Origin of the sequence: uncultured Microbacterium sp., from assembly GCF_963521645.1 — a bacterium.
GTDB lineage: Bacteria > Actinomycetota > Actinomycetes > Actinomycetales > Microbacteriaceae > Microbacterium.
This window is the reverse complement of sequence record NZ_CAUQVQ010000002.1, coordinates 1-56,427: the sequence shown is the minus strand read 5'-3', so window position 1 is coordinate 56,427 and position 56,427 is coordinate 1. Positions and strand designations below refer to the sequence as shown.

At 69.5% G+C, this 56,427-nt stretch carries 50 protein-coding genes, 1 pseudogene and 1 riboswitch; of the genes and pseudogenes, 17 read left to right on the top strand and 34 right to left on the bottom strand.

Annotated features, from left to right (window positions below; translation table 11 throughout):
* Positions 1-61: 61 nt before the first annotated feature.
* On the bottom strand, positions 62-469 hold the full coding sequence (locus tag RWO82_RS01335) for a RidA family protein (protein WP_314422308.1): 408 nt from the start codon (positions 467-469) through the stop codon (positions 62-64).
* Positions 470-494: 25 nt separating this feature from the next.
* Between RWO82_RS01335 and RWO82_RS01330 the strand changes: the two genes are divergently transcribed.
* The 5 genes from RWO82_RS01330 to nagB all read left to right on the top strand — a co-directional run bounded on the left by RWO82_RS01330 (position 495) and on the right by nagB (position 8,005).
* Positions 495-1,715 (top strand): alanine racemase, encoded by a 1,221-nt coding sequence (locus RWO82_RS01330; RefSeq protein ID WP_314422307.1) that lies wholly within the window; start codon positions 495-497, stop codon positions 1,713-1,715.
* Positions 1,706-4,960, top strand: coding sequence for a family 20 glycosylhydrolase (locus RWO82_RS01325; protein ID WP_314422306.1), 3,255 nt, complete (start codon positions 1,706-1,708; stop codon positions 4,958-4,960). The genes RWO82_RS01330 and RWO82_RS01325 overlap by 10 nt, the downstream gene beginning before the upstream one ends.
* 79 nt (positions 4,961-5,039) lie before the next feature.
* Positions 5,040-6,227 carry an ROK family transcriptional regulator gene (locus RWO82_RS01320; protein WP_314422304.1) on the top strand — a complete coding sequence of 396 codons (1,188 nt, stop codon included), beginning with the start codon at positions 5,040-5,042 and terminating at the stop codon, positions 6,225-6,227.
* A 40-nt stretch (positions 6,228-6,267) separates the two neighbouring features.
* Entirely contained in the window at positions 6,268-7,233 is a 966-nt protein-coding gene (locus tag RWO82_RS01315) for an ROK family protein (protein ID WP_314422302.1), read from the top strand.
* A complete protein-coding gene (gene nagB, locus RWO82_RS01310) occupies positions 7,226-8,005 on the top strand; it encodes a glucosamine-6-phosphate deaminase (RefSeq protein WP_314422301.1) in 780 nt (259 codons plus the stop codon). Before RWO82_RS01315 ends, nagB begins: the two co-directional genes overlap by 8 nt.
* Before the next feature lie 12 nt (positions 8,006-8,017).
* On the opposite strand, the gene RWO82_RS01305 is transcribed toward nagB, so the two are convergent.
* The 6 genes from RWO82_RS01305 to RWO82_RS01280 form a co-directional block, all read right to left on the bottom strand.
* Positions 8,018-8,425 (bottom strand): NUDIX domain-containing protein, encoded by a 408-nt coding sequence (locus tag RWO82_RS01305; protein ID WP_314422300.1) that lies wholly within the window; start codon positions 8,423-8,425, stop codon positions 8,018-8,020.
* Positions 8,418-9,782 (bottom strand): FAD-linked oxidase C-terminal domain-containing protein, encoded by a 1,365-nt coding sequence (locus RWO82_RS01300; RefSeq protein WP_314422298.1) that lies wholly within the window; start codon positions 9,780-9,782, stop codon positions 8,418-8,420. Before RWO82_RS01300 ends, RWO82_RS01305 begins: the two co-directional genes overlap by 8 nt.
* Entirely contained in the window at positions 9,779-10,150 is a 372-nt protein-coding gene (locus tag RWO82_RS01295) for a YrdB family protein (RefSeq protein WP_314422297.1), read from the bottom strand. Before RWO82_RS01295 ends, RWO82_RS01300 begins: the two co-directional genes overlap by 4 nt.
* 30 nt (positions 10,151-10,180) lie before the next feature.
* Entirely contained in the window at positions 10,181-12,358 is a 2,178-nt protein-coding gene (locus RWO82_RS01290) for a sigma-70 family RNA polymerase sigma factor (protein WP_314422296.1), read from the bottom strand.
* A gap of 469 nt (positions 12,359-12,827) precedes the next feature.
* Positions 12,828-14,006 (bottom strand): N-acetylglucosamine-6-phosphate deacetylase, encoded by a 1,179-nt coding sequence (gene nagA / locus RWO82_RS01285; protein ID WP_314422295.1) that lies wholly within the window; start codon positions 14,004-14,006, stop codon positions 12,828-12,830.
* Positions 13,991-15,514, bottom strand: a complete 1,524-nt coding sequence (locus RWO82_RS01280; RefSeq protein WP_314422294.1) for a family 20 glycosylhydrolase — start codon at positions 15,512-15,514, stop codon at positions 13,991-13,993. The genes nagA and RWO82_RS01280 overlap by 16 nt, the downstream gene beginning before the upstream one ends.
* Before the next feature lie 54 nt (positions 15,515-15,568).
* A riboswitch (ZMP/ZTP riboswitch) is annotated at positions 15,569-15,653 on the top strand.
* Positions 15,654-15,689: 36 nt separating this feature from the next.
* Here RWO82_RS01280 and glyA point away from each other — a divergent pair.
* Complete coding sequence (gene glyA / locus RWO82_RS01275; protein WP_314422293.1) at positions 15,690-16,964, top strand: serine hydroxymethyltransferase; 1,275 nt, start codon at positions 15,690-15,692, stop codon at positions 16,962-16,964.
* Entirely contained in the window at positions 16,961-17,839 is an 879-nt protein-coding gene (locus tag RWO82_RS01270; protein WP_314422291.1) for a bifunctional methylenetetrahydrofolate dehydrogenase/methenyltetrahydrofolate cyclohydrolase, read from the top strand. Before glyA ends, RWO82_RS01270 begins: the two co-directional genes overlap by 4 nt.
* A gap of 10 nt (positions 17,840-17,849) precedes the next feature.
* Here RWO82_RS01270 and RWO82_RS01265 read toward each other — a convergent pair whose 3' ends face one another.
* From RWO82_RS01265 to RWO82_RS01255, 3 genes are all read right to left on the bottom strand, one after another.
* The gene (locus RWO82_RS01265) at positions 17,850-18,410 is read right to left on the bottom strand and encodes a hypothetical protein (RefSeq protein WP_314422289.1); all 561 of its coding nucleotides are present in this window, start codon (positions 18,408-18,410) and stop codon (positions 17,850-17,852) included.
* Positions 18,411-18,463: 53 nt separating this feature from the next.
* Positions 18,464-19,186 (bottom strand): DUF6882 domain-containing protein, encoded by a 723-nt coding sequence (locus tag RWO82_RS01260; protein WP_314422288.1) that lies wholly within the window; start codon positions 19,184-19,186, stop codon positions 18,464-18,466.
* Between the two features lie 79 nt (positions 19,187-19,265).
* Entirely contained in the window at positions 19,266-19,940 is a 675-nt protein-coding gene (locus RWO82_RS01255) for an FAD-binding protein (protein ID WP_314422287.1), read from the bottom strand.
* A 68-nt stretch (positions 19,941-20,008) separates the two neighbouring features.
* On the opposite strand from RWO82_RS01255, the pseudogene RWO82_RS01250 reads away from it, so the two are divergent.
* Positions 20,009-20,662, top strand: a pseudogene (locus RWO82_RS01250) (tripartite tricarboxylate transporter permease); the annotation flags it as partial.
* A 57-nt stretch (positions 20,663-20,719) separates the two neighbouring features.
* Here the strand turns inward: RWO82_RS01250 and RWO82_RS01245 are convergent.
* The 6 genes from RWO82_RS01245 to RWO82_RS01220 all read right to left on the bottom strand — a co-directional run bounded on the left by RWO82_RS01245 (position 20,720) and on the right by RWO82_RS01220 (position 27,172).
* Positions 20,720-21,529 carry an HpcH/HpaI aldolase/citrate lyase family protein gene (locus RWO82_RS01245; protein ID WP_314422286.1) on the bottom strand — a complete coding sequence of 270 codons (810 nt, stop codon included), beginning with the start codon at positions 21,527-21,529 and terminating at the stop codon, positions 20,720-20,722.
* Entirely contained in the window at positions 21,514-22,299 is a 786-nt protein-coding gene (locus tag RWO82_RS01240; RefSeq protein WP_314422284.1) for a fumarylacetoacetate hydrolase family protein, read from the bottom strand. The genes RWO82_RS01245 and RWO82_RS01240 overlap by 16 nt, the downstream gene beginning before the upstream one ends.
* A gap of 10 nt (positions 22,300-22,309) precedes the next feature.
* On the bottom strand, positions 22,310-23,473 hold the full coding sequence (gene hpaD, locus RWO82_RS01235) for a 3,4-dihydroxyphenylacetate 2,3-dioxygenase (RefSeq protein WP_314422283.1): 1,164 nt from the start codon (positions 23,471-23,473) through the stop codon (positions 22,310-22,312).
* Between the two features lie 65 nt (positions 23,474-23,538).
* Positions 23,539-25,035 (bottom strand): 5-carboxymethyl-2-hydroxymuconate semialdehyde dehydrogenase, encoded by a 1,497-nt coding sequence (gene hpaE, locus RWO82_RS01230; protein WP_314422282.1) that lies wholly within the window; start codon positions 25,033-25,035, stop codon positions 23,539-23,541.
* Positions 25,032-25,718, bottom strand: coding sequence for a GntR family transcriptional regulator (locus tag RWO82_RS01225; protein ID WP_314422281.1), 687 nt, complete (start codon positions 25,716-25,718; stop codon positions 25,032-25,034). Before RWO82_RS01225 ends, hpaE begins: the two co-directional genes overlap by 4 nt.
* Positions 25,715-27,172 (bottom strand): fumarylacetoacetate hydrolase family protein, encoded by a 1,458-nt coding sequence (locus RWO82_RS01220; RefSeq protein WP_399540694.1) that lies wholly within the window; start codon positions 27,170-27,172, stop codon positions 25,715-25,717. The genes RWO82_RS01225 and RWO82_RS01220 overlap by 4 nt, the downstream gene beginning before the upstream one ends.
* 152 nt (positions 27,173-27,324) lie before the next feature.
* Between RWO82_RS01220 and RWO82_RS01215 the strand changes: the two genes are divergently transcribed.
* The gene (locus RWO82_RS01215; RefSeq protein WP_314422278.1) at positions 27,325-28,704 is read left to right on the top strand and encodes an MFS transporter; all 1,380 of its coding nucleotides are present in this window, start codon (positions 27,325-27,327) and stop codon (positions 28,702-28,704) included.
* Between the two features lie 61 nt (positions 28,705-28,765).
* Here the strand turns inward: RWO82_RS01215 and RWO82_RS01210 are convergent, their stop codons facing one another.
* A complete protein-coding gene (locus RWO82_RS01210; RefSeq protein ID WP_314422277.1) occupies positions 28,766-29,467 on the bottom strand; it encodes a helix-turn-helix domain-containing protein in 702 nt (233 codons plus the stop codon).
* Positions 29,468-29,599: 132 nt separating this feature from the next.
* On the opposite strand from RWO82_RS01210, the gene RWO82_RS01205 reads away from it, so the two are divergent.
* Positions 29,600-31,471, top strand: coding sequence for an FAD-dependent monooxygenase (locus RWO82_RS01205; RefSeq protein ID WP_314422276.1), 1,872 nt, complete (start codon positions 29,600-29,602; stop codon positions 31,469-31,471).
* A 61-nt stretch (positions 31,472-31,532) separates the two neighbouring features.
* Here the strand turns inward: RWO82_RS01205 and RWO82_RS01200 are convergent, their stop codons facing one another.
* Positions 31,533-32,747 (bottom strand): hypothetical protein, encoded by a 1,215-nt coding sequence (locus RWO82_RS01200; protein WP_314422275.1) that lies wholly within the window; start codon positions 32,745-32,747, stop codon positions 31,533-31,535.
* A 121-nt stretch (positions 32,748-32,868) separates the two neighbouring features.
* On the opposite strand from RWO82_RS01200, the gene RWO82_RS01195 reads away from it, so the two are divergent.
* Positions 32,869-33,249: a VOC family protein gene (locus tag RWO82_RS01195; RefSeq protein ID WP_314422274.1), complete on the top strand. Its 381-nt coding sequence runs from the start codon at positions 32,869-32,871 to the stop codon at positions 33,247-33,249.
* A 37-nt stretch (positions 33,250-33,286) separates the two neighbouring features.
* On the opposite strand, the gene RWO82_RS01190 is transcribed toward RWO82_RS01195, so the two are convergent.
* Complete coding sequence (locus RWO82_RS01190) at positions 33,287-34,141, bottom strand: PhzF family phenazine biosynthesis protein (protein WP_314422272.1); 855 nt, start codon at positions 34,139-34,141, stop codon at positions 33,287-33,289.
* A 39-nt stretch (positions 34,142-34,180) separates the two neighbouring features.
* Positions 34,181-35,827 carry a thiamine pyrophosphate-binding protein gene (locus RWO82_RS01185; protein ID WP_314422271.1) on the bottom strand — a complete coding sequence of 549 codons (1,647 nt, stop codon included), beginning with the start codon at positions 35,825-35,827 and terminating at the stop codon, positions 34,181-34,183.
* Positions 35,828-36,032: 205 nt separating this feature from the next.
* Between RWO82_RS01185 and RWO82_RS01180 the strand changes: the two genes are divergently transcribed.
* From RWO82_RS01180 to RWO82_RS01165, 4 genes are read left to right on the top strand one after another with little or no spacing between them, the layout of a single operon-like run.
* Positions 36,033-37,703 carry a circularly permuted type 2 ATP-grasp protein gene (locus tag RWO82_RS01180; RefSeq protein ID WP_314422270.1) on the top strand — a complete coding sequence of 557 codons (1,671 nt, stop codon included), beginning with the start codon at positions 36,033-36,035 and terminating at the stop codon, positions 37,701-37,703.
* Complete coding sequence (locus tag RWO82_RS01175) at positions 37,697-38,623, top strand: alpha-E domain-containing protein (RefSeq protein WP_314422269.1); 927 nt, start codon at positions 37,697-37,699, stop codon at positions 38,621-38,623. Before RWO82_RS01180 ends, RWO82_RS01175 begins: the two co-directional genes overlap by 7 nt.
* Positions 38,620-39,465 (top strand): transglutaminase family protein, encoded by an 846-nt coding sequence (locus RWO82_RS01170; RefSeq protein WP_314422268.1) that lies wholly within the window; start codon positions 38,620-38,622, stop codon positions 39,463-39,465. The genes RWO82_RS01175 and RWO82_RS01170 overlap by 4 nt, the downstream gene beginning before the upstream one ends.
* Before the next feature lie 47 nt (positions 39,466-39,512).
* Positions 39,513-40,022, top strand: coding sequence for a phosphoribosyltransferase (locus RWO82_RS01165; RefSeq protein WP_314422266.1), 510 nt, complete (start codon positions 39,513-39,515; stop codon positions 40,020-40,022).
* Between the two features lie 7 nt (positions 40,023-40,029).
* Here RWO82_RS01165 and RWO82_RS01160 read toward each other — a convergent pair whose 3' ends face one another.
* The 8 genes from RWO82_RS01160 to RWO82_RS01125 all read right to left on the bottom strand — a co-directional run bounded on the left by RWO82_RS01160 (position 40,030) and on the right by RWO82_RS01125 (position 46,707).
* Positions 40,030-41,553 (bottom strand): ATP-dependent DNA ligase, encoded by a 1,524-nt coding sequence (locus RWO82_RS01160; RefSeq protein ID WP_314422265.1) that lies wholly within the window; start codon positions 41,551-41,553, stop codon positions 40,030-40,032.
* A gap of 78 nt (positions 41,554-41,631) precedes the next feature.
* A complete protein-coding gene (locus RWO82_RS01155; protein ID WP_314422263.1) occupies positions 41,632-42,402 on the bottom strand; it encodes an enoyl-CoA hydratase/isomerase family protein in 771 nt (256 codons plus the stop codon).
* 10 nt (positions 42,403-42,412) lie between these two features.
* A complete protein-coding gene (gene paaE / locus RWO82_RS01150; protein WP_314422262.1) occupies positions 42,413-43,591 on the bottom strand; it encodes a 1,2-phenylacetyl-CoA epoxidase subunit PaaE in 1,179 nt (392 codons plus the stop codon).
* Positions 43,591-44,085: a 1,2-phenylacetyl-CoA epoxidase subunit PaaD gene (paaD, locus tag RWO82_RS01145; RefSeq protein ID WP_314422260.1), complete on the bottom strand. Its 495-nt coding sequence runs from the start codon at positions 44,083-44,085 to the stop codon at positions 43,591-43,593. The genes paaE and paaD overlap by 1 nt, the downstream gene beginning before the upstream one ends.
* Positions 44,079-44,888 (bottom strand): 1,2-phenylacetyl-CoA epoxidase subunit PaaC, encoded by an 810-nt coding sequence (gene paaC, locus RWO82_RS01140; RefSeq protein ID WP_314422387.1) that lies wholly within the window; start codon positions 44,886-44,888, stop codon positions 44,079-44,081. The genes paaD and paaC overlap by 7 nt, the downstream gene beginning before the upstream one ends.
* Before the next feature lie 5 nt (positions 44,889-44,893).
* Positions 44,894-45,199, bottom strand: coding sequence for a 1,2-phenylacetyl-CoA epoxidase subunit PaaB (paaB, locus tag RWO82_RS01135; protein WP_314422259.1), 306 nt, complete (start codon positions 45,197-45,199; stop codon positions 44,894-44,896).
* Positions 45,199-46,200: a 1,2-phenylacetyl-CoA epoxidase subunit PaaA gene (gene paaA / locus RWO82_RS01130; RefSeq protein WP_314422258.1), complete on the bottom strand. Its 1,002-nt coding sequence runs from the start codon at positions 46,198-46,200 to the stop codon at positions 45,199-45,201. The genes paaB and paaA overlap by 1 nt, the downstream gene beginning before the upstream one ends.
* 87 nt (positions 46,201-46,287) lie before the next feature.
* On the bottom strand, positions 46,288-46,707 hold the full coding sequence (locus RWO82_RS01125) for a pilus assembly protein CpaE (protein WP_314422257.1): 420 nt from the start codon (positions 46,705-46,707) through the stop codon (positions 46,288-46,290).
* A gap of 93 nt (positions 46,708-46,800) precedes the next feature.
* Between RWO82_RS01125 and RWO82_RS01120 the strand changes: the two genes are divergently transcribed.
* Positions 46,801-48,915, top strand: a complete 2,115-nt coding sequence (locus tag RWO82_RS01120; RefSeq protein WP_314422256.1) for a RecQ family ATP-dependent DNA helicase — start codon at positions 46,801-46,803, stop codon at positions 48,913-48,915.
* A gap of 29 nt (positions 48,916-48,944) precedes the next feature.
* Here the strand turns inward: RWO82_RS01120 and paaK are convergent, their stop codons facing one another.
* The 6 genes from paaK to RWO82_RS01090 are packed head-to-tail and all read right to left on the bottom strand — an operon-like array spanning position 48,945 to position 55,524.
* Entirely contained in the window at positions 48,945-50,240 is a 1,296-nt protein-coding gene (gene paaK / locus RWO82_RS01115) for a phenylacetate--CoA ligase PaaK (RefSeq protein WP_314422255.1), read from the bottom strand.
* A 32-nt stretch (positions 50,241-50,272) separates the two neighbouring features.
* Positions 50,273-50,662: a hydroxyphenylacetyl-CoA thioesterase PaaI gene (gene paaI / locus RWO82_RS01110; RefSeq protein ID WP_314422254.1), complete on the bottom strand. Its 390-nt coding sequence runs from the start codon at positions 50,660-50,662 to the stop codon at positions 50,273-50,275.
* 5 nt (positions 50,663-50,667) lie between these two features.
* Positions 50,668-52,749 (bottom strand): phenylacetic acid degradation bifunctional protein PaaZ, encoded by a 2,082-nt coding sequence (gene paaZ, locus RWO82_RS01105; protein WP_314422384.1) that lies wholly within the window; start codon positions 52,747-52,749, stop codon positions 50,668-50,670.
* Entirely contained in the window at positions 52,746-53,612 is an 867-nt protein-coding gene (locus RWO82_RS01100; protein WP_314422252.1) for a 3-hydroxyacyl-CoA dehydrogenase family protein, read from the bottom strand. Before RWO82_RS01100 ends, paaZ begins: the two co-directional genes overlap by 4 nt.
* A complete protein-coding gene (locus tag RWO82_RS01095; protein ID WP_314422250.1) occupies positions 53,609-54,340 on the bottom strand; it encodes an enoyl-CoA hydratase/isomerase family protein in 732 nt (243 codons plus the stop codon). The genes RWO82_RS01100 and RWO82_RS01095 overlap by 4 nt, the downstream gene beginning before the upstream one ends.
* On the bottom strand, positions 54,337-55,524 hold the full coding sequence (locus RWO82_RS01090; RefSeq protein ID WP_314422249.1) for an acetyl-CoA C-acyltransferase: 1,188 nt from the start codon (positions 55,522-55,524) through the stop codon (positions 54,337-54,339). The genes RWO82_RS01095 and RWO82_RS01090 overlap by 4 nt, the downstream gene beginning before the upstream one ends.
* Positions 55,525-55,635: 111 nt before the next feature.
* Between RWO82_RS01090 and RWO82_RS01085 the strand changes: the two genes are divergently transcribed.
* A complete protein-coding gene (locus tag RWO82_RS01085) occupies positions 55,636-56,253 on the top strand; it encodes a TetR/AcrR family transcriptional regulator (RefSeq protein WP_314422248.1) in 618 nt (205 codons plus the stop codon).
* The last annotated feature ends 174 nt before the right edge of the window (positions 56,254-56,427 follow it).

The following is a 56,427-nucleotide window of genomic DNA, read 5'->3' as shown; positions in this document are numbered from 1 at the left end:
ACGGGATCGGAGGTAACGGGGAGGCAACGGTCGTGATATAGAGCGTGCGCGGCCGCGACGGTCAGTCCGAGACGACCGCGAGCCCATCGATCTCGACCAGCATCTCCTCCCGGGGGAGTCCGGTGAAGACGGTCGTGCGCGAGGGGAGCACGTCGCCGGTCGTGTGCGCGCTCACGAACGCGCCGTAGGCCTCGTTCATGATGGGGAAGTCCTCGCGCTTGGTGAGGTAGACGCGGAGCATCACCACGTCGTCGAACGTCGCACCCGATGCCTCGACGATCGCCTTGACGTTCTCGAGCGTGCGGGTGGTCTGCGCCGCGACATCACCGGGGTGCAGGTACTCGTTCGTCTGAGGGTCGACGGGGCCCTGGCCGGAGACCTGGACGATCGGTCCCTTGCGCACTCCCTGCGAGAACGTGTGGGCGGGAGCGGGGGCGGCGGTCGTCGAAACGCGGATCTTCGCAGTCATACCGACAGCCTAGTAGCCTTGTTAGATGCCTCTACAAATTCCGGACCCCGTCCTCGGCACCTGGGCCAAAGGCTTCTCGGCGAGAGCGGCCGGCCTGCGACTCTCCGAGGTCGCGAGCGCGGGACTCCACCTGTCGGACATGGCGACGCCGGTGCTCACGGTCCACGAGGCGTCCCTCGCGCACAACGAGGCCACGGTCTTCTCGTGGGCGGCTGCGCAGGGAGTGCTCCTCGCTCCGCACGGCAAGACGACCATGGCTCCCGCTCTGTGGCAGCGGCTTCTCGATGCGGGTGCGTGGGGCATCTCCGTCGCCACGCCCTGGCAGGCCGAGGTCGCGGTCTCGGCGGGCGTCGACACGGTGCTGATCGCGAACGGGGTGACCGATGTCGACGCCGCGCGAAGGTTCGGCGCGCTGCTCGCCGCCGATGCGGACCTGCGCATCCTGTGCTGGGCGGATTCCGTCGCCACGGTCGATCTCCTGGCGTCTGCCCGCATCGACGAGGCGCACCCCCTCGATGTGCTCGTCGAGCTCGGCGGAGCCGGCGGACGCACCGGCGCGCGCACGGTCGAGGAGGGCGAGGAGATCGCGCGGGCGATCCTCTCGACACCCGGCCTCCGTCTCGCGGGCGTCACGGGGTACGAGGGTCCGTTCGGTCCTGACCGGAGCGAGGCCTCGGTCGCCGCGGTCGACGCATACCTGGAGACGCTCGTCGACCTGCACTCCCGGCTCGACTACCCCGAGGGCATCCGCCCGGTCGTGAGCGCAGGCGGAAGCTCGTTCCCGGATCGCGCCGCCGCGGTGCTCTCCCGACTCGGCGCGAGCGATGTCGACGTGGTGCTGCGTTCGGGGGCGTTCCAGATCCACGACGACGGCTTCTACTCGCGCATGTCGCCGTTCGGACCGCTCACGGGCACGGCACCCCTGCGCTCCGCCATGCACGCGTGGGCGCGGGTCGTCTCGCAGCCGGAGCCCGGGCTGGCGCTGCTCGACGCGGGTCGCCGCGATGTGCCCTTCGACCTCGACCTGCCGGTACCGCAGTCCGTCGACGGCGCGATCACGGCGCTCAACGACCAGCACGCCTTCCTGCAGCTCGCGGACGGTGCGGAGGCGCACCCCGGAGACGTGATCCGGCTCGGGCTGTCGCACCCGTGCACCGCGTTCGACAAATGGCGGGTCGTCGCCGTGATCGACGACCCGGATGCGCCGGACCCCCGCGTGATCGGAGCCGTGGCCACATGCTTCTGAGCACCGAGAAACAGGTTCGGGTCTATCGCAGGGCGACGGTCGTCGACGGCACGGGGGCCGAGCGCTTCGTGGCGGATGTGGCGGTCGAGGGCGATCGCATCGTCGCCGTGATCGCGAAGGGCGACGCGACCGAGCTGGTCCTCTCCGCGGACGCCGTCGAGGTCGATGCGGCCGGGCTGGTGCTCTCGCCGGGCTTCATCGACATGCACGCCCACAGCGATCTCGCCGTGTTGCGGGGGGCGGCACACGACGCGAAGATCCTGCAGGGCGTGACGACGGAGGTCCTCGGGCAGGACGGGCTCGGGTACGCACCGCTCGACGACGCCGCGGCCGCGACCATCCCGTCGCAGATCGCGGGCTGGAACGGGACGCCCGACCGTGTCCCCTGGCGCACGATGGACGATCTGCTGGCGGCGATCGACCCCGCGACCGTGGCGAATGCGGCGGTGCTCGTGCCGCAGGGCAACCTGCGGATGATCGTCATCGGGCACGAGAACCGCGCGGCGACGAGCGACGAACTCGCCGCGATGTCGACGCTGCTCGCCGACGCGATGGACGCGGGCGCCTTCGGCATGTCGAGCGGCCTCACCTACACGCCGGGGATGTACGCCGACACCGCCGAGCTCGAAGCGCTGTGTCGGGTCGTGGCCGAGCGCGGAGGCTACTGGGCGCCCCACACCCGCAGCTACGGCGGGGCGGCTCTCGACGCATATCGCGAGGCGCTCGACATCGGGCGCCGTACAGGGTGCCCCGTGCACCTCACGCACGCGACCATGAACTTCGCCCCGAATCGCGGCAGAGCGGCGGAGCTCCTCGCTCTGGTGGACGAGGCGCTCGCGGACGGCGTCGACGTGACTCTCGACACCTACCCCTATCTGCCCGGGGCGACGACGCTCGCGGCGCTGCTGCCGAGCAGGCTCTCGCAGAGCGGCGACCTGCTCGCCACGATCGCCGGACTCGATCCGGCTCAGCGCGAGGAGGTGCGCGTCGAGCTCGAAGAGGTCGGATGCGACGGCTTCCACGGCGAGCCGGCCGACTGGACGACCATACAGATCGCGGGAACCGGTGATCCCGCACTCGCCGATCTCGTGGGGCGGACGGTGGCCGAGGTCGCGGAATCGACGGGTCGTCGTGCGGTCGACGTCGTGCTCGACACGATCGTCGCCGACTCGGGGGCCACGAGCATCCTGATGCACATCGGCGATGAGCAGAACGTGCGGGCCATCATGCGCCACCCACAGCACTGCGGCGGCAGCGACGGGATACTGGTCGGCGGGAGGCCGCATCCACGCGGGCGCGGCACCTTCGCGCGGTATCTCGGCACGTACGTACGGGACCTCGGCGTCTTCACGCTCGAGGAGGCGGTGCGGCACCTTTCCGGCACTCCCGCGGCTCGACTCGGGCTCGACCGCGGAGACGCCCCGCACGGAGTCATCCGTGTCGGTGCGGCGGCGGACCTCGTGCTCTTCGACCCGGCGACCGTCGAGGCGGGCGCCACGTTCGACGATCCGCATGGAGCGCCGACAGGAATCGCGGAGGTGCTCGTGGCAGGCGTCCCCGTCGTCGTCGACGGAGCGGTCACGGGATCCACCCCCGGGCGTGCACTGCGCATGCCCCCTGCGCCGCATCGGGCCACGGTGCCCTTGATCGAATCGAGGATCGACTCGTCGGCCGAGCCGTTCGCCTGGGTCGACGGCACGCCGATCCTCGCGCCCCCGGAACTCTCCGCATCGGCTGAGCGTCTGCGGAGCGGGGCGCGCGAATCCGACGGCGCCGCTCCGATCCGACTCTCGATCGACCCGTCGATCGGTCAGGAGCCCTTCGCCGCCGACCGCGTCGCCGACGAGGCGTTCCGCGTGACCGTGACGCACGAGGGCATCGACCTCGTGGGGGCGACGCCCGCCGGTGTGTTCCGCGCGGCGTCGGTGCTGCGGCAGCTGCGGATGCCCGAGCGCACGAAGCACCGCATCCCCGCCGGCGTATGGCAGGGCGCCCCCGCCTTCGCGTGGCGAGGAGTGATGCTCGACGTCGCGCGGCACTTCCGTCCCGCACACGACGTGCGGCGGCTCATCGATCTGATGGCCGATCACCACCTGAGCGTGCTGCACCTGCACCTGACCGATGATCAGGGCTGGCGCTTCGCCGTGCCGGGGTATCCGCGGCTGACCGAGGTCGGGGCCCGTCGTGAGGCGACCCAGCAGGGTCACGGACCGCGCGCGACCGTCGAGGAGGGGGTGCACGAGGGGCACTACACGGATGCCGAGATCCGCGACCTCGTCGCATACGCCGCCGAGCGGTTCGTGACACTCGTGCCCGAGGTCGAACTGCCCGGCCACGTGCAGGCGGCACTGGCCGCCTATCCGGAACTCGGCAATGTCGACGCGGGGGAGCCGATCACGGCGCCGTGGGAGCGATTCGGCGTGAACCCCCGCACGCTGGCTCCGACGGAAGCCGCCCTCGAATTCGGTGAGGCGGCGATCGACGCGCTCTGCGACCTCTTCGACTCGCCGTGGATCGGCATCGGGGGCGACGAGGTGCCCGTGACCGAGTGGGAGCGCAGCCACGCCGCGCAGGCGCGGATGGTCGAGCTCGGCCTGCAGACGCCGCGCGACGTGCAGCCGTGGTTCACCGAGCACTTCGTGCAGCACGTGCGCTCCAGGGGGCGCACCGCGCTCGCCTGGGACGAGGTGCTCGAAGGCGACGTGCCCGAAGGCGTGCACATCCTCGCGTGGCGAGGTCCTGTCGCGATGGAGGAGGCGCTGAACCGAGGCATCCCCGTCGTCGCGTGTCCCGATCTGCAGGTCTACCTCGACTACCCGCAGTCGGAGTCCGAGGAGGAGCCGGTCAGAGTCGGGCCTCCGCTGTCGCTCGAGACGACGTACGGGCTGCAGGTCGATCAGCGCGCCATGGGGGCGCAGGCCAATGTGTGGACCGAGCACCTGGCCACCAGGGACCGTGTGGACTTCGCGCTGTTCCCCCGGCTGTCGGCCATCGCCGAGCGACTGTGGGACGGGGGAGTGCCGCGTGAGTACGAGAGCTTCGCGCGCCGCATCCCGATGCACCTCAGACGGCTCGCGGAGGTCGGGGTGCGGTATCGTCCCCTGAGCGGGCCATTGCCTGAGCAGCGTCGGCTCGGTGTGCCGGGGAAACCCCTCACACGGGCCGCTCGGGAGGAGATCGTCGACGGGCTCGTGGCGGGTCTCCGCGACAGGTCCGCGTCGACGCCGACACCGCCGTCACATTGATGTAACGTTTCGATAACCCTCCCGGCGCGACGCCGGGCTGGGCTTGCACAATTTTTGTTCGTAAGGTCTACTAACAAACATGTCCGTATCGGATGAACAGCGCCCCACGGCGACACCGGAGTACGCCGCGGCGAGTGCCCATGCATTCGGGCCGGGGCGGCATCTGCGCTCACGCTCCAAGGTGCTTCCGGAGCATGCGCGAGGGCACAACAGGGCGCTCGTCCTGCAGACCCTGTATCACTCCGGAGCGATGAGCCGCGCGGACCTCTCGCGGGAGACCGGGCTGACCCGCGTGACGATCTCCGATCTCGTCGCGGAGTTCATCGCAGACGGCATCGTCGTCGAGATGGGCATCCGCGAGACCGTGGGACCGGGCAAGCCGCCCATCCTCATCGACATCGACCGCGTCGGGCACCAGATCATCGGCATCGATCTGTCGGGTCCGCATGCCTTCGTCGGCGCCGTGCTCAGCCTCGACGGCGATGTGATCGAGCGTCGCGAGGTGCCGCGTCCCGAGAGCGCCGACGGCGATGCGGCATTCGCGGCGACGCTCGAACTGGCGCGAACACTCGTGGCCATCGCGACCCAGCCGATCCTCGGCGTCGGCATCGGCACACCCGGTGTGGTGCGTCCCGACGGGGTCGTGCTGAGCTCGCCCAACCTCGGCTGGGACAACCTTCCGCTGGAGGCGAAGCTCGGCGTCGAGCTCGACCTTCCGGTCCTCGTGCGCAACGACGCCAACGCCGCCGTGCTCGCCGAGTACACCTTCGGTGAAGCGAAGGCCGACTTCATGCTCATCCGCATCGGTCGCGGCGTGGGAGCAGGACTCATCACCGGGAGCCAGCCGTTGGTGGGGAGCCGCTTCGCCGCGGGGGAGATCGGGCACGTCGTGGTCGGCACCGACGGTGGGCCGCGGTGCGCGTGCGGCAAGGACGGCTGTCTCGAGGCGTGGCTCAGCGAGACCCGACTGCGCCCCGCGATCGAGGCCGCGCCGGACTCGCGCGATGAGATCCTCCGCGACGCCGGTACTCGTATGGCTGTCGCCATCGCGCCGATCGTGGCGGCGCTCGATCTGTCCGAGGTCGTGCTGTCGGGACCGGCGGATCTGCTCGACGGCGTGCTGATCGATGCAGCGGTCGACACGCTGCACGCGCGCACGCTCGAGGGCGTCTTCGAGGATGCGCTCATCCGCCGTACCTCCCAGGCCGACATCGTGCTGCGCGGCACCGCGGTGATGGTGCTCTCCGGTCAGCTGGGCGTCTCGTGACGCGCATGCCGGGTCAGAACGTTCTCCGGAGCGCCGTCCGATGACGCGCGCCGCCGTGGCCGACCTCGACGGTCGGCTGGTTTCCGTGGGCTTGGACGTCGGGGGCACGAAGATCGATGCCGTCGCGGTCGCCTCCGACGGTGCGGTCATCTCCCGTCTGCGTCGTCCCACCGGGTGGGGAGACGATGCAGTCGTGTCGAGCATCATCGATGTCGTGGGGGAGCTCGCGGTCGACGGCGGATTCGCCCCGTCGAACGTGGGCACGGTCGGCGTCGGGATCCCCGGGGTCGTCGACTCCGACACGGGGCGCGTGCTGCACGCCGTGAACCTGGGCGTCGAATCGCTCGACCTCGCCGACCTCGTCTCCGCGCGCCTCGCGGTGCCGGTGCGGATCGAGAACGACGTGAAGGCGGCGGCGCTCGGCGCGGCGGTGCTGCGAGGCATCAGCGGGTCGATGGCGTACCTGAACCTCGGAACCGGGGTCGCGGCGGGCATCGTGATCGACGGCGAGATCTGGCGCGGGGCCCGCGGCACAGCCGGCGAGGTGGGACACCTCTCGGTCGACCCGAACGGACGACTCTGCGGCTGCGGTCAGCGCGGCTGCATCGAGACGTTCTGCGGAGGCGGTGCTCTGGCCCGCGCGTGGAACCGCCCCGGCGTCCTTCCGGTGCGGGACATCCTCGACGCCGCCGAGACCGGCGACGAGCTCGCCGTCGCGCTGCGCGCGGATCTCTTCCACGGGGGAGCGGCGGCAGTGCGGGCACTGGTGCTCTCCGCCGACGTCGAACGGGTCATCATCGGCGGGGGACTGACCGCGCTGGGTGATCGGCTCCGCGACGGCATCCGCGACTCCCTTCGCGAGGGTGCCGCCACGTCGGCCTTCATGCGTTCGCTGCAGCTCGATGAGCGCATCGAGCTTCTTCCCGCCGGTTCGCCCGCGGCCGCCCTCGGGGCCGCCGTCGTGGGCACCACCACCCGTTCTAAGGAGACCGTGTCCCATGGCTGAAGTCGTCATCGTCGAGAACGCGCAGAAGGCGGGCGAGCTGGTAGCCGCCGAGATCGTCGAGCTCATCGACCGCCGCGCCGATGCCGTGCTCGGGCTTGCGACGGGGTCGACGCCGCTCCCGGTGTACCAGGCGCTGCGCACCCGTCTCGCCGGTCGGGACGTGTCGCAGGTGCGGGGATTCGCTCTCGACGAGTACGTGGGGCTCGACCCCGCGCACGCCGAGAGCTATCGCTCGGTCATCACGCGCGAGGTCGTGGAGCCGCTCGGCCTCGACCCGCGACGCATCCACGTGCCCAACGGATCGATCGATACGATCCAGCACGCCGGGGACGACTATGAGTCCGCCATCGAGGCCGCAGGAGGAGTCGACCTGCAGATCCTCGGGATCGGCACCGACGGCCACATCGGCTTCAACGAGCCCGGCTCGTCGTTCGCCTCCCGCACTCGGGTGAAGACGCTCACCGAACAGACTCGTGAGGACAACGCACGATTCTTCGACTCGATCGACGACGTGCCGCGGCACTGCATCACGCAAGGGCTCGGAACGATCCTGCGGGCACGCCATCTGGTGCTGCTGGCCTTCGGGGAGGGCAAGGCCCGCGCCGTGGCGGAGGCCGTGGAAGGTCCTCTGTCGGCGATCCTCCCGGGCTCCGCGATCCAGCTGCATCCGCACGCGACCGTCGTGCTCGACGAGGCCGCTGCCTCGCAGCTCAGGCTCGCCGACTACTACCGCTACACGTTCGCGAACAAGCCCGCGTGGCAGGGTCTCTGAGCGGCCGACGGCTCAGGGCAGACTGGCGGGCCACGCCAGCGGCAGGAGGTGCTCGACGCTGAGTGGCGCGAGCGGCAGCGTCTCGGCATCGGCGGGGGTGATCCACCGGAATTCGGCGAGCTCGGCCTGCGCGACCGGTTCCGCGGAGCCGATCGTCACGACGAATGCGTCGGCGACCACCCGATGCCCGGGTTCGTTCGCGGCGTCGGACACGAACGTGCCGAGGGGAGCGAGATCGGCAGGACCGAGCTCGAGGCCCAGCTCCTCGCGCAGCTCGCGCGTGAGGGTCTCGGCCGGAGACTCGCCCGGCTCCGGTTTGCCACCGGGCTGCATGAAGCGACTCGTGCCCTCTTTGCGCACCACGAGCACCCGTTGATCCGCGTCGAGGATGATCGCCGCGCTCACCCGGATGTCAGGCATCGCTGGCGAAGACCTTTCCGGGATTCAGGATGCCGAGCGGGTCGAACACGCGAGTGATCTGTCGCTGCAGCTGCCACTGATCCTGGCCGATCTCGTCGGCCAGCCAGCGGCTCTTGAGCGTGCCGATCCCGTGCTCGCCGGTCAGCGTGCCGCCGAGGGCGATCGCGGCCCGGAACAGCTCGTCGGCCGCCGCCCAGATGACCGCGGGAGGCTCCTCGCCCTCGAAGATGAAGTTCGGATGCAGATTCCCGTCGCCGGCATGGGCGACGGTCGGGATCGTGATCGAGAACTCCTTCTCGATGCGGGCGATCTCGTCGAACATCGCCGGCATGGCGCTGCGAGGCACCGACACGTCTTCGATCAGCGTCGTTCCCAGCTTCTGCATCGCGGGATGCATGGACCGGCGTATCGCGAGCATGCGCTCGCCCTCGACGCGATCGTGCGAGACCTGTGTGACACCGTGGTGGGCCGTCAGGATCTCGGCGATCTGCGCCGCCTCCGCGATGGCGGCAGGGCCGTCGGTCTGGATCGTCAGCTGTGCGCTGCTCGACGCAGGAGCGGGAAGGTCGAGGAGCGCCGCGACGGCCGCCAGGCTCGCCGCATCCATGAGCTCCATGATCGCCGGCTGGGCGCCCGACGCGGTGACCGCGGACGACGCAGCGGCTGCCGAGCGCACGTCGGGGAACATCGCCGTCACCGTGCAGGTGGTTCCCTCCACGAGACGACGGAGTTTGAGCGTCGCCGAGACGACGACGCCCAGGGTGCCCTCCGAGCCGATCACCAGGGAGGTCAGATCGAGCCCCGTGACGCCCTTGACGCTGCGGTGCCCGAGATGGAGAAGCCGTCCGTCCGAGATCACGAGGTCGAGTCCGAGCACGGCATCGCGGACCACGCCGTACTTCGCGCAGAGGAGTCCTCCTGCGCCGGTCGCGATGTTGCCGCCCACGGTCGAGATGTCTCGGCTGGCGGGATCAGGTGCCCACCACAGGCCGTGCTCGGCGAGCACGGCGTTGAGGTCGGCGTTGATGATCCCGGGTTCGACGACGGCCAGCAGGTCGTCCGCGCGGATCTCATGGATCGCCGTCATCCGGAGCATCGAGAGCACGATCTCGCCGTCGCCGCCGTTCGCCGCGCCCGCGAGACCGGTGCCGGCTCCTCGGACCACGACCGGAGTCCGCGTCTGCGTCGCGATGCGCATCACGGCCTGGACGTCTTCCACGGACTCGGCGTGCACGATCGCGAGAGGGCGGCCCGGAGCGGCGTGCCCTGAACGGTCGGCGCGGGCGGTCTCGAGCGAGGCGGCGTCGGTCTCGACGAGTTCGCCGAGTGCTGCGCGGAGAAGGTCGAGCGTGCTCATGCGATGCGGCTGCGTCCGCTGACGACGCCCGCTCCGACCGCCACCACGGCGAACGCGATGCCGATGAGCGGCTGGTCCATGAGCCACCAGGCGATGGTCACGCCGACGTAGATGAGCAGTTCGACCACGGCTCGCAGAAACGGATGCAGGCGCAGCATCGGTCGCGGCGAGAGGAACAGCGCCCACACGAGGATCGTGACGAGGGGTGCTCCGATACCGAGGATCACATTCCACGGCAGCGGCCAGGTCGCGAAACCCCACAGTGCGAGCGAGCCGACAGCGGTCACCAGGACGATCGAACGGACGATGTCGAGGGCGGTGAAGGACGGCCGGTCGACACCGGGAACGGAAGCAGGATCCTGGCTCATGGAACCAGTCTATTCGCCGCGCAGAGGGCGTCAGCGCGAGCTGTCGGCGGGCTCGGCGACGTCGACCATGGCCGCGTCGTGTGCGGCGGGAGGCACCGCGTCATCGGTGGGAGCTGCGGGCTCTGCGGTGGGAGGCGCGGTCTCTTCGGAGGGAGCTGCGGGCTCTTCCGTGGGAGGCGCGGTTTCTTCGACCGGAGGAGCGGGCTCTGCGGCGGGAGGAGCGGGCTCTTCGACCGGGTCGTTCGACACGGGAGGTGTTCCCTCCGGGGCTGTGCCCGCATCCGGGGCGGCCGGCGTCGGGGAGTCGCCCTGGTCGGCGTCCGGTGCCTCGCTCGGCTGATCCGCGAACCAGCAGGCGACCTCGAACAGCTTCCCGAGCAGCGGATCGGAGCTGATGTCGTACAGAGCCGACAGGGTCGTGGTCGTGGAGGGTCCGGTCGCCTCGTCGGTCGAGTAGAAGACCTCGACGGAGGAGTCTGCGCAGAGCTGGGCCAGAGTCGGACGCAGATCGATCTCGCCGAAACCGGACGGATCGAGGACGTCGCTGCTGGTTCCCCCTGTTCCGCCGCCGATGCGGGAGCCCACCTGCGAGCCTGGCTCCCCGGTGACCGCGATCACATAGTGGGTGGCCAGCGTGTTCAGATTGATGTAGGCCGAGGAGAGCGCGAACTCCGGCGCTCCATCCGGAAGCGTCGGCTGCTCGGGCTCCGGTTCGGGCTCGGGCTCCGGGTCGGGGTCCGTGGGCTGCTCGGGCTCGGTCGGCTGTTCGGGTTCGGTGGGCTGCTCCGGCTCCGTGGGCTGTTCCGGCTCCGTGGGCGGCGTCGGCTCGACCGGCGGCTCCACCTCAGGTGCCGGCTCGGCGGGCGGGACGGGCGCCGCAGGAGCGGCGGGAACCGGTGGAGGTGTGGTCGCGGGAGCTGTGTCCTCGGCGGGGTCGCTGATCAGCGGTTCGTCGGCGGGGGGCACGACGGGCTGCTCGGGCGCGGGGTCCGATTCGTCCTGGTCGTCGATGAGATCGGGCTTCTTCTCGTCGGCCTTCAGAGCCTCGTCAGGACCGACGTTCGCACTGATCGAGGAAGAATCGCTGTCGCCTGCGCTCGGCAGCGAGGCAGCGGGCGATGCGCCCGCGAGTCCCGGAAGGATGGTCGCCGCTGCGACGACTCCCGCCACGACGAGTGCTGCCGATCCGGCTCCGACGAGGGCGCCGACTCCGCTGAAGATGCCGCCCGTCGCGCCGCTGGATCCCCCTGCACCGGCGCCGGCTCCGCCGGTGCCTGCCGAGCCTCCGCCACCGGATCCCGTCGATCCGCCGCCTGCGATGCCGCCGCTCGCGGAGCCGCCCACAGCGACGGCCCCTTCGGTGATGCCCGACGGCATCGCGGCGAGTGCGACGATGGGGGTGCCGCCGCCCTGCAGCGTGGCGAGGTAGCCCGCGGCTCCGGTCACACCGAGAACGAGGGGGAGCAGCACGAGGGCGAGTCGCTTCGAGATGTCCTTCGCCTCGGCGGCGACGATCATGCAGCGCGCGCACACCTCGAGGTGCTGTTCGAGGCGCTTGTGGTCGCGGGTTCCGAGGTTCCCGCGCGAATAGGCGCCGAGGTGCTCGATGGTCCATTGGCAGTCCGAGCCCGGTGCGGCGCTGCGCAGGTGGGCCTGGATCCAGGCCTCGCGGAGTCCTTCGCGGGCGCGGAAGGCGAGCTGAGAGACCGCGCCGGGCTTCATCCCGAGCAACGGTGCCGCCTCGTGCGGCTTCATCTGCTCGATCTCGGTGTACCAGAGCACCTCCTGCCAGCGTGAGGGCAGGCTGCGGAATGCCTGAGCGGTCAGACTGCGGTCGAGCGCCTCGTTCGCGGCCTGCTCGGTGCTGTCGGGGTCGACGACGCTGTCCAGCTCGTCGATCGCCGATTCGCGACGCGACCTCCCCCACGCGGCGGCGGTGTTGCGGATGCTCGTGAAGAGATATGCGCGGAAGGAGCCGTTGGGCCCGCCGCCCTTGATGATCGCCTGATAGATGCGCGTGTAGGACTCCTGGACGAGATCGTCCGGATCGATCGACGAGGTGATCGATCGCGCGACCGACATCCCGGAAGGGTAGTGGCGACGCCACAGCTCGCCGAAGGCCGCTGCATCGCCTGAGCGGGTGCGCAGCACCAGTTCGGCGTCAGCGGTGGTGTCTTCGTGAGAGGTGTTGTCGTGATCCACAGTCATCCGTCGGTCGTGGGGCGGAAGTGCCTCCACAGTAAGAGACGCGTGATTCGCAGTTTCATCACGCGCCTTCACCATTCTCCCTCTGATCTTCTGGGCACGCTACCCCGAGAGGGCGTCGCCCTGGATTCGGGTGCTTCCGGGGAATCCCAGATCAGAGTAAAGAAAAGTGCAGCAGCTAGAGATCTTCGAAGATTTTCTGGGAAATCGCGTAATGAATCGGATACTCCGTCGTCTCATCACATAGAGACAGCCGACGAGCTCCACCGGGGGGCGGAGCTCAGGTGCTCGTGCAGGGGGCATGAGCGCAGGCAGGGTGAGTCGAGAGCCTCGGGGGAGGAGTTCTCGGCTCACCGCTCTGAGTGGGGGGGGATTCGTGACGGGGCCGCCGATCTGGGGAACGGCGGCCCCTCACCCACGAAGAAGGACACCGGAGAGCGCAGTGTTGCGCGTCGATGCGCGCAGCGTGGGGCTAGGCCCGACCGTCCACCCATGTGCGCACGACGCGCAACTCTGCATCCCACAGCACGGCATCGCCGAGGTGACCGACGGCGAGGCGGCCCAGTCGCCCGCCGACCCCGATGGCGTGCGCCGGTGTCTCGGTCGCCGCGCGGAGTGCATCCGCGAGGGGCACGCCGGCCGCCACCGTTCGCCTGACGGCCTCATCCTGGGTGAGGGTCGAGCCGGCGATCGAGCCCGTGTCGTTCGTGCGCGCCACGCCGTCGCGCACCGTCACCCGCACCGCACCGAGGTCGTAGTCGCCGTCGGCGCTTCCGGCAGCAGCCATCGCGTCTGTGATCAGGGCGACGCGTCCGGGTGCCGCATCGAAGAGCAGTCTGACGACATGCGGGTCGAGGTGCACGTCGTCGGCGATGGCCTCGAGGACGACCCGATGGTCCGCCGCGGCGGCCAGCACCGGCCCGGGAGCGCGGTGATGGATTCCCGGCATCGCGTTGAACGCGTGCGTGAGGATCGAGGCCCCTGCCTCGAAGGCCGCCACCGCCATCGAGGCGTCCGCATCGGTGTGACCCACGGCGGCGGCTGCTCCGGAGTCGACGATCAGCCGGACGGCGTCGATCCCGCCGGGCAGCTCCGGGGCTATCGTCACCTGGCGGATCGTGCCACGGCCCGCCTCGAGCAGTCGCGAGACGTCGGCGGCGACCGGGTGTCGCAGCAGGTGAGGCGCGTGTGCTCCGTGATGCCCCGGATCGAGGAAGGGCCCTTCGAGATGCGAGCCGAGGATGTCGGCGTCGGTCGTCATGAGGTCGGCGATCTGCGCGACGCGCTGTTCGAGCTCGTCGAGCGTCGCCGTCACGAGAGAGACGACCGCGCGCGTGGTCCCGTGCGCGCGGTGCAGCGCTCTGGCCGTGCGGATCGACTCGGGGCCGTCGTCGAAAGACGCCCCCGCCCCGCCATGGCCGTGGATGTCGATGAGACCGGGGGACAGCACGGCGCCGATTCCCGCGGCGAGCACGGCGTCGACGACCTCATCGGCCGCGGACCAGGTGTCTCCGGTGCCCCGGGCGACGACCAGGCCGTTCTCTACACGGATCCACGCGTCGTTCTCGATCTCGCCGCCGTCGACGATCGTCGCCGAGTGCACGACGATCGACGAGGGCGTGGCCGAAGAGGCGCTCATCGGTCGGTCCATGGGATCTCCTCGGAGCGGTGGAAGTCGATGTCGGCAGTCTCCCAGAGCGGAGCGAGCGTCGCGAGTCGTGAGCGGAACGACTCCCATGTGCGTTCCGGCGCGGACCGCGGTGACCAGGCGATCTCCGCCTGGGCGGCCGCCCGCGGGAAGACCAGCTGTTCGACGTCGCGGATCGTGCGAGCGGTCTCGCTCCACAGAGGGGCCTCGACGCCGAGGATCGCCGAATCGGGCAGGTCGAGCACCTCCGTCGGCTCCCACTCGTAGGCCTTCCGGACGTCGACGACACCGGCCCAGGTGAGTCCGAGCGGGAAGTCGCTCGAGTACTTCATGTCGAGATAGGCGACATCGGCCGCGGACATGATCAGCGCACCGCCGCGTTCCACGAAGTGCGCGGCCTCCTCGGCATGGGTCCCCTCGGGCGTGGTCTTGCCCCAGTACTGACCGATCGTGCCCTCGGCGATCCCCGCTGCCGCGCCGACCTCGTGCCAGGCGACGGGGATCTTCCCCGCCTCGACGACGATCTCGGTCGCGCGCTCGACGAAGACGTCGAAGTCCGCCTGCGGAGTGCCGAGGGACTCGTCGCCCCCGATGTGGATGTAGGGCCCGGGGGTCAGCTCGGCGAGTTCCCGCACCACATCGCGCACGAAGTCGTAGGTGCGCTCCTCGTGGATCCGGACGCTCGAGTGCCCGACGCCCCATCCGACGTACGGTTCGCCCTTGACCGGCAGCGGCTGGCCCAGCCGAGCCGATTCGGCGACCAGGCCGTCGTTGAGCACAGGCGCCTCGACGAGCTCCGGGTACGCGACGCCGATCGCATGGGTGTGACCAGGCAGGTCGATCTCGGGGATCACGACCATGTGGCGGGCTGCCGCGTACGACACGATCGCGCGATAGTCGTCTTTCGAGTAGAACCCTCCCGGATCGCCGCCTGCCGCCGTGAGCGATGCCCGTTCGGTGAGCTTCGGCCAGGAGTCGATCTGGATGCGCCATCCCTGATCGTCGGTGAGGTGCAGGTGCAGATGGTTGAACTTGAGGGCGCTGGTCGCGTCGATGAACTTCTCGACCTCGGCGACGCTGAAGAAGTGGCGCGTGACGTCGAGCATGACGCCGCGACGGGGGAAGCGAGGGGCATCGGAGATCGACGCGTGCGTCAGACCCCACCCGTCGTCCCCTTCGCGCAGCAACTGGAGCAGGGTCTGGACGCCGTAGTAGAGCCCCGCCTCGTCTGCGCCGACGATCTCGGTCGACGAGCCGACGGTGAGCGTGTACCCCTCGGCCGCGGCGGCATCCGGGTCGATCCGGAGCGAGATCGTGCTGTCGGCGGGGCCGTCCGACTCGGTGGAGCGGGCGAGTCGGACGCCGGTGCGCTTCGAGATCCCGTCGATGAGCTGTTCGACGGCCGGCGAGTCTCCGATGACTCCGACGATCCGGGCGAGGGGGGTTCGGTCGTCGCCGACAGTGGCGGAGTGGGGGAGGGGGACGAGGGGCATGGAATGGGGAAGGACCATGAACAAAACCTACCCTGCCGGGAAGGGGGTGCACAGGGGGAGATCCGCTATGCTTGCAAGCGTCGCGACTGGCGTCTGGGTGGACTACCACCGGGGAGCGACTGACCACGGAATTCGACCGCGCGCCTGGGCCGATTGGTATACCCGTTCGAATCCGTCGTCAGAGGAGCATGTCATGACCGACCGTTACTTCAACGCCCCGCTCGCAGAGGTAGACCCCGAGATCGCTCAGGTCCTCGACCGCGAACTCGCCCGCCAGCAGACCTTCCTCGAGATGATCGCGTCCGAGAACTTCGTGCCCGTCTCGGTGCTGCAGGCTCAGGGTTCGGTGCTCACGAACAAGTACGCCGAGGGCTACCCCGGCCGTCGCTACTACGGCGGCTGCGAAGAGGTCGACGTGGCCGAGGAGCTCGCCATCCAGCGCGCCAAGGACCTGTTCGGCTCGGAGTTCGCCAACGTCCAGCCGCATTCGGGAGCATCGGCCAACGCCGCCGTGCTGCACGCGATCGCCCGTCCCGGCGACACGCTGCTCGGTCTCGCGCTCGACCAGGGCGGCCACCTGACACACGGCATGAAGATCAACTTCTCGGGCCGTCTCTACGACATCGTCGCCTACGGGGTGAACCCCGAGACCTCCGTGATCGACATGGACGAGGTGCGCCGCCTCGCGATCGAGCACAAGCCGAAGGTCATCATCGCCGGCTGGTCGGCCTACCCGCGCACGCTCGACTTCGCGGCCTTCCGGGCGATCGCCGACGAGGTCGGCGCCCTGCTCTGGGTCGACATGGCGCACTTCGCCGGCCTCGTCGCCGCAGGGCTGCACCCGAACCCGGTGCCGCACGCCCACGTCGTCTCGTCGACCGTGCACAAGACCATCGGCGGCCCCCGCTCAGGTTTCATCCTGACGAACGACGCCGACATCGCCAAGAAGATCAACACGGCGGTCTTCCCGGGACAGCAGGGTGGACCGCTCATGCACGTGATCGCCGCCAAGGCGACCGCGTTCAAGCTCGCCGGCACCCCTGAGTTCAAGGAGCGCCAGGAGCGCACGGTGCGCGGCGCGGCGATCCTCGCCGAGCGTCTCTCCCAGCAGGACGTGAAGGACGCCGGCATCGGAGTCCGCTCGGGCGGCACCGACGTGCACCTCGTGCTCGTCGATCTGCGAGACGCTGCCGTGGACGGCAAGCAGGCCGAGGATCTGCTGCACGACATCCACATCACCGTCAACCGCAACGCCGTGCCGAACGACCCTCGTCCGCCCATGGTCACCTCGGGGCTGCGCATCGGCACCCCCGCGCTCGCGACGCGCGGTTTCGGCGACGCCGAGTTCACCGAGGTCGCCGACGTGATCGCTCTCGCGCTGCTGCCGGGCGCCGATGTCGAGGCGCTCCGTGCGCGTGTCGACGCGCTCGCCGCACGCTTCCCGCTCTACCCGGACCTGCAGCAGTGACCGCGCGGATCCTCGACGGCAAGGCGGCATCGGCCGCGATCAAGGCCGAGCTGACCGAGCGCGTCGCCGCTCTGAAGGCGAAGGGAATCGTGCCGGGCATCGCGACCGTGCTCGTCGGTGCCGATCCGGCGTCCCAGCTGTACGTCGGGATGAAGCACCGTCAGTCCGAGGCGATCGGGATGAACTCGATCCAGCGCGAACTCCCCGCTGATGCCACGCAGGCCGATGTCGAGGCACTGATCGACGAACTCAACGCCGACCCGCAGTGCCACGGGTACATCGTGCAGCTGCCGCTGCCGAAGCACATCGACACGGATGCGATCCTCGAGCGGATCGACCCGGCGAAGGACGCCGACGGGCTGCACCCGACGAACCTCGGCCGCCTCGTGCTCAACGTCAACAGTCCGATCCACACGCCGCTGCCGTGCACGCCGCGCGGTGTCATCGAGCTGCTGCTGCGCAACGGCTACGACTTCGCCGGCACGCATGTCGTGGTCGTCGGACGCGGGGTGACCATCGGTCGCTCGATCGGCCTGCTGCTGACCAGGCGCGACCTCAACGCGACGGTCACCCTCACGCACACCGGCACGGTCGACATGGCGAGGTACCTCCGCGAGGCGGATGTGATCGTCGCGGCCGCCGGTGTGAAGCACCTGATCCGCGCCGAGGACGTCAAGCCGGGAGCCGCCGTGCTCGACGTGGGAGTGACCCGCGAGACCGACCCCGAGACGGGCAAGAACCTGGTCTTCGGGGACGTGCACCCGGATGTCGCCGAGGTCGCGGGCTGGGTCTCGCCGAATCCCGGTGGTGTGGGGCCGATGACGGTGGCGCTGCTGATGACCAACGTCGTCGAGGCCGCCGAGCGACTCGTCTGATCGCCGTCGGTCAGCCCAGATCGTCCAGCATCCGGCGCTGTTCGGGAGTCAGCCCGTCGCGGAGCTCCTCGCGCGCTTCGTGGGTGGCGGAAGACGAGGAGGAGGAAGCCGCTGAGGCGGGTGCGGAGTCCTTCCGCGAACCCGTCATCTTCCCCTGCACGACGTCGTACAGCTGGCCGGCCTTCGCTCTCAGCCGATCGTCGACCTGGTCGTAGATCATCCAGCCGACGAGCAGGAAGAGCGGCGGAAGAGCGTAGCTCCAGAACCCCGAGGCGCGGACGCCGCTCAGCCACACGACGGCGACCCAGATGATGAGTTCCACGAGGTAGACGAGAACGTACTGCACGACCTTCTCGCCGACCCTCGTGCGATCGGATGCCGACTTCGCGGCGGCTGCGCGGAAGGCGCGCGTGAGCAGCGGCTTGACGAAGAGGGCCGCGAGGGTGAGCACGACCGCGGCCCAGAGGGCGTTGACCCCGACGGAGACACCCGCGGACAGCAGCCCGATCAGCAGCAGTACCGCGACGTTGAACACGTAGAGCGCCGCGAACCGGACGATTCCGTTCTTCATGCGTCCAGGCTCCCACATTCTCGATGCCGGGGCATCAGCGGGCCTGTCCGCGGTCAGCCCTGCGGGTGCAGGCTGCTCTCGATGTTCGTGATGCGCGCCTGCTCGTCGAACCGGAACGCGGCGGTGCCTGTCGCATCGGCGATCGTGGCTCCCGAGAAGGACTCGTCGACCCACGTGAGGGTCCACCCGGCGAGACGCGCGGCATCCCACACGGCGGTGCGGGCGTCGGGCAGGACCAGAGCGGAGAGGATGCGGGGGAGGACGATCGCAGCGGACGCGACGGTGAGCGGGGGAAGAGGGGCGTCGAGCAGGAACACCGCGTAGGTGCCCCCACCCACGGGTGCGACGTAGTGGGGCGCGCGACCGGTCAGCTCGACGGCCGCTCCGCCCACGGTGTGTGCGGCCCGGGGGATCCACTCGGGGTCGCCCTCGGCATCCTGGGGGAACGGGAGCTCCGGTTCGCTCAGCTCGGGGATGCCGTGCTGGACGCCGTAGTCGCGAAGCTGTGCGGCGATGCCCTCCGGGTCTCCCTGCGGGTGCGCCCACGCCCACAGCAGCGAGCGCGGTCCCGGGGCGATCGTCGCGACGAGGTGGGCGCGGGAGACGAGCTGACGGGCCGGGTCGGCGTGCGAGGTGAACGTGAGGGTTCCCGCTGCCATGTCGACGTCCCAGCGGTGGTCGCCGAGGTCCTCGAGAGCGGTGGCGAGGGAATCCTGACGGAGGGCGGAGAACAGTGCAGCACGGTCTGCGAGCGGCTGGAGCGCGGCGAAGGTCATGACGACAGTCTCACCCGGGCGGCTATGAATTCGCCAGAGCCGCGATGCCTGTCACCGACTCGGCGCCGCGCCCGAGCGATCATGCCAGGAGGCCTGCACGCCGCCCGAACACCATTCCGGCGGTCAGGCCGGAGCCGCCGGGGTAGTTCTTCGAGAAAAGACCCCCCAGAGCCTCGCCGCAGGCGAACAGGCCGTCGATGACCGTGCCGTCCTCACGTTCGACGCGACCGTGCGTGTCGGTCTTGAGCCCTCCGAACGTGAAGGTGATGCCGCAGGTGACGCCGTAGGCGTAGAACGGACCGGTCTCGAGCGGCGATGCCCAGTTGCTCTTGGGTGGCGTGACGTCGGCGCGGCGGCCGTCCTTCACGGTGGGGTCGAACGCGATCGACCGGTCGATCGATTCGTTGAACTCGGACACGGTCCGCTCCAGAGCCTCGGCCGGCACGCCGATCCGTTCCGCCAGTTCGCCGATCGTGTCGGCGGTCTCCACCGAGATGCCCGGCATCTCGTACTCCTCGGTCCGCAGCATCGGGCGCAGGGTCTGATCGAACAGCTGCCAGGCGACGGATCCGGGTTGCGCGAGGATCTCGCGCCCGTACTTGGCGTAGGTGTAGTTGCGGAAGTCCGCTCCCTCATCGAGGAAGCGCGCGCCGTCGCGATTGACGATGATCCCCAGGGGGTAGGACTGCCGGGTGAGACGGTTGGTGAGTTCACGATTCGACTCGTTGTGCTCGGTGAACGCGTCCCACTGCACCGAGTGGCATGTCGACCAGTCGCCCCCGCGGGCCGCGCCGATGCGCAGGGCTGGCGAGTGCGGGCAACGACACCGATTTCGGCACGGTGGGGAGCATCCGCGGCGTCGCCGCCCCCGAGGCGGCCGCCAACGCGACGGCCGGCACCGCGATGGGTGCTCTGCTCGCACTGGGTCTGCCGACCTCGGCGACCGCCGCGATCATGCTCGCAGCGTTCCAGCAGTACGGGCTGCAGCCGGGGCCGCTGCTGTTCACCCGCACCCCGGAGCTCGTGTGGACGCTGATCGCCTCGCTGTTCATCGGGTTGGTCGCCCTCCTGATCCTCAACATGGGGTTCGCGTCGCTGTGGGCCAAACTGCTGCTGATCCCGAAGCACTACCTGTACGCCACCATCACGGTTCTCGCGGTGCTGGGCGTCTACGCGATGGGCTCCTCCGTCGTCGACGTCTGGGCGCTCATCGCGATCGGCCTGATCGGCGTGCTCATGCGTCGCTTCCGCATCCCGCTCGCGCCGGTGATGATCGCCGTCGTGCTCGGACCGTTGGCGGAGACCGAGCTGCGGCGAGCCCTGGCCGTCTCGTCCGGCGACCCGATGGTGCTCGTCTCCAGCCCGTTCACGATCACCCTGTACGTGATCCTCGCGGCGATCGCCGGGATCTCGGTCGTGCAGCACATGCGCAACCGGCGTCGCGTGGCGACGGCCGCCGAGTCGGTCACGGCGTGAGCGTCGATCGGCGCCGGTGACGCGCGGCGCACGACGACGGACGCGCCGGCGGCGGGGTCAATAGCTCGCGCGCGGGGTGGTCTCCTGTTCGGGGATCCACTCCGCCGCGAGCTTCTCCGTCGCACGCGCCAGGATCGACACGTCGGCGGCGACGAGGACGAACGACGCGCCGGCGTCGAGGTAGCGGCGAGCCGTCGCGGGCGAGAACGCGTTGACGCCGACCGGCTTGCCGGCGTCGCGCACCTCGGAGATCGTCCGTTCGACGGCGGCGACGACGTCGGGATGCTCCTGCTGACCGAGGAGCCCCATCGAGGCGGCCAGATCGCTCGGACCGACGAACACGCCGTCGACGCCGTGGACTGAGGCGATCGCGCGGGCGTTGCGCACCGCGACGTCGGTCTCGATCTGCACCGTCAGGGACGTGATCTCGTGTGCGCGCTGCAGGTAGTCCTCGATCCGATTGAACTGCGCGGCGCGCGCCAGGGCGCTGCCCACTCCTCGGATGCCGAGCGGCGGGTAGCGCGTGGCGGCCACCGCCCGGGATGCCTCGTCCGCGGTGTTCACCATCGGCACCAGCAGATTCTGCGCTCCCAGATCGAGCACCTGCTTGATGACCACCGGATCGTTCGCGGGCACCCGTACCACCGGCGTGACCGGGTAGGGGGCGACGGCCTGCAGCAGCGAGAGGATCGACTCCAGGGAGATCGGGCTGTGCTCGCCGTCGATCAGGGTCCAGTCGAGACCGGACCCCGCGACGATCTCGGCGGCGATCGGGCTTCCCGAGCAGATCCACGCGCCGACCAGGGGTCGTTCCGAGGCGGCGAGCCGATCGCGGAAGGACGGTCGGGGGTTCAGATGAAGCGGCATTCGATCGTTCCCATCGGTCCGTAGTCGCACAGCACCCGGTCGCCCCGCGACACCCACATCGGGCGTGTGAACGATCCTGCCAGGATGATCTCCCCGGCCTCGAGACGCGCGCCGTGCTGGTGGAACTTGTTCGCGAGCCACGCGACGCCTGTGGCGGGGTGGCCGAGCACGCCGGCCGCGACGCCTGTCTCCTCGATCTCGCCGTTGCGCGACAGCACGCCGGGCACCCAGCGCAGGTCGATCTCGTCGGGGCGCTTGTGCACGGTGCCCAGCACCATCGCGCCGTAGGCGGCGTTGTCGCTGATCGTGTCGACGATCGTGCGACCCTCGAGTTCGATGTGGGAGTTCAGCACCTCGAGCGCCGGAACGGCGTAGTCGATCGCCGCGAGAGCGTCGTCGAGCGTGCAGTCGGGGCCCTCGAGCGGATGCTTCAGCACGAACGCGAGCTCGACCTCGATGCGGACGTTCGAGAAGTGATCGACCGGGATCTCTGCCCCCGATTCGTACACGGTGTCGTCGAACATGACGCCGTAGTCGGGCTCCGTGATGCCGGTCGCCTGCTGCATCGCCTTGGACGTCAGCCCGATCTTGCGGCCGACGAGACGGCGTCCCGCGGCGATCTGCGAGTCGCGCCAGACGCCCTGGATCGCGTACGAGTCCTCCACGGTCGCCTCGGGGTGGCGCGCGGTGATGCGCGGGATGACCGAGTGCGTGCGGTCGGCCTCGGCGAGCTCGGCGGCGATCCGCGCGATCGTGTCTGCTGACAGCATCCGATCCTCCCTAGAGCTGGTGGCCGAGCTTGTACTCGCCCTGCTTGTACTCGGGCATCGCCTCGGAGTCGTCCGGGCGCGTGTACGAGAAGCCGTCGGCGCCGATCGTGACCGCCATCTCGGAGCTGTCGGTGCGGGCGACGACCGGCTGCGGGGTGCCGTCGAGATCGAGGACCAGCGAGGCCTCGGTGTACCACGAGGGCACGACCGGGTTGCCCCACCAGTCGCGACGCTGGTTGTCGTGCACATCCCACGTGATGACGGGGTTGTCGGGATCGCCGGTGTAGTAGTCCTGCGTGTAGACCTCGACGCGGTGTCCGTCGGGGTCGCGCAGGTACAGGTAGAACGCGTTGCTCACGCCGTGGCGGCCGGGGCCGCGCTCGATGGCGTCGGAGCGGCGGAGGGCGCCGAGCTTGTCGCAGATCGCCAGGATGTTGTGCTTCTCGTGCGTCGCGAAGCACACGTGGTGCATGCGCGGCCCGTCGCCGCCGGTCATCGCGGTGTCGTGCACGGTGGGCTTGCGGCGCATCCACGCGGCGTACACGGTGCCCTCGTCGTCTTGGATGTCCTCCGTCACGCGGAACCCGAGATCCTGCATGAACTTGACCGCGCGGGGCACATCGGGGGTGACCTGGTTGAAGTGGTCGAGACGCACGAGCTCTCCGGGGATGTGCAGTTCGTAGCGCCACGACATCCGCTCGACGTGGTCGGACTGGTGGAAGAACTCGATCGGGAACCCGAGCGGGTCGACGACGCGCACGGAGTCGCCGACACCCTTCACGAAGCCCTCGGGGTCGCGGCGCACGTCGCATCCGAGCTCGGTGTAGAAGTCCACCGCGAGGTCGAGGTCCTCCGGGGTGCGGACGCGGTACGAGAACGCGGCCACAGCGGCGATCGGTCCCTTGCGCAGCACGAGGTTGTGATGGATGAACTCCTCGGTCGAGCGGAGGTAGATCGCCTCGTCGTCCTCTTCTGTCACATACAGCCCCAGAACGTCGACATAGAACACGCGAGAGGCGGCGAGATCGGTGACGACGAGCTCCATATAGGCGCAGCGCAGCACGTCGGGAGGAGTGCTCCGGGGAGTCGCGATGGGATTGTCGGTCTTGATCGGAGCCTCCTGGCTCACGTAGAAGCCCGAGGAGGTCAACGTCATCTCTTGACGGTCGGTCATGTCAGCGTCCTTGCTCTGTGTGCGTTTCGTCTCGCTTCGCTCGCTCAACGACCGAAGCGCGGATGTCAGTTCTTGCCGAAGGTCGGGTTGTGGGCACCGCCGAGCGTGATGTGCACGCTCTGCTGGTCGGTGTAGAAGTCGATCGACCGGTAGCCGCCCTCATGGCCGAGGCCCGAGGCCTTCACGCCGCCGAACGGGGTGCGGAGGTCGCGAACGTTGTTGCTGTTCAGCCACACCATGCCCGCCTCGACGGACTGCGCGAAATTGTGCGCGCGCTTCAGGTCGTTGGTCCAGATGTAGGCGGCGAGGCCGTATTTCGTGTTGTTCGCGAGAGACAGCGCCTCGTCGTCGGAGTCGAACGGCGTGATCGCGACGACCGGGCCGAAGATCTCCTCCTGGAAGATGCGGGCCTCGGGGGAGACGTCGGCGAACACCGTGGGAGCTACGAAGTTGCCCTCGTCGAAGCCCTCGGCGCGCCCGCCGCCGGCGACGAGGCGACCCTCGGTCTTGCCGATCTCGACGTAGCTCATCACCTTGTCGTAGTGCTCGGGGTGCACGAGCGCGCCGACCTCTGTGGCCGGGTCGTGCGGGTACCCCACCGTGACGCGCTTCGCCTGCGCGGCATAGCGCTCGACGAACTCCTCGTAGATCGAGCGCTCGACGAGGATGCGGGAGCCGGCGGTGCAACGCTCGCCGTTGAGGGAGAAGACGCCGAAGATCGTGGCGTCGACCGCTGCGTCGAGGTCGGCATCGGCGAACACGACGGCGGGCGACTTGCCGCCCAGCTCCATCGACAGGCCCTTGAGGAAGGGCGCGGCGTTGGCGAAGATCAGCTGTCCGGTCGAGCTCTCGCCCGTGAACGAGATGAGCGGCACATCGGGGTGCTTCACGAGTGCGTCTCCGGCATCCTCGCCCAGGCCGTTGACGAGGTTGAAGACACCGCGCGGGAGCCCCGCCTCTTCGAAGATGCCCGCCCACAGCGATGCCGACAGCGGCGTGAACTCGGCGGGCTTCAGCACCACGGTGTTGCCGGTCGCGAGTGCGGGGCCGAGCTTCCACGACTCGAGCATGAACGGCGTGTTCCACGGGGTGATCAGGCCTGCGACGCCGATCGGCTTGCGGTTGACGTAGTTCATCTGCTTGCCGGGAACCTTGAACGCGTCGTCGGACTGCGCGACGATCAGGTCGGCGAAGAAGCGGAAGTTCTCGGCGGCACGGCGAGCCTGGCCGAGAGCCTGCGTGATCGGCAGGCCGGAGTCGTACGACTCGAGCTCGGCGAGGCGGGCGTCGCGCGACTCGACGATGTCGGCGATCCTGTGCAGCACGCGCGAGCGCTCGCGGGGGAGCATCCTCGGCCACGGACCCTCGTCGAACGCGCGCTTCGCCGCGGCCACCGCGAGCTCGATGTCGGCCTTCTTGCCGGCGGCCGCGCTGGTGTACGTCTTGTTGGTCACCGGGTCGAGCACGTCGAACGTGTCGCCGTCGACCGAGTCGACGAACTCGCCGTCGATGTAGTGCTGGATGTGGTCCGGAAGGTCGGCGGGGATGCGGGAATCGGTCATGACTGGTCTCCTGACGCGGTCTGGGAACGGGTGTGGAGGGCATCGAGGAAGGCGTCTCTCGTGCGCAGGCGATGGTTGCGGGCGGCGAGCTCGATCTCGAGCGGATCGGCGCCCGCGCGGATGAGTGCCAGGATCTGCGTGTGCTCCTCGACCGAATGCCGAGCGCGGCCCGGCACGTAGGCGAAGGTGGAGTCCCGGATGCCGGAGAGCCGCGCCCAGCCGCGGTGCACGAGATCGAGCAGGTGCGGGTTCGGACACGGTTCGAAGAGCAGGGAGTGGAACTGTCGGTTCAGCTCGGTGAACGCGTGCGCGTCGAGGTGGTCGAGCATCCGGATCATCCGCTCGTTGACGGCCTCGGCGGCGTCGAGCATCCGCTCGTCGAGCAGAGGTGCTGAGAGCGCGGTCGCCGCGCCCTCGACGAGACCCAGCGTCTCCATGGTGTGCGCATACTCGCTCTCGTCGACGAGGGTCACGCGCGCGCCCACGTTGCGCTCGAACGTCACCAGTCCCTCGGCCTCGAGCCTGCGGATGGCCTCGCGCACCGGCACCACGCTCATGTCGAGCTCCTCGGCGAGCGATCCGAGCACGAGTCGGTACCCGGGGCCGAACGTGTGTCCGGAGATGCGCGAGCGGATCCACGCGTAGGCGCGCTCCGACTTGCTGGAGTTTCCCGCGGTCGTCATGAGCCCGCTCCGGAGCCCGTCGCCGCCTCGTACTTCGCGCGCCATTCGGCGTTCAGCGGGAACAGGCCGTCGACGGGATGGCCCGCCGCGACCTGCTCTGCGATCCACGTGTCTTCCGCCTCCTGGGCGATCGCGTCGTCGGCGACCTGCTCGGCGAGCGACGGCGGGATCACGATGACGCCGTCGCCGTCTCCCACGATGATGTCTCCCGGCTGCACGGTGGCACCGCCGCACGACACGGTCACATCGACCTCCCACGGCACGTGTCTGCGGCCGAGCACCGAGGGATGCGCGCCCTGCGAGAACACCGGCAGGCCGATCTCGGCGACAGCGTCGAAGTCGCGCACGCCGCCGTCGGTCACGACACCGACCGCACCACGCGCTCGGGCTCGCAGCGCGAGGATGTCGCCGAGCGTGCCGGTCGTCGCGTCGCCCCGGGCCTCGATCACGATGATCTCGCCCTCGTCGACCGCATCGAACGCGCGCTTCTGGGCGTTGTAGCCGCCGCCGTGGGCCGCGAAGAGATCTTCGCGGAAGGGCACGAACCGGAGGGTCTTCGCCGTGCCGACGATCTTGCTGCCGGGGATGTTCGCAGAGACGCCGTCGATGAAGCACGAGTGGTGTCCGCGCTTGCGCAGCTGCGATGAGAGGCCCGCGGTCGGAGCCTCCATCAGCTTGGCGCGGAGCTCAGGGGAGAGGGCGGGCGCCGCCTCCTCGGAGGGAAGTCCCGCGGCTTCGCGCGAACCCCAGGCCTCGGTCCGCTGCAGATCGTCGAGGGCGGGCAGCGAGCCGATCTCCTCGTCGAAGGGCACATCGCCCTGCGTGACGGTGGTGATGAGCCGACCGGAGGACGGCGCGCCCGGGGCATCCGGTGCATCGACTTCGACCTCGACCACGTCGCCCGGCACGATCACCGACGAGCCCGCGGGCGTGCCGGTGAGGATGACGTCGCCGGGTTCGAGCGTGAAGTGCTGGGAGAGGTCGGCGACGAGCTGTGCGAGCGGGAAGATGAGCCCGGCGGTCGTGTCGTCCTGGCGCAGTTCGCCGTTGACCCAGGCTCGCACGCGGAGGGCGGCGGGATCGACGGAGCGGGCGTCGATCAGCTCGGGACCCAGCGGCGTATAGCCGTCGCCGCCCTTGGAGCGGACGTTGGACCCCTTGTCGTTGGCGCGCAGGTCGTACAGGCCGAGATCGTTCGAGGCGGTGACCCAGCCGACATGGCTCCAGGCGTCGTCGAGCGAGACGCGACGCGCGGTGGTGCCGATCACGAGGGCGATCTCGCCCTCGAAGGCCAGCAACTCGGTGCCGGCGGGGCGCTCGACCGTGCCGCCGGAGACGCCGACCGAACTGGCCGGCTTGAAGAAGTACGAGGGAGCTGCGGGCCTGCGGCCGCGCTGATCGGCGCGGGAGGCATAGCTCAGATGGATCGCGATGATCTTGCCGGGGCGGGTCATGGATGCCGTCACGGGGCGCCTCCTCGCGCTGTCGTCGACGCTTGTGCGTCGTATTCGAAATCATATATCATCGTGTCCACCCCCGGCAAGCAACTCGAATCACCTCGTGCGCGAGCCGTGACAATGCGGTCACAAACAAAAGGAGACACCCCATGAGCGGGCAGTCACAGGCAGGGTTCACACCCACCGGAACAATCGCGACACCGGCCGATAGGCGCCGGGTCGTGTTCGCCACCGTGGTCGGCACCACGGTGGAGTGGTACGACTTCTTCATCTACGCCACGGCCGTCGGCCTGGTGTTCGGGCAGCTGTTCTTCGAGCCGCTCGGAGCGAACAGTGCCATCGTCGCGTTCGCCACCGTCGGCGTCAGCTTCCTCTTCCGTCCGCTCGGGGCGTTCCTGGCCGGCCACTACGGCGACAAGCTCGGGCGCAAGGCGGTGCTCATGTGGACGCTGATCCTCATGGGTGCGGCGACCGCGCTCATCGGTGTGCTGCCGACCTATGAGGCGATCGGAGTCGCCGCGCCGATCATGCTGGTGCTGCTGCGCATCCTGCAGGGCGTCTCGGCAGGCGGTGAGTGGGGCGGCGCGGTTCTGATGGCCGTCGAGCACGCGCCCAAGAAGCGTCGCGGCATCTTCGGCGCATCGCCGCAGATCGGGGTGCCGCTCGGTCTGCTGCTCGCGTCGGGCGTGATGGCGCTGATGACCGCGATCGCCCCGGGCGACCAGTTCCTCCAGTGGGGCTGGCGGATCCCGTTCCTGCTCAGCGTCGTGCTGATCCTCGTCGGCTACTACGTGCGCCGGAAGGTCGAGGAGAGTCCGGTCTTCGTCGAGCTCGCCGAGCGCAAGGAGAAGGCGAACATGCCGATCGTGCAGCTGTTCCGCAAGCACCTGCTGCTCGTGATCGTCGCCGCCTTCGTCTTCGCCGGCAACAACGCGGTCGGATACATGACGACCGGCGGATACATCCAGGGGTACGCCACCAACCCCGAGGGGCCCATCGGCCTCGAGCGCGGACCCGTGCTGTGGGCGGTCGCCGGCTCTGCCGTCACGTGGCTCATCACGACGCTCATCGCCGGATGGCTGTCGGACCGCATCGGTCGACGCACCACGTACATCATCGGCTGGGTGCTGCAGCTCGTCGGCGTGTTCACGCTGTTCCCGCTCGTCAACACCGGCGATGTGGGCCTGCTGTTCGCGGGTCTCGCGATCCTCACGATCGGTCTCGGCTTCACCTACGGGCCACAGGCCGCACTGTACGCAGAGCTCTTCCCCGCGAGCATCCGTTTCTCGGGCGTCTCGATCTCGTACGCGATCGGTGCGATCGCCGGCGGCGCCTTCGCTCCGACCATCGCGACCGCGATCGTGCAGGCCACGGGCTCGACGCAGGCGGTCACCTGGTACCTCGCCGGCATGACGCTGCTCGGTCTCGTCGCCACCCTGCTGCTGCGCGACCGTTCCGGGATCCCCCTGGGTCCGGACCACGAGGACGAGCAGTCCGTGAGCCCGATCCGCGGGCTCGCCAGGGCCTGACCCACTCCCGCACGCAGAACGCACGTCCGCTGTGCGGGCGTGCGTTCCGCTTGTCTGCGGTTCAGCCGTCGAGGGCTTCTCGGAGCGCCGCCGCGGAGCGCCGCAGGCGGGCTGCGATCTCGGCTTCGTCGAGGTCGGTGGCCACATGCACGACCGCGATCGCCGCGGGGCGCTGGCCTCGCAGGGCCAGCGGCACCGCGACCGACTGCACGGTGGGGATGACCTCGTCGTGGCTCGTGGCGTATCCGCGAGCGCGCGCCTCATCGACCTCGGCCTGCAGCTGCGCTCGTGGGGCGTCCGGCCACTGGGCGAGCGGGAGCTGCGTGAGGATCGCCTTGCCCGGGGCCCCGACCGTGACCGGGTGCCGGGCGCCCGGTCGCTGCGCGACGCTCGCGATCGCATGACGAGGCTCGATGCTCGCGAGCGTGATGCAGTCGTCTCCGTCGAGCACGCCGAGGAAGCACGTCATGCCGAGTTCGTTCGCGATCGCGGTCAGCTCAGGGATGGTCTCGGCCTGGAGGTCATGGGCGACGCCGGCCGCCAGCGCGGCCATGCGCGGGCCCAGCGTCACGGCGCCCGAAGCGTCCCTGCCGATCAGACGGTGATCCTCCAGCGTGCGCAGCAGGCGGTAGGCGACCGAGCGATGCACCTCCAGTCGTGCCGCGATCTCGTCGATCGTGAGAGGGGCGCGTGCGTCTGCGAGCACCTCGAGGATGCGGATGCCACGGCTGAGAGTCTGCGAGGCCGGAGTGCCTTCGGGCATGCGCGCGCTCCCTTGCGTCCGGGGACGGGCGTCCCTAAGCTGTGTTCAATAGTAGAACGTCGTGTTCGAATATAGAACACGAACAGTTCGAAGGCAACACCTGACAGAGAAGTCCGGAAGGAATCGACGACGATGCAGTTCCACCACCACGGCTATGTCTCAGGAGACCCGCGCGTGAAGGTTGCCGAGGGCATCGGCGCCGCGCGGCCCGCAGACCTCCCCGATGAGATCGATGTGCTGATCGTCGGCTCGGGCCCGGCCGGCATGCTGCTCGCCGCCCAGATGTCGCAGTACCCCGATGTCTCCACGCGCATCATCGAGAAGCGCGAGGGTCGTCTGGTGCTCGGTCAGGCCGACGGAATCCAGCCGCGCAGCGTCGAGACCTTCCAGGCATTCGGGTTCGCTGAGCGCATCATCGCCGAGGCCTACAACATCGGCTGGATGAACTTCTGGGGGCCGAACCCCGAGCGGCCGAACGAGATCGTCCGCACCTCGCGGACCGCCGACTACGCGTACGACATCTGCGAGTTTCCGCACCTGATCGTGAACCAGGCGCGCGTGCTCGACTACTTCGCCGAGGCCGCGGAGAACGGTCCCGGGCGCATCGCGCCCGACTACGGCATCGAGTTCCTGGGACTCACGGTTCACGAGGAAGGCGAGTACCCGGTCGAGGTCTCGCTTCGATACGTCGCGGGGGAGCGGTCGGGCGAGGAGCGCACGGTCCGCGCCCAGTACGTCGTCGGCTGCGACGGCGCACGCAGCGGGGTGCGCCAGGCCATCGGGCGCACGCACGTCGGCGGCAGCGCCGCCCACGCCTGGGGCGTCATGGACGTGCTGGTCAACACCGACTTCCCCGATTGGCGCACCAAATGCGCGATCAACTCGGAGGCGGGGAACATCCTGCACATCCCTCGCGAGGGCGGCTACCTCAGCCGGATGTACATCGACCTCGGCGAGGTCGCGGAGGACGACGACCACCGGGTGCGCCAGACGCCGATCGCGGACATCATCGCCAAGGCGAATGCGATCCTCAGCCCCTACACGCTCGACGTCAAGGAGGTCGCCTGGCACAGCGTGTACGAGGTCGGGCACCGAGTCACAGACGGTTTCGACGACGTGATCGACGGCTCGGGGCGCACGCCGCGGGTGTTCCTGACCGGCGACGCGTGCCATACGCACAGCGCCAAGGCGGGTCAGGGCATGAACGTGTCGATGCAGGACGGCTTCAACCTCGGATGGAAGCTCGGGTCGGTGCTGACCGGACGCGCGCCCGAGGCGCTGCTGGCGACCTACGGCGCCGAGCGTCGGCCCGTGGCCCAGCAGCTCATCGACTTCGATCGCGAGTGGTCGACGCTCATGGCCCGCAAGCCCTCGGAGATCACCGACCCCACAGATCTCGCGACCTACTATCTCGCGACGGCCGAGTTCCCCTCCGGGTTCATGACGCAGTACACGTCGTCGATGATCACCGGCTCCGACGCGCACCAGGCGCTGGCGGGCGGCTTCCCGGTGGGCAAGCGCTTCAAGTCGGCCGAGGTCGTGCGGGTGGGCGACGGCAATGCGATCCATCTGGGTCACCACGCCAAGGCCGACGGACGGTGGCGCGTGTACGCCTTCGCGGGTCGCGACGCGGCGACGCTCGACGTGTGGGCCGCCGCGGCCGCGCCCGTCTTCGAGCGGTTCACACCCTCGGATGCCGACAGCGACGCCGTGTTCGACGTCAAGGCGATCTATCAGCAGCCCTACGAGGAGATCGAGGTGACGACGGCTCCGGCTCTGTTCCAGCCGAAGACCGGGCCGCTCGGACTCACCGACTGGGAGAAGGTCTACGCGGCGGGGCCGTCGAAGTGGACGCAGACCGACATCTTCGAGGCCCGAGAGCTGTCGCGCGACGGCGTCGTCGTGGTGGTCCGCCCCGATCAGTACGTCGCCGCGGTCCTGCCTCTCGGCGCCGTGGACGAGCTCGACGCCTTCTTCGACGGGGCACTGGTCTCGGCATCCTGATCTCTCACTCCAGGATGCTCGGGGCGGGAACGACACGGTCGTCGACCTGTGACGAGAACGCTCATCCCCCCGAAGCGGACGCGTGCCGCGCCCGCTCGGCCGCAGCCTGCTTCTGACGAGAGAGCCAGGTGTGATTGGCGATCGCGGCCCGGAGCTCGGCGGAGTAGTCCCTTCCGTCGTCGGGATATCGGCGGAGGTCTCGGAGATGGAAGGGTGATTCTTCGCGGTGGGGGCTGCTGCTGTCGATACGCCGGGCAAGATCGGTGAGGCTGTCCCGGCCCGCTTCGTCGTAGGCGAGGCGCTCGGTGTCGTTCAGGCGGATCAGACACGAATCGTCGATCATCGAGCTGACGGTGTACCGCGAGTCGAGGTACAGGTCGCCGTGTTGTTCGACCAGGAACCACGAGCCGGGTTCGTGGTCGAGGTAGCGCATCGCCCCCTGTGCGGCAGCGATGCGAGCGATGTCTCCCCATTCCGTGACAGGCGGGATCGCTTCGTGGGGTCGTCGCATCGCGGCATCCAGAGGGTGATGACCCATTGTCGGAGGGGAGTCGCGGTACAGGGTGAGACAAGCGACTCGACCGCACGCGCGACAGGAGACCTGGCTCTCCACTCGCTCCAACAGGGCGGAGGCGTGCAGCAGCCGAAGGTCTGACAGTGGCACCGGTTCGCCCCTGCTGGCGAGCGTTCCTGCCTCGAGTCCGTCGATGAGACGTCGGATCGTACCGTCCACATCGAAGGAGCCGTGCTCGGTGCGGACGACCAGTTCGAGGCACGTAGGGCAGCCGTCGTGCGCCGGATCACACGTGTCCTTCGGGTCGTCGACCGTGAACGCCACCCGCTGCAGGTCGCCGGCTCTGCGGCCGCCGTACCTCACGAACTCCGGGCGCAGATACGCGGCATCGAGCACGAAGTAGCGGTCGCCCTCCGCGAACCTCCAGGGGACGTCGAAGAGCGTTCTGAAATCGGCGAAGGTCGCACGGTTGTCGATCCCGGGGATCCACTCGGCCAGGTCGAGAGCCCACGGGGCGAACGGTGTGGGGGTGAGGTGCAGGATCACGGCCACGACGACGTCGTCGTGAAGCACGATCTCACCGCCGGATCCGAATCGCAGGTGTCGCGAGAGCACGGCCGGCTCGCCGATGACGTACGCAGCGGTCTCTGCCGGTTCGACGCCGAACGCAGTGATCAGATCGTGGACGACGATGTCGCCCTGCGGTGCGGAGAGTGCCTCGATGATGAGCTGCATCCCCTCACTTGCTCGGCGTCGCGTCACCGGACCAGTATCCGTCATCGATGAGCGGTCCGGGCGCGGCCACCGCCCTGGCGGGATGTCGGTGGCCGCGCGTACCTTGGGATCCGGACAGGCGACGGCGCCTGCCGGAAGGGTGTGTGCCATGACGTGGAAGATCGAGCTCATCTTCGTGCCGGTGACCGATGTCGACCGCTCGAAGGAGTTCTATACGAAGATCGGCTTCAACCCCGATCATGATCAGGTGCCGTACGAAGGACTGCGCTTCGTGCAGATGACCCCGCCCGGCTCGGCGTGTTCGATCGCGTTCGGCTCCGGGCTCGGCATCGACCTCGAACCGGGGCAGCAGAACACCATCCAGGTGGTCGTACCCGACGCTGACGAGGCACTCGCGATGCTGCGCGGCGTGGGAGTCGATGCGAAGGGCGTCGATGAGCAGGGCTGGGGACGCTTCGTCTCGTTCGACGACCCCGACGGCAACACCTGGACTCTCCAGGAACTGCCGGACTACAGCGCCCAGAGCTGAGCGCGCGCCGCCCCTCGCGGGCGCCCGCGTGGCGGGGTCAGGCGATGCGGGTCGCCCCGCCGGAGACCTCGATGCCTCCGGTCGGGGGGATGGTCACGGTGAGGATGCTCGGGCGTCGGACGTGCGCGCCCTGGTGGATGCGGACAGTCGTCTCGGGGTGGTCGAGGTCGCGGAGATACGCGCCGACAGAGGCGGCGGCCGATCCCGTCGCCGGGTCCTCCGTGATGCGTCCGACGGGGAAGAGGTTCCGTGCGTCCAGATCGATGTCCGCCGGAGCGTGCAGCACGGTGACGGTGCCGAGCCACCCCTGCTCGCGCATGAGCGCGGCCACCTCGATGGGGGAGAAGCGGAACTGATCGAACAGCTCGCGGTCGGCGATGACGACGACCGGGTGCCAGTTCCCGGCGAAGGCCTCCTTCGCGGGGAACCTCGGATCCAGATCGGCTCGCGTCACACCCAGGAGGCCGAGCAACCGGTCCAGAATCGCCGGATCGAGCTCGCGCATGGCCGGCTCGACACTGGTGAAAGACACCGTCACCGCACCCCCGGCGTCGCTCGTCGACCGCAGCGTTACTTCACCCGCGCGTGTGTCGAACACGACATCGCCCGGACCGTCGCGCTCCGCGAGAGCGACCGCGGCAGCGACAGTGGCGTGACCGCAGAAGGGCACCTCGGCCGCGGGCGACCAGTAGCGGGCACGGTACCGCACGTCGCCGTCGTCATCGGTGCGCCCGACGAGGAACGCGGTCTCGGAATAGCCCACCTCGGCGGCGATGCGCTGCATCTCGGCATCCATGAGGTCCAGCGCATCGAGAACGACGCCCGCCGGGTTCCCACCCTCCGGTGTGGCGGCGAAGGCGCTGTAGCGAAGCACGTCGAGGGAGTCGGTCATGTCGAGGAGCCTAGCGATCCGCGCGGGCGAGCCGGACCGTCAGGAGTTCACGCGGATGATCTCCTGCTGATACGGCGCGATCACATCTCCCGAGATCCGGAGGTCGAGCAGCAGGAACCGTCGCGACGCGGCATCCTCCTCGCTCCACGAGCGCAGGCGCTCGAGATCCGCGAGGGTGCGCACGACGACCCCCTCAGCGCCGACAGCCGCGCCGAAAGCCGCGAAGTCCACCTCGGGGATGAGCATAGGTCCCTCGGCGAGTCCCTTGAGCCCGTAGAGGTTCACCTCGGCGCCGTACGCGGCGTCGTTCCAGATCACCGCGATGCCGCGTCCTGCGGCAGCCCGGACTGCAGACTCGAGGTCGGCGATGGCCATGAGCCCGCCGCCGTCGCCCGAGGTCAGCACGACCGTGGACTCGCGGCGCGCGAGGGCCGCTCCGACCACACTCGGCCACCCCTGTCCGATCGACTGGAACGCGGTGCCGACCATCATCATGCGATCAGGTGCCTCGACCGGCCAGTACATGTTCGCCCAGCCGATGAAGTGCCCGCCGTCGGAGACCACGACCCGGTCGCGGGGCAGCAGCTCGGCGATGCGGCGCGCCGCCGAGCGGGGGTCGAGGCGTCCGTCGGGTGCGAGGTCGTCACCCTCGTCGTACCGTCGCGCGGCGGCGATGTCGACGCTCTCCCGCCACGGAGCAGATGCGGTGGAGCCGACCCGGGCGACCAGCGCCTCCGCCGCGACCCGCGCGTCGGCACGCACGAAGCCGCCCACATGGGGGTGCGTGGCCGCGGGAGCGATGTCGATCTGGAACACACGTGTGCCCGGCGCGAAGAGCTCTCCGAACCGCATCGTGAACTGGTTGAGCGAGGCGCCGAACACGACCGCGACATCGGCCGAACGGATCAGCTCCATCGCACCGTCTGCCCCGAAACCGCCCGTCACGCCGAGGTCGTACCGCGTCTCGGGAAACACCCCACGACCGAGAGCCGACGACGCGGTGAGTGCGCCGGTCAGCGCGGCCAGCTCGCCGAGCGCCGCTCCGGCGTCGGCCAGCCAGGCGCCACGGCCCGCGAGGAGGAACGGCCGCGACGCGGATCGGAGCGCGGCGGCGATCTCGTCGAGCGTGCCCTCGGCGAACTCGCCCCGAGGAGCGAGCGGCGCCGGAATGCGCGGGGACGGCGCTTCGGGCACGGGGCCGGCCTCGAGAGACGCCACGTCATAGGGGATCGCCAGCACGACCGGCACGCGATACGTCAGGGCGTGCTCGATCGCGATGACGGTGGTCGCCGCGGCATCCGCGCGCCCGACCGTATAGGTGCGGGCGCCGACGGCCGACGCGAGGGCGATCTGGTCGACGTCCCACGGGCGGGGACCGGACGTCGGCTCGTCGCCCACCACGAGCACGAGCGGCACGTGCGCCTGCACGGCCTCGGCGAGCGCCGTGAGGGTGTTCGTGAATCCGGCGCCGTAGGTCGAGGTGCCGGCGGCGATGCGGCCCGAGGCGCGGAAGTGCGCATCGGCGGCGACCACGGCGCCCTGCTCGTGACGGACGGCCGTGAAGACGGCATCCGTCTGCGTCTCGATCGCGTCGAGGAAGTAGGCGTTGCCGTTGCCCATCACGCCGAAGACGGCGTCGATGTGCTGCGCGAGGGTGAGTGCGACGTGCGCGGAGACGGAGGGCATGCGAGAAGCCTTTCGAGACAGGGACGGAGAACGTGCGTATTCCGTATGTGTCTCGCCCTCGCGTCTTCGCGGGGAGCTTCGTGCCTCTTTTTCAGGCACCGGCGGCACTGAGCGCCGGACGGCTCGATCCTATCGCGGCGACGCCGACGCGGCGTCGACTCGTGCGCGTAACACCGCCGAAACCGCGAGGCGGAAACATGCGCTCATGGAGTCACTGTTCGACGGATACGCCTCGCGTCGGTCGCCTCGACGAGCGGGGGCCGCACCCTGGGACGAGATGTTCCCCTCCGACGCGGCACCGGGCGGTGCGGACGTACGCCCGCCCTATCAGGACATGTATCCGGCGCTCGCGAGCATGGACGATGCGGAGCTGCGGGCTCGGACCGACGCTCTCGCCAGCTCGTACCTCGCCCAAGGTGTGACATTCGACTTCGCCGGCGAGGAGCGCCCGTTCCCGCTGGACGTGGTCCCGCGCGTGATCGCCGCCGATGACTGGCGCTCGGTGGAGTCGGGCGTCACGCAGCGCGTGCGAGCGCTCGAGGCCTTCCTCTCGGACGTCTACGGTCCGCAGCTCGCCGTGCGGGACGGCGTGATCCCCGCATCGCTCATCAGCTCGTCGGCGCACTTCCACCGGCAGGCGGCGGGGATCGTCGGCGCCAACGGCGTGCGCATCCACGTGGCGGGGATCGACGTGATCCGCGACGAACGCGGGGCCTGGCGCGTGCTCGAAGACAACGTGCGGGTTCCGAGCGGGGTGAGCTACGTGCTCGCGAATCGCAGAGTGATGGCGCAGACCCTGCCCGAGCTGTTCACGAGTCTGCGAGTGCGACCCGTCGTCGACTATCCGGGCCGTCTCCTGCAGGCCCTGCGCGCCGCAGCTCCCGACGGCGTCGATGACCCGACGGTCGTGGTGCTGACGCCCGGCGTGCACAACTCGGCGTACTACGAGCACACACTCCTCGCTCGCATGATGGGCGTCGAACTCGTCGAGGGGCGCGACCTGTTCTGCTCGAGCGGGCGGGTGTGGATGCACACGACCGCCGGCCCCACGCGGGTCGATGTGATCTACCGGCGGGTGGACGACGAGTTCCTCGACCCGCAGCAGTTCCGTCCCGACTCCGTGCTGGGCGCTCCCGGGCTGATGCTCGCGGCACGCCTGGGCACCGTGACGCTCGCCAACGCGGTGGGCAACGGGGTCGCCGACGACAAGCTCGTGTACACGTACGTTCCCGACCTCATCCGCTACTACCTCGGCGAAGAGCCGGTGATCCCGAACGTCGACACCTGGCGGCTCGAAGACCCGGACGCGCTCGAAGAGGTGCTCGACAGGCTCGACGAGCTGGTGGTCAAGCCCGTCGACGGCTCCGGCGGCAAGGGGCTGGTCGTGGGGCCGGACGCGTCGCGCGAGACACTGGATGCGCTGCGCACGTCGCTGCGAGCCGATCCTCGCGGCTGGATCGCGCAGCCGGTCGTGCAGCTGTCGACGATTCCGACGCTCGTCGAAGACGGGTTCCGCCCGCGACACGTGGATCTGCGACCGTTCGCCGTGAACGACGGGAACGACATCTGGGTGCTGCCGGGCGGGCTCACCAGGGTCGCTCTGCCCGAGGGGCAGCTCGTCGTGAACTCCAGCCAGGGCGGCGGGTCGAAGGACACCTGGGTGCTGGATCCCTCACTGATCACCGGACCGACGGCGACGGTGGCGGGAGCCCCGGATGCGGCGGCGGACGAGGTGTCCCTCGCCACCGGGTCGATCGCGGTCGTGTCGATGACACCCGCGGATCCGCACCCGCCGTTCGTCTCCTCCCCACAGGACGAAGACCTCGACGTGCGGCAGCAGCAACAGCAGCAGCAGCAGGGAGGTGCAGGATGCTGAGCCGCATCGCCGAGGCGCTGTTCTGGATCGGCAGGTACGTCGAGCGCGCCGACGGAACCGCGCGCATCCTCGACGTGCACCTGCAGCTCCTGCTCGAAGACCCGTGGGTCGAGGAGGACACCGCCTGCCGTGCCCTGCTCTCGGTGATGGGGACGACCGTGGATGCCGACAGTGTGTTGAGTCGTGACGACGTGGTGCGGCTCCTCGCGCTCGATCGCGAGCATTCGGCGTCGATCGCCCACTCGATCGCATCCGCCAGGGAGAACGCCCGGCGCGCGAGGGAGATCATCTCGACCGACCTGTGGGAGACGCTCAACGAGTCGAACGCCGGGATGCCGCGTCGCATCGCGTCGGACAGGACGCACCCGTTCTTCCGTTGGGTACGCGACCGCTCGGCGCTCGCCTTCGGCGTGGTCGACTCGTCGACGAGCCGCGACGAGGCCTGGCACTTCTTCGTGCTCGGGCGATCGATCGAGCGCGCCGACATGACCGCCCGCCTGCTGGCGACCCGGTCGCTCACGGACGCCGGCGGTCCGAGCTGGACGACGCTGCTGCGCAGCTGCGGGGCGTATGAGGCTCACCTGCGCAGTCACCGAGCGGTGCCGACCGGCGCGTCAGCCGTCGAGTTCCTCCTGATCGACAGGCTGTTCCCGCGGTCGGTGCTCGCGAGCATCCTGCAGGCCGAGGAGTGTCTGCGCGGCATCGATCCCGCCGGCGCGTTCGGGGTGCCCGATCGCGCGCACCGGGTGCTCGGACGATTGAGGTCGGAGTTGGAGTATCGGCCGATCGGAGACACCGTGCACCGTCTGTCGGAGAGCATGGAGGAGGTCCAGGTGGGGATGTCGATCGCGAGCGATGCCATCAGGGAACGGTACTTCCCGTCGATCGCCATGCCGGTGTGGATCGGAGAAGCGCTGTGAGCCGGCTCAAGATCGTGCACCGCACCGGGTTCCGCTACGAGCAGCCGGCCACGGCCTCCTACAACGAGGCGAGGATGCTGCCGCACTCGCGGGACGGCCAGTTCGTGCTGCAGGCGACGCTGGAGATCACACCGACGGCGACCCAGCACTCGTACTCCGACTACTGGGACACGCGTGTGTCGACGTTCGAGCTGCTGACGCCGCATCAACTTCTCTCGGTCACGGCGACGAGCGTCGTCGACGTGCGCCCGATGCCGGCCACCGCAGCCGGCATCGACTGGGACGAGCTCGCCGCGCGCATCCCGCAGTCGCTCGCGCTCGCCGAATGCGTCGCGCAGACGCGCGCCACCGCTCCCGATGAGGAGATGCGGGATCTCGCTCTGCACATCGAGGCAGAGGGCGGCGGCGTCGACGAGACCGCCCTCGAGATCTGTCGCGCCGTCGGGCAGGCGATGGAGTACCGCAGCGGCGTCACCGGGGTGGGCTCGACCGCACGCGACGCCTGGCCCACGCGGTCGGGCGTATGCCAGGACATCGCCCATGTGGCCCTCGGCGTGCTGCGTGCGGCGGGCATCCCCGCGCGGTACGTGTCGGGCTACCTGCACCCCGACCCCACCGCGCCGATAGGACAGCCGGTGACGGGGGAGTCGCATGCCTGGGTGGAGTGGTACTCCGGCGAGTGGAGGGGATACGACCCCACCAACCTCGTCGAGATCGGAGAGTCCCACGTCTATGTCGGTCACGGCCGCGACTACGCCGACGTCGCTCCTCTCCGGGGTGTGTACGCCGGGCCGAGCGCATCCGAGCTGTTCGTCTCCGTCGAGGTCACCCGCCTCGGCTGAGGCGGCCGAGCGCCGAGGGAGTGGCGGCAGTGCAGCAGAATGAGACGATGACGGATGCATCGAACGAGCGCGAGACGCTCACCTGGGACGCCTTCGGATCCGCGACGCGAGACCTCGCGCGGCGCATCCTCGACGACGGGTTCGAGCCCGAGGTGGTCGTGGCGATCGCCCGCGGGGGACTCCTGCCCGCAGGCGCGATCGCATACGGACTCGGCGCGAAGAACTGCGGCGCCATCAACGTCGAGTTCTACACGGGCGTGGGCACCGTGCTCGACGCCCCCGAGGTGCTGCCGCCCGAGCTCGACATGGCCTATCTCGACGGTCGGCGCGTGCTGCTGGTCGACGACGTCGCCGACTCGGGGCGCACACTCGCGCTCGCCGTGCAGCTGCTGGAAGACAAGGGCGCGCATGTGCGCTCCGTCACGATCTACACGAAGCCGACGACGATCATCCACCCCGACTACGCCTGGAAGGACACCGACCTCTGGATCGACTTCCCGTGGTCGTTCCGGGGCACGGTGCGCGAAGAGGACCTCGGGCTCTCGCCCTCGGCCTGACGCGGGCTCATCCGCGCAGCAGCGTCCGGAGGGTCTGGATCGTGTCGGCGTCGGCGGGAGTCTTGTCGGGTCGATAGCCCTTGACTCTCGCGAACCTCAAGGCGATGCCCCCGGGGTATCGAGGGGAGCGCTGCACACCGTCGATCGCGATCTCGACGACGAACTCGGGTCGCAGGAACACCGTGCCCTGAGTACGCCGCGTCTCCAGCGGCGGGAAGTTCTCGGTCTGCCAGCGCAGCAGCTCGTCGGTGAGTCCCTTGAACGTCTTGCCGACCATGACCAGACCGCCGGGCTCCCCGAATTCGCCGCTCGGATCGAGCGCGCCGAGATGCAGGTTCGACAGCAGTCCCTGGCGTCTGCCCGAGCCCCATTCGGCGGCGAGCACGACCAGATCGTAGGTGAGCACGGGCTTGACCTTGACCCAGGACTTGCCGCGGCGCCCGGCGGAGTAAGGCGCGTCGACCCCTTTGACGAGCACGCCCTCATGACCCGCCGCGAGCGCCTCGCGCGAGAGCTGCTCGGCCGCTTCCGCGTCGTCGGTGACGATGCCCGGCATGCGCCACTCGCCGACGACCCTGTCGAGTTCGCCCAGGCGGATCGAGAGCGGCTCGTCGAGCAGATCGCGCCCGTCGACGTGCAGGATGTCGAAGAACCAGGGGCGCAGCACCAGCTCGCGCGAGACGTCGGCGCCGAACCGCGACATCGTCTCCTGGAAGGGCCGTGGACCGCCGTCCTCATCGAGTGACAGGGTCTCGCCGTCGAGGATCAGGTCGTGTGCGGGGAGGCCGCGCACGACCTCGACGATCTCGGGCACCCGGTGGGTGATGTCGGCGAGGCTGCGCGTGTAGACGCTGACGTCGTCGCCCGTGCGATGCACCTGGATGCGCGCACCGTCGAGCTTGTACTCGACGGATGCCGTGCCGGTGATGCCGAGCGCGGCCGTCGGGGTGGCAGCGGTCGACGCGAGCATCGGCAGCACGGGGCGCCCCACCACCAGGCCGACCGCATCGAGCTCCTCTTCCGTGCCGGTCAACGCGAGCACCGCGGTCTCGCCCAGATCGCCGGAGAGCATCGCGGCTCGCCGCACGGATGCGGCGGGTCGATCGGCGGCGCGAGCGATGGCGTCGAGCAGCACGCCGCCGAGCGCGCCGGTGCGCAGCTCCCCGAGCATCGCGCGCGTCAGGAAGTCCCACTCGGCAGCCGTGGCCCGTGATGCGAGCGTCGACAGGATCGCGGAACGCGCGGCCGCCGAACCCGACCCGGACGAGCCGGTCAGCGACTCGAACGCGTCATCGACGTCGCCGATCGACAGCGATGGTTCATCGGCGTGCCGCACGTCGAGAGACGCCACCCCACGCCAGCCGACGCCCAGCCGCCCCTGACGTGGCGTCGCGAGCAGCAGACCGACGAGTGCGGGTACGTCGCCCGGCTCCGCTCGCGCGAGCAAGCGGGCGAGCGCATCGATCTTCGCGAGACGCGATGCGGTGGCGGTGACCTCTTCGGCGGTGGAGACGAGCTCCGAGAGCAACATGCATGCAGTCTCGCACCGGCATCCGACATCGGCGACGGCCTTGCGGCGTGCGGTCGTGCCCCGCTAGGCGGACGGGGATCAGCGTCCGAGGAACTCCGGTGTGCGCTTCTGCTGGAACGCGGCGAAACCCTCGCGGTAGTCCGCTGTGTCGCACAGGGCCGCCTGGGCGGCGTTCTCGAGATCGATCGACTCCCACAGCGCGAGGCGCTCGTCGCGGATCCTGGCGACCAGCTTCTTGCTCGCCAGGAAGGCGGCGGTGGCGCCCCGTGCGGCGGTGGCAGCGGCATCCGTCGTCATCCGCAGCACCTCGTCGTCGGGCAGGACCCGCGAGAAGAGCCCCGATGACACGGCCTCTGCACCGCTCATCAGCCGACCGGTGTAGATGAGGTCGAGGGTCTTGTGAGCACCGAGGCGCTCGACGAAGAGCGCGTGGCCGCCCGAGTCGAGCGTGGCACCCAGCGCGGCGAACGGCGAGCCGATCCTGGCCGACTCGGCGACGTAGACGACGTCGGTGGCGATCAGCATTCCGAGCCCGACTCCGAGGCAGGCGCCGTGCGCCACCGCGAATGTCGGGGCCGGGAATCGCGCCATCCTCTGCAGCAGCGGCGTCACGAGCCCGCCGAGGTACCCGATCACGTCGTCGTCGCGGGGATCGACGCCCGAGATGTCGCGACCCGCGCAGAACGCCCGCCCCTCGCCGCGCAGCACCAGGGCGCGCACCCCCGCGGCGTCGGCCTCGTCGTAGGCGCGCCCGAGATCGCGCAGCGCCTGCTCGTCGAGCGCGTTCAGCTTCGGCGGGGCGTTCAGGACGACGGTCGCGACATCGTCGGCGATGGTGAGATCGATCATGGGATGCTCCTCAGACGTCGTAGTCGACCACGAGGCGCTCGCTCGTGGGGTGGGACTGGCAGGTGAGGACGTAGCCGCGCTCCAGCTCGTCGGGTTCCAGCGCGTAGTTCTCGGTCATCGTCACACTGCCCTCGATGACCCGCGCACGGCAGGTTCCGCAGACGCCGCCCGCGCACGCGAACGGCGCATCGGGTCGCACCCGCAGCGCGGCGTTCAGCACGGACTCGTGCGCATCGACCGGACTCTCGACGGTCGAGGAGACGCCGTCGAGATTCACCTCGATGCGGACCGTCTTCTCGCCGGCCCGAACGTCGACCGGACGCGCCGCACGCACAGGCTCGTCGCCCGTCGTGAAGAGCTCGAACCGGATGCGCTCTCGAGGCACTCCGACATCGGCGAGCACCTCGCGGCACAGGTCGACGAGTGAGAGCGGACCGCACAGGAACCACTCGTCGACGTCGGCCGGGTCGATGAGCGCGCTCAGGATGGTGCGCAGCTTCTCCTCATCGATGCGCCCGGAGAGCACGGGCGCCGTGCGCTGCTCGCGGGACAGCACGTGGTGCAGCGTGAGACGCGTCGGGTAGCGATCCTTGAGGTCGGCGAGATCCTCGAGGAACATCACGTCGAGCGTCGAGCGGTTCGTGAAGAGGAGCGTGAATCGAGAGGTCTCGGAGCGCGTCAGCACGGTGTGCGCGAGGGCCATCAGCGGCGTGATTCCGGAACCGGCGGCGATGCCGACGATGTGACGCCGGTCCAGATCGTCGAGGCCCGAGGTGAAGGTACCCTGCGGGCTCATCACGTCGATCTCGAACCCGGGGTGCAGACCCGTCTGCGCCCAGGTCGAGAAGAGTCCGCCCTCGTCGCGCTTCACGGCGACGCTGAGCCGGGTGGGCGTGCCCGCCGCGATCTGCTCGGCCGTGCGGTGCTCGGGCGCGCGGCACAGCGAGTACGACCGTCGCACCTCGACGCCCTCGAGCGTCGTGCGCAGGGCCACGTACTGGCCGGGCAGGTGGTGGTAGTCATCGGCCAGCTCGGCGGGGACCGTGAAGGTCACCTCGACCGAGTCGTCGGTGAGAGGTCGCACCTCCTCGACAGAGAGGGTGTGAAAGCGCGCGCGCTTCTTCGACGCCTGTTCGGGTCGGGAGGACGGAGTCGAGGGCGCCGAGCCCGAGACGGCGAACAGCGACATCAGTGCACCTTGAAGTGGTCGAAGGGCTCGAGGCATGCGCGGCACTCGAACAGGGCCTTGCAGGAGGTGGAACCGAACCGCGAGACCTCGCGGGTGTCGAGCGAGCCGCACCGCGGGCAGCGCACGCTGATCGCGAGACGGATCGGGCCGGACGACAGCGCCGAGCGCCCCGACGGAGGCGCGATGCCGTACTGCGAGAGCTTCTGCTTGCCGGCATCCGACATCCAGTCCGTCGTCCAGGCGGGGGAGAGCACGAGCCGCACCTCGACCTGCGAGTAGCCGGCAGCGGTGAGGGCCAGGATGACATCGTCGCGGATCGTGTCCATCGCCGGGCACCCGCTGTAGGTGGGGGTGATGTCGACTCGCACGACGTCTCCGTCGACCGTGACGGCACGGAGCACTCCGAGGTCCTCGATCGTGAGCACGGGGACTTCGGGATCCGCAACGGAAGCCGCGATCCGCCACGCGTCGGTCTGCAGAGTGTCGGTCACCATGACGCTCCCGGGTGACGTCGCGCGAGAACCTGCATCTCGGCGAGCAGATGGCCCATGGGGGTCGCGTGCGCGCCCCGGCGCCCTCCCGCTGACGACGCCGCCACCGAAGGCGCGGTCAACTCCGCCTCTGCGAAGACGGTGTCGACGACGGTGTCGAAACCGGCGCGAAGGGCGGACGGGCGCACGGCGGCATCGCTGAGACGATCGATCAGCGGCTCGTCACGGAACAGCTCCTCGACATAGGGCCAGACGTCGCCGAGCGCGCGGATCATCCGTCGGCGTGACTCGTCCGTGCCGCCCGCGAGGCGCAGCACCCACTGCACGGCGTGGTCGCGGTGGTAGTCGACCTCCTTGAGCGCCTTCTCGGCGATGGCCGAGAGCGTCTCGTCCGTGCTCGCACGGAGCGCCGAGTGCAGCTCGAACATGTAGCTCGACACGACGAACTGCCGCGCGATCGTCTGTGCGAAATCGCCGTTGGGCTGCTCGACGATCCACGCGCTGCGGAACTCGGGCTCGTCGCGGAAGTACGCGAGATCGTCTTCGGAGCGGTCGTCGTACGTGCCGGCGTAGTGGAGGAACGAGCGGGCATGCCCGAGCAGGTCGAGAGCGATGTTGCCCAGCGCGACGTCCTCTTCGAGCTCGGGTGCGCGAGAGATCCATGCCCCGAGCTGCTGCGCGAGGATGAGGGCGTCATCGCCCAGCCAGAGCGCGTACTCCGCGATGTCGGCGGATGCGGCCGTCGCCCCTGCCCCCGTGAGCTCCTCGCTCAGACGCAGCTCGTCGACCGAGACGTCGCCGTGCATGTCGTTCACAGGTGCGGCACCCCCTCGGATGCCGTGTAGTAGACGGCGTGCCGATAGTTCTTTCCCGCGGGGCTCTCGAAGTAGGCGCCCTTGGCGTCGGGGTCGCTCGTGGTGATCGCGTCGGCGGGCACGGCCCAGATCGACACGCCCTCGCCACGGCGCGTGTAGAGGTCGCGGGCGTTGCGGATCGCCATGTCGGAATCCGGGGCGTGCAGCGATCCGACGTGAACGTGGCTCAGCCCGCGATTCGCACGGACGAAGATCTCCCAGAGCGGCCAGGGCTCGCGGTCGTCGGCACCGGGCGTCGCCATCACGCCGCACCCATGCCGGTCGTCGAGCGAGCCGCGGGCGAGCCGAAACGCTGCGTGCGGGCGTATTCGGCGGCGGCCTCGCGCACCCATGCACCCTCCTCGTGGGCGGTGCGGCGACGTTCGAGACGCTCGGCGTTGCAGGGGCCGTTGCCGCGCAGCACCTCGAAGAACTCGTCCCAGTCGATCTCGCCGATCACGTACTGGCCTGTCTCGTCGTCGAAGCGCAGGTCGGGGTCGGGCAGGGTGACACCGAGGATCTCGGCCTGCGGCACCAGCATCCCGACGAAGCGCTGGCGCAGCTCGTCGTTGGTGAAGCGCTTGATCTTCCACTTCATCGACTGGGCGGAGTTCGGCGACTGATCGTCGGGCGGGCCGAACATCGCAAGACTCGGCCAGTACCAGCGGTTCACGGCGTCCTGCGCCATCTGCCTCTGCTCGTCGGTTCCCTGCATCAGCGAGAGCAGGATCTCGAAACCCTGACGCTGGTGGAACGATTCCTCCTTGCAGACGCGCACCATGGCGCGGCCGTACGGGCCGTACGATGCGCGGCACAGCGGCACCTGATTGCAGATCGCGGCGCCATCCACGAGCCACCCGATCGCGCCCATGTCGGCCCAGGTGGGGGTCGGGTAGTTGAAGATCGACGAGTACTTGGCCTTGCCGCTGATCAGCTGGTCCATCATCTCGTCCCGCGTGATGCCGAGGGTCTGCGCGGCGGAGTAGAGATAGAGGCCGTGGCCCGCCTCGTCCTGCACCTTGGCCATGAGGATCGCCTTGCGCTTGAGGCTCGGGGCCCGGGTGATCCAGTTGCCCTCGGGCTGCATGCCGATGATCTCCGAGTGCGCGTGCTGCGAGATCTGACGGATCAGCGTCTTGCGGTAGGCGTCGGGCATCCAGTCGCGGGGCTCGATGCGCTGCTCGTTCGCGATGAGCTCGTCGAACAGGCGCTCCTCATCGGAGAGCTCGCCATCGACGAGGGAGAGGTCTGCGGGGCTGGTCATCATCGACTCCTCGGTATCCGATCGGCTTTACTGACCGGTCGTTAGGTAATTCTGACACGGAGGTTCGCTGCGCGCAAGGCAGAACCGTCAGAGCGAGCGCGAGACGAGGTCGAGCAGCGCTCTGCCGTAGGCCTCAGAGGGATCCGGATGCTCGAAGCGGAGCATCTCGCCGGCGATCTCGATCTCGACGACGAACGCATCCGCCACGCGGGTCAGAGCGCGGAAGGTGCCGCGGAGCATCTCGCGCAGCTGGTCCTCGCGCGGCAGCCACACGGCGTCGGCGAGCGTGACGGCGTCGAGCGCCCACTCGGTCGTGCCGTTGAACGCGAGATCGGTGCCGCTCGGGGTCTGGCGCGCCTCGATGGTCATGGCGCTCACGGTGAAGACGTCGGCCTCGGCTTCCAGCTCGACGTCGTTCGGCAGGTCGAGCTGGAAGCGATCCCCGTCGACGGGGTGCCAGGCGAGACCGGCGTCGCGCAGGGATACGGCCAGTTCTCGGGTGATCATCTCTCCACGCTAGAGGACGTGACTCGCGCGAGGGTCGTCGAACCTGTGGATGCCGCGGGCCCGGGTGTCGGCGGCCTCGGGCAGAGTGGAGCCATGACATCCACCGCCTCCGCCGACACCCGCACGGCTGCGCTGTCCGCGCTGCGCGAGCTGGTGGGCCGCTCCGACGCCGAATTCCACGATGGCCAGTACGAGGCGATCGAGGCGTTGGTCGAGGGGCGTCGCCGCGCGCTCGTCGTGCAGCGCACGGGGTGGGGCAAGTCTGCCGTCTACTTCGTCGCGACCCTGCTGCTGCGACGGCAGGGCGCCGGGCCGACAGTGCTCGTCTCGCCGCTGCTCGCGCTCATGCGCGATCAGATCGCTGCGGCCGAGCGTGCGGGAGTGCGAGCCGTCGCGATCAACTCGACCAACGCGCATGAGTGGTCCGAGGTACTCGAACGGCTCGACCGCGACGAGGTCGACGTGCTGCTCGTGTCTCCCGAGCGCCTCAACAACCCGGCCTTCCGCGAGCAGCAGCTGCCGGCCCTCGTGCGGCGGATCGGCATGCTGGTGGTCGACGAGGCGCACTGCATCAGTGACTGGGGGCATGACTTCCGGCCGGACTACCGGCGGCTGCGCGACCTCATCGAGCAGATGCCGGCGGCGGTGCCGGTGCTGGCCACCACGGCCACGGCCAACAGTCGCGTGGTGGCCGACGTCGCAGAGCAGCTCGGCACAGGGGCGGAATCCGTCGAGGGGGAGGTGTTGACGATCCGGGGTCCCCTCGCCCGCGCCTCGCTGCGCCTGGGGGTGCTGCGACTGCGCGACTCAGCGAGCCGGCTGGCCTGGCTGCTCAGCCACATCGACGATCTTCCCGGCTCCGGGATCATCTACACCCTGACCGTCGCGGCGGCGGTCGACACCGCGCGGCTGCTGCGCGAGCACGGCCACGAGGTGCGCGCCTACACCGGGCAGACCGACACCGATGAGCGCGCCGAGTCGGAGGCCATGCTCAAGCGCAATGAGGTCAAGGCGCTCGTCGCCACGAGCGCACTCGGCATGGGGTTCGACAAACCCGATCTCGGTTTCGTGCTGCACCTCGGCGCGCCGTCGTCACCGGTCGCGTACTACCAACAGGTCGGTCGTGCCGGCCGCGCGAGCGAGAGCGCAGACGTGCTGCTGCTGCCGGGTGTCGAAGATCGCGACATCTGGCACTACTTCGCGACGGCGTCGATGCCCGACCGGGAGCGTGCCGAACGCGTGATCGGCGCGCTCGGCGATCAGCCGATCTCGACGCCGGCTCTCGAGGCGATGGTCGACATCCGTCGTACGCCGCTCGAGCTGCTGCTCAAGGTGCTCGATGTCGACGGAGCGGTGCGGCGGGTGCAGGGAGGGTGGGTCTCGACCGGTCAGCCTTGGACGTACGACGCCGAGCGGTACGAGCGCATCGCGGGCGAGCGCCGAGCCGAGCAGCAGCACATGATCGACTACGAGCAGACCGACGGATGCCGGATGGAGTTCCTCCAGCGTTCGCTCGACGACGACACCGCAGCGCCCTGCGGCAGATGTGACAACTGTGCGGGCGTGTGGTTCCCGAGCGAGATCGGCGAGTCGGCGACGACCCAGGCCGCCGCCTCGCTCGATCGGGTCGGCGTGCCCGTCGAACCGCGCAAGGCGTGGCCGACCGGTGCCGACAGGCTCGACGTACCGGTCAAGGGACGCATCCCGGCGGACGAGCAGGCCGGCGAGGGGCGCGCGCTCGCGCGGCTGACCGACCTCGGCTGGGGCGGCACGCTGCGGGAGCTCTTCGCGGCAGGAGCTCCCGATGGTGCCGTCACCCCGCAGGTGCTCGGCGGATGCGTGCGCGTGCTCGCCGACTGGGGGTGGACGGAGCGGCCGGTCGCGGTGGTCGCGATGCCGTCGAGGTCGCATCCGCTGCTCGTCGATTCGCTCGCGCGAGGCATCGCCGAGATCGGACGACTGCCGTATCTCGGCGCGCTTGACGCTGTGAACGGCGGTCCGAGCGGTCAGCCCGGGGGCAACAGCGTCTTCCGTCTCGCGGGCCTATGGGACAGGTTCAGCGCTCAGCACCTCGACATACCTGCGGGGCCCGTGCTCCTCGTCGACGATATGGCCGACAGTCGCTGGACCCTGACCGTCGCCGCGCGCACACTCCGCCAGGCGGGGGCGACCGCGGTGCTGCCGTTCGTCCTCGCGCTGCGCGGCTGACGCCGCCGCTCCGGCCTCGCGACAGCGTCTCACCGCAGGTCGTAGACCCGCTTGTACTTGCCCTCGCTGCGTGGCAGCGTGCCCGGTTCCTCGACCTGCACGTCGACGCTCGTGCCGATGTGCATCTTGATCCGGTGAGTCAGCACCGCTGCCGCTGCGTCGCACTCCTCGATGCTCAACGACGGGTGCCGCTCGATGCGCACGGTCATCGTGTCGAGCTGCGCGGCACGATGCAGCTCGAGCACGAAGTGCGGCGTGAGCGTCTCGATGCCCATGACCAGCTCCTCGATCTGGGTCGGGAAGAGATTGACGCCGCGCAGGATGATCATGTCGTCGTTGCGTCCCGTGATCTTCTCCATGCGTCGCAGCGCAGGATAGGTCGTTCCCGGCAGCAGACGGGTGAGATCCCGTGTGCGGTACCGGATCACGGGAAAAGCCTCTTTGGTGAGCGAGGTGAAGACCAGCTCGCCCAGGTCGCCGTCCGGCAGTCGTTCGCCGGTGTCGCCGTCGATGATCTCCGGAAGGAAGTGGTCTTCCCAGATGTGCGGGCCGTCTTTCGTGAGCACGCTCTCGCTGGCGACGCCCGGCCCCATGACCTCGCTGAGCCCGTAGATGTCGACGGCGTCGATGTTCAGTCGATGCTCGATCTCGCGGCGCATCTCGTTGGTCCACGGCTCGGCCCCGAGCACTGCCACCCGCAACGAGGTCCGCGTGGGGTCGATTCCCGCAGCCTCCATCGCATCAGCGATCGTGAGCAGGTAACTCGGGGTGCAGAGGATGGCCTCCGGCTCGAAATCGGTGATCAGCTGCACCTGACGCGCGGTCTGACCGCCGGAGACCGGTATCGCCGTGGCCCCGAGTCGCTCGATGCCTGCGTGGGCGCCGAGTCCACCCGTGAAGAGACCGTAGCCGTAGGCGTTGTGCACCTTCATCCCCGCGCGGATGCCCGCCGCGTGCAACGAGCGTGCGACCAGGTCGCCCCAGCGGTCGAGGTCTCCCTCCGTGTACCCCACGACGGTCGGACGACCCGTCGTGCCGGAGGAGGCATGGATGCGCCGGACATCGGGCATGGGCACGGCGAACATCCCGAACGGATAGTTCTCGCGCAGGTCGGCCTTGGTCGTGAACGGGAGCTTCTGCACGTCGTCGAGAGTGCGGATGTCGTCGGGGTGCACACCGTGCTCGTCGAACTTCCGGCGATACACGGGCACGTTCTCGTAGGCGTGGCGCACGGTCCACTGCAGGCGCTCCAACTGCAGCCGGGCCAGCGCCTCGGGGGAGTGCAGCTCCGCTTCGGTGCCGATCTCGGTGTGCACGTCAGTCATCATCGACTCCTTCGTCAATGTCGGGACCATGATCAGGCGTCACCCGCCTGAGAGCGGTTCGTGGTGAGCGATCGGCCGCGCACCTCGGCGACGACGTCTCCGGCGTCATCGGTGACCGTCACGTCGTAGAGCCCGTTGCGGCCCGAGACGACCCGCCGAACCGCGTGTGCTGTCAGTCGCTGCCCCGCGGTGGTCGACTTCAGGAACGTGATGTCCGCGCCGCCGGCGACCGTGACCCGCTCGTCCTCATTGCAGGCGATCGCGAAGGCGGTGTCGGCGAGAGTGAACACGAGGCCGCCGTGCGTGATCGCGAAGCCGTTGAGCATGTCGTCGCGCACGGTCATCGACACCACGGCCTCGCCGGGCTCATCGAGCTCGACGGTCATGCCGAGCATCGCCGACGCGGCATCGCGCTGCATCATGGCCCTCATGCGGCCACGACCTCAGGGGTGGGCTCCTTGCTGACCAGCGTGAGCACGTCATAGGTCGCGACGAGCTCGTCGGCCTGGTTGCGGATCACGGCATCCCAGCGCACCTCGCCGTACTCGTCGGTCTCCCGCGGCGTGATCTGCTTGGCGGTCAGCTCGACCCGGATCGTGTCGCCGGGGGAGACGGGGGTGAGGAACCGCAGGTTCTCGAGTCCGTAGTTTGCGAGCACGGGGCCGGGCTCGGGGTCGACGAAGAGGCCGGCCGCCCACGAGACGAGCAGGTATCCGTGCGCGACTCGTCCGGGGAAGAACGGGTTCGCCGCGGCGGCCGTCTCATCCATGTGGGCATAGAAGGTATCGCCGGTGAAGTGGGCGAACGTCTCGATGTCGGCGAGTGTGACCTCGCGCGAGGCCGAGACGATCTGGTCGCCGATGCGCAGCTCGGCGAGAGACTTGCGGAACGGATGCCGGCCATCGGTGTGTGCGGCCGCTCCCGCGTGCCATACGCCGGTCAGTGCGGTGAGCATCTCGGGCGAGCCCTGCACCGCGGTGCGCTGCATGTGGTGCAGCACGGCTCGGATGCCGCCCAGCTCCTCGCCGCCTCCCGCCCGACCGGGGCCTCCGTGCACGAGGTTCGGCAGCGGTGAGCCGTGACCGGTCGACGATCGCGCATCGTCGCGGTCGAGCAGCAGCATCCGTCCGTTGAACGGCGCGATGCGCGCGGCCAGCTCCACGGCCTGCACAGGGTCGTGAGTGGCGATGCTGGTCACCAGCGAGCCGCCGCCCCGGGCCACCAGCGCCGCGGCATCGGCGGTGGTCTCGTATGTGAGCAGCGACGAGACCGGACCGAACGCCTCGATCGAGTGCGCGGCATCGGTATCGGCGTCGTCGAAGCGCAGCAGCACGGGCGTCACGAAGGCGCCGTCGGGAGAGACGCCGGTGCTGCCGTCGGCGAGCCGCACCTCGGGGGCATCCGTCGTGCCGACCACGATCCGCCCGCCCGCCGCCTGCAGCCTGCCCACCTGCCGCAGCACCTCATCGCGCTGCGCCGTGGAGGCGAGCGGCCCCATCGTGACGCCGTCGGCGCGCGGGTCGCCGAGCATGGTCTTGTCGGCGAGGCGGTCTCGCACAGCGGCGATCACGGCATCCGCCGATCCGGTCGGCACGATCGCCCGGCGAATGGCGGTGCACTTCTGACCCGCCTTGCTCGTCATCTCGGTGACCAACTGCCGCACATAGGCGTCGAACTCGGGCGTGCCCTCGACCGCATCGGTGCCGAGCACCGAGGCGTTGATCGAATCGGTCTCAGCCGTGAACCGCACCCCGCCCGTCTGCACTGCGGGGTGGGACTTGAGGCTCTCCGCGGTCGACGCGCTGCCGGTGAAGCCGACGATGTCGCCGAGGCGCAGGTTCTCGAAGAGGTCGGGGACGCTTCCGCTGACGAGCTGCAGCGATCCTTCCGGGAGCAGGCCCGACTCCGCGAGGATCCGAACCATCGCCTCGGCGACGTAACCGGTGGGCGTCGCGGGCTTCACGAGCGTCGGCATGCCCGCGAGGAAAGCCGGGGCGAACTTCTCCAGCGATCCCCACACCGGGAAGTTGAACGCGTTGATCTGCACCGCGACGCCGGGCAGCGTCGTGTAGACGTGGCGTGCGAGGAACGATCCGTCCTTCGACAGGGGCTCGACGGGGCCGTCGACGTGCACGCGGCTGTTCGGCAGCTCGCGCCGCCCCTTGCCCGAGTACGAGAAGAGCACTCCGATGCCGCCGTCGATGTCGACCCAGGAGTCGGCCTTAGTCCCACCCGTGCGCGCGGACAGCGCATACAGCTCGTCCTTGCGCTCGGTGAGGGCGAGGGCCAGCTGCTTGAGCAGCACGGCGCGCTGGTGGAACGTGAGCGCTCCGAGGCTCCGCTGTCCGACCGTGCGGGCATATTCGAGCGCGCCCGCGAGGTCGAGGCCGTCGGTGGCGACGAGCGTGACGACGTCGCCGGTGGACGCGTCGCGGACCTCTGTGGATCGCGCGGGCGAAGAGGGGGTCCACCACTCGCCCTGGACGTAACTCGGCAGATAGTCGGTCATCTCTCCTCGTTCCATGCGTAGAACCCTTCGCCGCTCTTGCGGCCCAGCTTTCCCTCGGCGACCATCCGTCGCAGCAGATCCGGCGGCGCGAAGCGTGCACCGAGCGTGCGCTCCAGCTCCTCGGCGATGCCGAGCCGCACGTCCAGGCCCACCACATCGGTCGTGCGCAGCGGGCCCATCGGATGCCGGTACCCGAGAGTCATCGCGGCGTCGATGTCGGTGGCGGACGCCACGCCCTCCTCGAGCATCCGGATCGCCTCGAGGCCGAGCATCACGCCCAGTCGGGACGAGGCGAAGCCGGGGGAGTCGCTCACCACGATCGGCGTCTTGCCGAGAGCTGCGACCCAGCCGGTCGCGCTCGCGACGGCCGCCGGATCGGTCGCGGCGCCGCGCACGATCTCGACGAGCGCCGACGCGGGCACGGGGTTGAAGAAGTGCAGGCCGAGGAACCGCTCGGGGCGCGATCGACTCGCAGCCAGGGCGTCGATCGAGATCGACGAGGTGTTGCTCGCGAGCGTCGCGTGCGGGGACATCTCCGCTTCGGCACGTGCGAGGGCGTCGTCCTTGAGGGCGCGGTCCTCGGGAACCGCCTCGATCACGAGGTCGACGGCGCCGAACGCACCGGCGTCGGTGCCCGCCGTCACGCGCCCGTGGAGTGCCGCGTCGTCGAGAGAGGGGTCGCGTTCGACGGACCGACGGATGCTGGCGGCGATGCGCGCGAGGGCCGCGTCGGCGCTCGCCGCGTCGCGCTCGACGACGGCCACCTGCGAACCCGCAAGGAGGAACGCGTGCGCGATGCCGGCACCCATGCGACCGCCGCCCAGCACGCCGACGCTGTGTGGCGCGTTCTCGGAGCTGTTCATCGGCTCTTCCTCTCGAGGAACTCGGTCATGCGGCGATGCTTCTCGGGCGACTCGAACAACTCGGCCTGCAGCTCGAGCTCGACGCTCGGGTGGCCCGCACGCGGCGTGCGCAGAGCGCGCTTGGTGTGCTGGGTGGCCAGGGCGTCGTTCGCGGCGATGCGGTCGGCGATCCCGTGCGCAGCCGGGAGCAGTTCGGCTGCGGGGTGCAGCGCGGAGACGAGACCCCATCGCAGGGCGTCTTCCGCGTCGAGCGTCCGCCCGGTGAGCAGCAGATCGCTCGCCCTCGCGTCGCCGACGATCTCAGGCAGGCGCCAGGTCGCGCCGGCCGCCGCGATGATGCCGAGACCTGGCTCGGGGTTGCCGATGCGCAGCGACGGGGTCGCGATGCGGATGTCGGCGGCATAGGCGAGTTCCGCCCCGCCTCCCAGCGCGTAGCCGTCGATCGCCGCGATCACCGGCATCGGGAGTTCGTGGATGCGGATGAAGACGGTCGCGTTGATGCCTCGCCGGGCGTCCTCGGCCGTGCGGTCGCGGAGTTGCGCGATGTCGGCCCCCGCGGCGAAGACACCGTCCGATCCCGTGAGGATCAGCGTGCGCGGACTCTCTTCGAGAATCGTGCACAGCTCGTGCAGCGCATTGACCATCGACTGGTCGATCGCGTTGCGCTTCTCGGGGCGGTCGAGCGTCGCGACGACCCGGTCGTCGCGCTCCTCGATGTGCAGGGTCACGTCAGACGCTCCACGATCATCGCGGTCCCCTGCCCGACTCCGACGCACATGGTGGCCAGACCGTAGCGCGCATTCTCGCGCTCGAGTCGACCGAGCAGCGTCACGATCAGACGTGAACCGCTGGACCCGAGGGGGTGCCCGAGTGCGATGGCTCCGCCGTCGGCGTTGACGATCGCCGGGTCGAGACGCAGCCTCCGGATGCAGGCCAGGGACTGCGACGCGAATGCCTCGTTCAGCTCGACCGCGCCGAGGTCGTCGATGGTCAGCCCCGCCTTCGCGAGCGCCTTCTGCGTGGCGGGCACCGGACCGAGCCCCATGATCTCGGGGGCGAGGGCCGCGGTCGCGGAGGCGACGATGCGGGCCCGCGGACGCAGGCCGTGACGCTCGACGGCGGCGGCGCTCGCGACGACGACCGCGGAGGAGCCGTCGTTCAGCGAGCTCGAGTTGCCGGCGGTCACGACGTCGCCGCCGGGGACGACGGGGCGCAGTGCGGCGAGAGCCTGAGACGAGGTGTCGCGACGCGGTCCCTCATCGACGTCGACCGTGCCGCGGGGCGTCGGCACCGCCACGATCTCGGCGACGAACCGCCCGGCATCGATCGCGGCGATCGCCCGGCGATGGCTCTGCAGCGCGAAGGCATCCGCGTCCGTCCGACTGATCCCGTCGACGTGGGCGACCTCTTCGGCCGTCTCCGGCATCGAGAACGTCGCCTTGTCCCGCGCGCTCAGGCGGGGGTTCGTGAATCGCCAGCCGATCGAGGTGTCGAACGCCGCGCCGGGCTTGGCCCACGCCCTCTCGGGCTTGGCCTGCACCCAGGGCGCTCGGGTCATGGATTCGACGCCGCCGGCGATGAGGAGGTCGGCATCGCCCGCGCGCACCGCGTTCGCAGCGAGCGCGATAGCCGACATCCCCGAGGCGCACAGCCGGTTGACGGTCAACCCCGGGATCGACTCGGGCAGTCCTGCCAGCAGCACGGCCATGCGGGCCACGTTGCGATTGTCCTCGCCGGCCTGATTCGCGGCTCCCAGGATCACCTCGTCGATCTCCTCGACGGGCAGGTCTGCTCGGCGGGCGATCTCACCGATCACGAGGGCTGCGAGGTCGTCGGGGCGGACGGACGCGAGGGCCCCTCCGTAGCGGCCGACGGGGGTGCGGACGCCATCGACGAGATAGGCCTCGGACATCGTCATCCTCTCGATCACCCACGCTGGCGATAATTTCCGACCGATCGGTCAGGAATACGATCTCAGATCGTCGCGCGAATGGCAACTCTCGGCGGATGACACACTGGGGGCATGGCGAAGTCCTCTTCCGACACGGCGGCACCCAAGCGGGGGCGCCCGGGTTATGACCGTGAGCAGGTGCTGGCGGTCGCCGTCAAGGTCTTCAACGAGCACGGCTACGACGCCACGAGCGTCGCCGATCTCAGCGCGACTCTGGGGCTGACGAAGTCAGCCCTCTACCACCACTTCGAATCGAAGTCGGCGATCCTCGAGCGGGCGCTCAACGATGCCCTCGACGCACTCGAGGCGGTCGTGGACGACGCAACCGCGCAGCACTCCCTGGCCTCCGATCGACTGCGGGCGATAGTGCGCGGGGCGGTGCGCGTGCTGACCGAGAAGCTTCCCTCGGTCACGCTCCTGCTGCGCGTGCGCGGCAACGGCGATGTCGAGACCTCGGCGCTCGTGCGACGCCGCGCGTTCGACCAGCGCCTGGCGGCCGTCGTGGCCGAAGCCCAGAAGGAGGGGCTGATCCGCGACGACGTCGATGCGGCCGTCGCCAGCAGGCTGATCTTCGGCATGATCAACTCGGTCGTCGAGTGGTATCGCCCCGGCGGTCCCGTCGACCCCGAAGAGCTGGGAGAGGACATCCTGAGGGTGAGCCTCGACGGCCTGCAGCCCCGTCGAGCCTGATCACTCGTCGGCCGGTGCCACGGCAGGCGGCCAGCTGGTCGCTCCGAGCTCGCGGGAGATGTTGCGGGCCGTCTCGCGCAGGGCGTTGAGCACCGCGTCAGAGGCGGGCGCCTGCGACGTGGGCATCACGACCGCCACCGCCGCCACGATGTCGTTCGACGCGTCCGCGACCGG

Coding starts and splice junctions, on each gene's coding strand:
- RWO82_RS01335 (WP_314422308.1), bottom strand. CDS start 469: ATGACTGCGAAGATCCGCGTTTCGACGACCGCCGCCCCCGCTCCCGCC.
- RWO82_RS01330 (WP_314422307.1), top strand. CDS start 495: ATGCCTCTACAAATTCCGGACCCCGTCCTCGGCACCTGGGCCAAAGGC.
- RWO82_RS01325 (WP_314422306.1), top strand. CDS start 1,706: ATGCTTCTGAGCACCGAGAAACAGGTTCGGGTCTATCGCAGGGCGACG.
- RWO82_RS01320 (WP_314422304.1), top strand. CDS start 5,040: ATGTCCGTATCGGATGAACAGCGCCCCACGGCGACACCGGAGTACGCC.
- RWO82_RS01315 (WP_314422302.1), top strand. CDS start 6,268: ATGACGCGCGCCGCCGTGGCCGACCTCGACGGTCGGCTGGTTTCCGTG.
- nagB (WP_314422301.1), top strand. CDS start 7,226: ATGGCTGAAGTCGTCATCGTCGAGAACGCGCAGAAGGCGGGCGAGCTG.
- RWO82_RS01305 (WP_314422300.1), bottom strand. CDS start 8,425: ATGCCTGACATCCGGGTGAGCGCGGCGATCATCCTCGACGCGGATCAA.
- RWO82_RS01300 (WP_314422298.1), bottom strand. CDS start 9,782: ATGAGCACGCTCGACCTTCTCCGCGCAGCACTCGGCGAACTCGTCGAG.
- RWO82_RS01295 (WP_314422297.1), bottom strand. CDS start 10,150: ATGAGCCAGGATCCTGCTTCCGTTCCCGGTGTCGACCGGCCGTCCTTC.
- RWO82_RS01290 (WP_314422296.1), bottom strand. CDS start 12,358: ATGACTGTGGATCACGACAACACCTCTCACGAAGACACCACCGCTGAC.
- nagA (WP_314422295.1), bottom strand. CDS start 14,006: ATGGACCGACCGATGAGCGCCTCTTCGGCCACGCCCTCGTCGATCGTC.
- RWO82_RS01280 (WP_314422294.1), bottom strand. CDS start 15,514: ATGGTCCTTCCCCATTCCATGCCCCTCGTCCCCCTCCCCCACTCCGCC.
- glyA (WP_314422293.1), top strand. CDS start 15,690: ATGACCGACCGTTACTTCAACGCCCCGCTCGCAGAGGTAGACCCCGAG.
- RWO82_RS01265 (WP_314422289.1), bottom strand. CDS start 18,410: ATGAAGAACGGAATCGTCCGGTTCGCGGCGCTCTACGTGTTCAACGTC.
- RWO82_RS01260 (WP_314422288.1), bottom strand. CDS start 19,186: ATGACCTTCGCCGCGCTCCAGCCGCTCGCAGACCGTGCTGCACTGTTC.
- RWO82_RS01245 (WP_314422286.1), bottom strand. CDS start 21,529: ATGCCGCTTCATCTGAACCCCCGACCGTCCTTCCGCGATCGGCTCGCC.
- RWO82_RS01240 (WP_314422284.1), bottom strand. CDS start 22,299: ATGCTGTCAGCAGACACGATCGCGCGGATCGCCGCCGAGCTCGCCGAG.
- hpaD (WP_314422283.1), bottom strand. CDS start 23,473: ATGACCGACCGTCAAGAGATGACGTTGACCTCCTCGGGCTTCTACGTG.
- hpaE (WP_314422282.1), bottom strand. CDS start 25,035: ATGACCGATTCCCGCATCCCCGCCGACCTTCCGGACCACATCCAGCAC.
- RWO82_RS01225 (WP_314422281.1), bottom strand. CDS start 25,718: ATGACGACCGCGGGAAACTCCAGCAAGTCGGAGCGCGCCTACGCGTGG.
- RWO82_RS01220 (WP_399540694.1), bottom strand. CDS start 27,172: ATGACCCGCCCCGGCAAGATCATCGCGATCCATCTGAGCTATGCCTCC.
- RWO82_RS01215 (WP_314422278.1), top strand. CDS start 27,325: ATGAGCGGGCAGTCACAGGCAGGGTTCACACCCACCGGAACAATCGCG.
- RWO82_RS01210 (WP_314422277.1), bottom strand. CDS start 29,467: ATGCCCGAAGGCACTCCGGCCTCGCAGACTCTCAGCCGTGGCATCCGC.
- RWO82_RS01205 (WP_314422276.1), top strand. CDS start 29,600: ATGCAGTTCCACCACCACGGCTATGTCTCAGGAGACCCGCGCGTGAAG.
- RWO82_RS01195 (WP_314422274.1), top strand. CDS start 32,869: ATGACGTGGAAGATCGAGCTCATCTTCGTGCCGGTGACCGATGTCGAC.
- RWO82_RS01190 (WP_314422272.1), bottom strand. CDS start 34,141: ATGACCGACTCCCTCGACGTGCTTCGCTACAGCGCCTTCGCCGCCACA.
- RWO82_RS01185 (WP_314422271.1), bottom strand. CDS start 35,827: ATGCCCTCCGTCTCCGCGCACGTCGCACTCACCCTCGCGCAGCACATC.
- RWO82_RS01180 (WP_314422270.1), top strand. CDS start 36,033: ATGGAGTCACTGTTCGACGGATACGCCTCGCGTCGGTCGCCTCGACGA.
- RWO82_RS01175 (WP_314422269.1), top strand. CDS start 37,697: ATGCTGAGCCGCATCGCCGAGGCGCTGTTCTGGATCGGCAGGTACGTC.
- RWO82_RS01165 (WP_314422266.1), top strand. CDS start 39,513: ATGACGGATGCATCGAACGAGCGCGAGACGCTCACCTGGGACGCCTTC.
- RWO82_RS01160 (WP_314422265.1), bottom strand. CDS start 41,553: ATGTTGCTCTCGGAGCTCGTCTCCACCGCCGAAGAGGTCACCGCCACC.
- RWO82_RS01155 (WP_314422263.1), bottom strand. CDS start 42,402: ATGATCGATCTCACCATCGCCGACGATGTCGCGACCGTCGTCCTGAAC.
- paaE (WP_314422262.1), bottom strand. CDS start 43,591: ATGTCGCTGTTCGCCGTCTCGGGCTCGGCGCCCTCGACTCCGTCCTCC.
- paaD (WP_314422260.1), bottom strand. CDS start 44,085: ATGGTGACCGACACTCTGCAGACCGACGCGTGGCGGATCGCGGCTTCC.
- paaC (WP_314422387.1), bottom strand. CDS start 44,888: ATGCACGGCGACGTCTCGGTCGACGAGCTGCGTCTGAGCGAGGAGCTC.
- paaB (WP_314422259.1), bottom strand. CDS start 45,199: ATGGCGACGCCCGGTGCCGACGACCGCGAGCCCTGGCCGCTCTGGGAG.
- paaA (WP_314422258.1), bottom strand. CDS start 46,200: ATGACCAGCCCCGCAGACCTCTCCCTCGTCGATGGCGAGCTCTCCGAT.
- RWO82_RS01125 (WP_314422257.1), bottom strand. CDS start 46,707: ATGATCACCCGAGAACTGGCCGTATCCCTGCGCGACGCCGGTCTCGCC.
- RWO82_RS01120 (WP_314422256.1), top strand. CDS start 46,801: ATGACATCCACCGCCTCCGCCGACACCCGCACGGCTGCGCTGTCCGCG.
- paaK (WP_314422255.1), bottom strand. CDS start 50,240: ATGACTGACGTGCACACCGAGATCGGCACCGAAGCGGAGCTGCACTCC.
- paaI (WP_314422254.1), bottom strand. CDS start 50,662: ATGATGCAGCGCGATGCCGCGTCGGCGATGCTCGGCATGACCGTCGAG.
- paaZ (WP_314422384.1), bottom strand. CDS start 52,749: ATGACCGACTATCTGCCGAGTTACGTCCAGGGCGAGTGGTGGACCCCC.
- RWO82_RS01100 (WP_314422252.1), bottom strand. CDS start 53,612: ATGAACAGCTCCGAGAACGCGCCACACAGCGTCGGCGTGCTGGGCGGC.
- RWO82_RS01090 (WP_314422249.1), bottom strand. CDS start 55,524: ATGTCCGAGGCCTATCTCGTCGATGGCGTCCGCACCCCCGTCGGCCGC.
- RWO82_RS01085 (WP_314422248.1), top strand. CDS start 55,636: ATGGCGAAGTCCTCTTCCGACACGGCGGCACCCAAGCGGGGGCGCCCG.